Source organism: Vagococcus silagei (assembly GCF_004795745.1).
Lineage (GTDB): Bacteria > Bacillota > Bacilli > Lactobacillales > Vagococcaceae > Vagococcus > Vagococcus silagei.
Genome location: NZ_SDGV01000007.1, coordinates 1 through 57,671 on the forward strand (window position 1 = coordinate 1; position 57,671 = coordinate 57,671).

Here is a 57,671-nt window from a genome sequence, read left to right on the forward strand (position 1 = left end):
ATTATGAAATTAGCTCAATTACCTTAAGTAATAAATAATCTTTTGTTTTAACTTGCTGAATACTTAGATTCCGTCTACACTAAAAAAGTAAGACTGAATATATTTTTAAGGAGTTTTTTTGCATGACAAAATATAAATATTTAATTTTTGATTTAGACAATACATTATTGGATTTTACCCTATCAGAACGTTTTGCGTTGGAAAAAATTTTTACAACGTATGGCATAATTTATAATGATGAAACAGTAGCCACTTATAAAGAAATCAATGGTAAATTGTGGAAAAAATTAGAAGAAGGACGGATTGAAAAAAGCGTCTTGCTTGCTTCTCGTTTTAGACTATTTTTTGAGTCTCAAGGGCTTGAAGTTGATGGTGCAATTGCAGATGAAGAATATCGAGGCTTTTTAGCAGATCGTGCTGATTCAATTTTAGGCGCACGCGCTCTGCTAGAATCTGTCCAAAATTTAGGTTTTTGTATATTATCAGGTACAAATGGGATAGGTAAAACACAAAGACGTAGATTAGAGAATAATAGTTTTTCTAAATATTTTGATAAGTTATTTATTTCTGAAGAATTAGGCTTTGAAAAACCCGACGTTCGCTTTTTTGATTACATTTTTAATGATTTACAAATTAAGGATCATTCAGAAGTATTAATGATTGGCGATAGTTTATCGTCAGATATATTGGGTGCAAACCGCGTAGGCATTGATTCTGTTTGGTTTAACCCTGACCGGTTGATAAATGATACCTTAATTGAACCAACTTTTGAAGTAGCTCAGTTACAAGAAATTACAGATCGAGTACTAAAAGCTAGAAAATAATAAAAGTTATGTTATACTTTATTTATAAATTTGTTATTAAAGGAGTTGTTTGAGATGAGGCAATTATACCTTCAGAAAGGTATGGTTAATTTTGTAGGTGCAAAAACAATTGTTGATCGCAACAAGGAAAAAAACTACGTTATTTCTAGTGTCACTAATAATAATAACCAAGAACTATGTGTCCATGATAATCAGAATAATAAAATTGCAAGTGTTGAGATTAAAGAAAATCTTGGTAATCGCGAAGGCATGTTGGTTGTAGAAAATCAAAATCTTTTTCTTCTGGAACAAGTTGTCACAACGCTATCCTTACAGGAACAAACAGATTTATATTTAGTTGGTGATTGGAAAGAATTATCCTTTGATTTAATGAAGGGGTATCGCAAACTTGGTAAAGTAAGACCTAAATGGATGGCTTTCGGCAGTTCTTCATGCGAAATTACAGTATTTGAAGAACAATACGAAACAATCTTAGTGAGTACAGTCAGTGCAATCGATTATTTTAACGCAAAAAAAGAAAGCGAAGATTCACAAAAAGTATTACAAATAATCTAAGGTGATTTTTTTGGCGTATTGAGATGAGCAATAAGACAATCCTGATAATCAGGCGTTCTTTGCCTGAATATCAGGATGACTTATTGTCGAGTCTCAGCCAAAAAAATCCCGTCAATTAAGGTGGTGAAGAAAGCGTTTTGGAGCTCGGCAGTAAGCTAAACCAAGCAAGGCTACCTTCGTAATCTCCCCGATTACTCAAGGTTAAGTTACTGTACTTGTTAGATTAGGTTGTTATAATCATTTACTATTATGACAACCTCCCCCAGAAATAACGTAAATATAAAAATCCCTTTACCTAAAAAATAGGTAAGGGGATTTTTTATTAGGACTGAAATTGTGATTGGAACATATTGTAATAGAGTCCATCAGTTTGATCCATTAGCATTGCATGCGTGCCAATTTGAGCAACTTCACCATCTTTTAGTACAATGATTTTATCTGCATTTAAAATCGTTCCAAGACGATGGGCAATGACGATACTTGTTCTTTTTTGCATCAATCTTTGTAATGATTTTTGGACAATTGCATCGGTCACGGTATCAATTGAACTTGTCGCTTCATCAAAAATTAGGAATCGTGGCTGGTTAATAATGACCCGAGCAATTGTAAAAAGTTGTTTTTGTCCGCTAGATAAAGCCAATGTGTGTTCATCGACTTGAGTATTAAAACCATCAGGTAATCGGTCGATAAAATCCATCATGCCGACTTCTTCGCAAGCAGTTCTAACAAGTTCTTCAGTTGCATGATCAGCCCCAAAGGTTAAGTTATCCCAAAGTGTTGCTTGAAAAAGCCAAGGTTCTTGTAAAACAAGGCCAAAATTTTTTCGGAAATCATTTAGTTGATATCGAGCTAACGGTTCTTCATCAACTAAAATTGTACCATTTGTTACGTCGTAATAACGCATGATCAAATTGACAATGGTGGATTTTCCAGCACCAGTGGGTCCAACAATTGCAACAGTTTCTCCAGGTTGGATGTCGAAATTTAAGTTTTTCAAGATAGGATGATTTTCTTCGTAAGCGAAGGAAACATCTTCAAATTGAATGAATCCATTTTTAGGTGCAGGTAACGTCGTTTGCTCATCTTGAACTTCTTCGGGCGTTTGTTCAAGGATAAATTGAATACGGTTAAGGCCAGCCACACCAGCTAATATCTGTGTGAAGGCACTTGAAAGCTCGATAATCGGTTTAGAAAATTGAGCAGCATATAAAATGAAACTTGAAATCATTCCCACTGTCATGGCTTCAGGTTGATGAATCATAATCAAGCCACCGACTAACCCAATGGCTAAATAGCCGATATGATCAACAAACCGTGATAAAGGGTTTGTGAGTGAAGATAGAAATTGGGCTTTTTTCCCCGTTTCATGTAATTCTGCATTCAATGTTTCAAAAGTCTCGATAGTTGCTTCTTCTTGTTGTAGAAGGGTAACGAGTTTTTGATTTTGAATGGTTTCAGCAAGGAAACCGTTCATTTTGCCAAGTTGACGTTGTTGCTGTCTAAAGGATGACTGACTTTTATTCGCAACGATGTAGTTTGTCCATGCCATAAGCAGTGTTGAAACTAAAATAATCAGTGTCAGTTTAAAATTTAAAAGTAACATACTGATTAAAGACACGATAATCATGGCCAAACCAGAGAATAATTGGTTGAAAACGGTAGTAAAAGCTACCGAAACTAACTCTAAATCATTGGTAAAGCGACTGATAATATCACCATGGCGATTTGTATCGTAAAAATTGGCTGATAGTTTGTTTAAATGTTGAAAAGCTTCTTCACGAATATCACGTGTAAAGCGATACGCAATTGTATTTCCAAGTTTTTGAATCCCCCATTGAGTGAGAGCGTGAATGGTGACAATTAAAGATAAAAACAGGAGTAGCTGAAACATCTTAGGAAAATCAACTTGATTCTTTTGAACCATGGTGTCGACTGTTTTTCCAATAAACAACGTGATAACGGCTGTTAAAATCCCGCTGAATGCGCCAAATGAACTTGCGGCGATTACTTTTCCGGTATATGGTTTTAAGAAACGTTTAAAAAGAGTCTTATTATTATTTTTCATAGTCAAATCCTCCTTCTAGGCCCTGCATTTTGGCTAATTCAAGATAAAATGCAGACTCTTTGAGTAAGGTTTGGTGTGTACCATGAGCAAGAATTTTTCCTTGTTCAAGGACTAATATTTGTTCAGCTTCGGCGATGGTTGATAATCGTTGCGAAATCATAATAATGGTTGCCTGTTGCAATTTATTTCTCAAGGCTTGACGCAAATTAAAATCTGTTTGATAGTCGAGCGCACTAAAAGAATCATCAAATATAATGATTTCTTTAGGCTGAACGAGGGCACGGGCAATTGTTAAACGTTGGCGTTGTCCACCGGAAAAATTCTTCCCACTGGCTTGGACAAGTGCATCTAATTGATCAGGTAACTCTTCAACAAATGAGCGACATTGCGCAATATCCAAAGCATTCCAAATCTCTTCATCTGAGGCATCTGGTGCCATCATCTGTAGATTCTCACGTAAAGTACCTGAGAAAAGAATGTTTTTTTGCGGCACAATGGCAATTTTAGATAATAGCTCGTGTGAAGAATAATAAGCACTGCTTTCATTATTAAATAAAATTTGGCCGTCACTGACAGGATAGAGGTTGGTTAATAAAGGAATTAAGGTGCTTTTCCCACTTCCTGTAGGACCGGTAATGCCTAACCATTCTCCTTCTTGAATCGTAAAGTTTAAATGCGCTAAAGTTTTCTTCTTAGTATTTGGATATTGAAAGGCCACATTATCAAAACGGATGGTTTCAATTTTTTGTGTCATTCGCTTTTCATCGGCAATGGTTTCTTCAGGTAAGTCTAAAATTTCAGAGATTCGTTTGGCTGAAACTTCAGCACGTGAAAAGATAACCACTAGGTTCGAAATAACAATTAAGGCCATTAACATTTGTGTCATATAATTAATTAAAGCAATGACTTCCCCTTGTTTCAGTGTACCTGCATTGATACTGAAGCTACTGAAATAAAGGATAAAGAGAATGGCGCCATTAATCACAAATGTTGTGACAGGTCCCAAAATAGCCGCAATATTGGCTGCTTTAATTGACGTGTTAGCTAAATCATCACTTGTTTCATCAAAACGTGTGATTTGTTGTGGTGTTTTTGAGAATGCTCTAATTACACGAATACCAGATAAATTTTCGGCGACGAGATGCGTCAGTTGATCGAGTAATTGTTGTCCTTTTTTGAAGAATGGCATCGTTATTTTTGAAATCATGTAAATAGCCGCAATAAAGATCGGTAAAACGGCAATAAAGAGTAAAGTTACTTTTGGTTCAATCCGGTAGGCCATAATAATGGACCCAATACATAAAAATGGGGCGCGAATAACGAGGCGGATTAACATCGCTAGTGCGAGTTGTAGTTGGTTGGTATCATTGGTAATTCTAGTAATCAATGAATTTTCATTTGATTGATCTAATTGTGCGTAAGACAAGCGATTGATCTTTCTTGTCAGTTGGTTACGTAGTTCCGTTCCAAAACCTTGCGAAGCTATGGACGCGTAGTATTGACATAAGATAACGAAAAAGAGTCCTAAACAGGATATCAATAACATTTTTCCGGCTAAAAGCCAAACAAGTTGTGAGTTTTTTTCGCTAATGGCTTGGTCTAAAAGTTGTGCCATATAAAGTGGCAAAATAAGTTCTAAAATAGCTTCAAATAATTTGAAGAGTGGGCCTAAAATTAATTCTTTTTGATATTTCTTAGCATATGGGAGTAATGACCACATTTTTTAGCCTCCTTCATTTTTATACTTGCTATTTTACGACAATTATTCAAAATAGCAAATCAACTTAAAAATAGGTGTAGGCTATTTTTGAGATAAAGAAAACAAGATTCCTCACGTGTTGAATGTGCGTGGGGAATCTTGTTTGAAGTTTGTAAACTTATAGATAACTTTGAACCGCTTGTAATAAACTTTCCTCATCAGCAAGGACTTGTCCGTTGAGTTTAATTAAACCAATGGTATATAGATTGGCATATGGAAATTGTGATTCAGCGACTTCTTGTAAAGCAGCCAATTTTTCAGGATTTGTCGCACCAAGTTGGCGGCTATCTGAAAATAATGCTAAAACAGGGATGCCTGCTTGATAAGCGACGCCGATTTCTGAAGCAACACCAACATCAATAGTGGCACCATCTAATATTGCAATGACTAATTGGCTATCAAGAAGCGCATTTGTATCATATAACGCAATTTTTTTAGAATCAGCGTAACTATTCTTGTCGTTAATTTCAAGTTGTTCTTGAGGGATGTAAAGGTTGACATTTGGGTAAATTTCACGAATTTTTCCCACGAGATAAGCGTTATATTGCCGCTCCATATTTGAAAATAACGGACTTGCAAAGTAAATTGATTGTGTCATATTAACTCTCCTAACTATTACAGATATATTTTAGGATATCGTGAATTGTAATAATTTGTAAAGAGTTTGTTACAGAATGCTTTTTTATTTCTTGTATAATGGTTGAAGAAATAGATAGGGAAAGTTGAAAGGTGTTGTTATAGTGAATAGTAAAAAGATTTTAAACCTTGTATTAGTCACTGTGCTGCTAGGGGTATTTCCGACACAGGTTTTAGCAACTGAAGCTGGTGGGGAAGCTAAGATGAAAGAAGAAAGTGCACAAATTAGTAGTGAGATTGATCAGGCGTTAACGTCTGTGAATAAAACATATCAAGAAATCGAAAGCTTAAAAGTAAATGTTGATAAAACAGAAACAAAGATTACAAAGCTAAAAGAAAAAATTACTTCTGTAGAAGATAGTATTGATAAAAGAGTTGCCGCGATGGGCAAAAGAATGCAAACAATCCAAGTTAACAATTCAAGTGTATCAACTGATTTTGTTGATGCTTTGATTGAAGCGGAAGGTGTTTCTGATTTTGTGAGTCGTTTACATGCGGTAAATGTTATCCAAGATGCAGAAAACTCAAAAGTAGATTCTTTAACACAAGATAAAGAAAAACTTGAAACATTAAAAGAAGATTTAACAAGTAGTCAATCGTCTTTAAAAGACAAACAAAGTAATTTAGAATCTCAAAAAACGCAATTAGAAGGACAAGTCAAAGACTTAAAATCTGAATTAGCGTCAAATGAATCAGCATTAAATAAATTAAAAGAATCAAACTTAGCTAAAGAATCAGTCGCAAATAAAGTGTTGGCTGAGGAAAAAGCAAAAGAAACACCAGAATCAAAAGAAGCACCAAAACAAAATACGCAAAAAGAAGCAGCTACACCGGTTTCACCAACGAAACCAACTGCACCAGTAACTTCTGGTGGTGGCGGACGTACATTAACAATGGCAGCATCCGCATATTCATATACAGAAGCTGGTTTAACACCATTTACTGCTCTAGGAATTGACTTAAGACAAAACTCAAAAGTTGTTGCGGTTGATCCAAGTGTTATTCCATTAGGCTCAGTCGTTGAAGTATCAGGTTATGGTATGGCAATTGCTGGTGATACAGGTGGTGCGATTAAAGGCAATCGTATCGATTTACACTTTAACTCAGTTCAAGAGTGTTTACAATTTGGTCGTCAGACAGTGACTGTAACAGTTCAATAATTACAAAAAATAAAGTTTCAAACTCGCTCATTGGGTTTGAAGCTTTTTTTATTAAAAAAACCTTTATATCAATGATATAAAGGCAAATATTATTTATGATAATGAGTGAGACGTCATATCAAATGTTTCGCCTAAACTCTCAACAGCTTGTTTCCATGCATCAAGAGCTAGATTTTCTTCAACCACATAACGGTTTCTTGAATGAACACGACACTCGTGTGAACAACCTCTTAAATATTTTTCTTCATTTTTTTCTGAACAAAGAATTTGGCGATTACATTCTGGATTTGCACAATTTACGTAGCGTTCAGATGGAGTGCCGTCGAACCAATCTTTACCAACAATGACCGGATTTACTTGGTTAATCGGGACACTGATTCTTTCATCAAAAACATACATCGCACCGTCCCATAACTCGCCTTGAACTTCAGGATCTTTTCCGTAAGTAGCAATGCCGCCATGGAGTTGTCCAACATCATTAAAGCCTTCGCGTACTAACCAGCCTGAGAATTTCTCACAGCGAATGCCGCCAGTACAGTATGTAACCACGCGTTTATCCTTGAATTTTTCTTTGTTATCACGAATCCACTGTGGTAATTCTCTAAAGTTGCGAATATCAGGTCGAACAGCACCGCGGAAATGACCTAAATCATATTCATAATCATTTCTGGCATCAATGACAATCGTATCATCATCGAGAATCGCTTCTTTAAACTCTCCTGGAGAAAGATATTGCCCTGTAAGTTCTAAAGGATTGATATCATCTTCTAAGCTTAATGAGACAAGTTCTGGACGCGGACGGACGAACATTTTTTTAAATGTTTGTTCTTCAGATGGATCAATTTTAAAGAAGATATCTTTAAATTGTTCACTATTGTGCATCGCAGTCATGTAAGCTTCGGTATCTTCAGTTAAACCGGAAAGTGTTCCGTTAATGCCTTCGTTTGCGATGAGAATACGACCTTTTAAATTTAAAGACTTACAGAAAGCTAAATGTTCTTTCGCAAAACTTTCTGGATCTTCAATTGGAACATATAAATAATATAATAAAACTTGATAAGTTGACACGTAATTCCCCCTCTAAATTTGTTCGCAATTATTATACGTGAAAGCTTGCTAATATAGCAACATAGATACTTATTTCACAAGCTGGTTTTAGCTTGACGTTTTGGCCCATTTTCGATACATTTAAATGATAAATTACGATGAAGGAGAATCGGATGATGACAATTAAACAATTAAAAACACAAGCTGAGTGGGAACAGATTCATGCATTATCAAGTTATGCTTTTGATGTTAATCATAACGAGATTCAAAAAGAAAACTTTTTTAAATTGTGTAGTATAGCGAAAAATTTTGGTGATGTTTTAAATGGAACACTGACAAGTTCTTTGATGTTAATTCCTTTTGATGTGAGTTTATTTGGTAAATTCATTAAAATGGGTGGTATTGGCAATGTTGCGTCTTATCCTGAACATCGTGGTCAAGGAAATATTCGTCATTTATTTAATAAGGTCTTTTCAGAAATGAAGAATGATCAAATTCTAGTGTCATATTTAGCGCCATTTTCGCAACCGTTTTATCGTAAATTTGGGTATGAGCGCTTGTTTATCGAACAAGAATTGACCGTGCCAAGTGAGGTACTTAAATTTGTTGAAGTGCGTGATGGATACAAAGTAGAACGTATTAAAGAAGACAACCGTGAAGCACGAAAAGAACGTTTGGCTCTTTATAATTGCACGCTAGGAAGAAAACATGGTAATAATCAACGTAGCCTTACGTGGTATGAGTGTTGTCAAACGCGTGCTGATAATCATCATCTTGCAGTCGTTCGCGATGAACAAGATCAGCTTGTTGGCTATTTAGATTATAAATTTGACAAGGAAGATGTCATTATTTCAGAGATGATTTATGAAACAACAGCTGCTTTGAAAATGCTACTTAATTTTCTAACCTCACATCGTAGCAGTTTTAAAAATTTTATCTTTGGTAGTCTTGAGGATACATCATTTTTAGAATATTTTGATGATACACGTGTCTCAAAAATCTACCAAACCAATGGTATGATGGCACGTATTGTCTCAATGTCATCTTTCTTAGAACAACTACCTATTAAAAAAACTATTGATGGCGAAGTTTATTTAAAAGTCACGGAAGATGTGTGTGCTTGGAACCAAGGGATTATCCACTGGTCATTTCAAGATGGTGTTTCAAAAGTGACTTGGGTCGAAGCAGAGAGTCAAGTAGCTACGATTCCTCATTACGAAGCATCAATTGGACGTTGGACTCAAGTTTTACTAGGAGGCATGTCGCTCGAAAAAGCTCTGAATTTAGGTTTTGTCAGTTGTACACATGAGGACGATTTTTTAGGAACAGTTTTACTTAAAGGGCAACCGTTCTTGAAAGATCATTTTTAAGTTACCGCCGGAAGATGATATAATTAGTTATATTGAATGAATATAAACCAAGGGCTGATAAGCATGGACTTTTTAGTCAAAGAGAATACCTTAATAATATTGTTAGGTATTGTGATGTATATTGTTGGAATTTTATTGCTAGTGACAACATTTAAAATTAAGAATGAAAGTAAAATTTTTAGGCCAGTTATATTTTTATTGGATATGTTGTTCCTTGCAAGTGGAATTTTTAGTACTTTATTTTTTGGAGTTAATTATTAAAAACCTATAGAAGCAGAATTGTTGTCGTAATATGATTATGAATCTATAGGTTTTATTTAATATAGCAATTACATAGAAGTCACATCAATTGTGCCCATGAAAATCAGAACTAGAGCAATGATTGCTAAAACGCCTACAGTAATGGCTGCAATCCTTTCAACTGAGGTGAAGACCTTTTTCTGATTCTCTTTCCGAGCTTTGATGAATAGGAAAATGCCAGGTGCAAATAGTAGGGTGGTTACGAAAATGTATTCAAAACCTGAAGCGTATAAGCAATAGCCCATATAAATTGATGCGATTAAGCCAAGAACCACATTTTTATTGAAGAATGATTTTTCCCATTTGAGTGACAATTTAAATTGGCTGAGTGAGACAAAGAAATAAGGCACTAACATGGTACTAGATGCTAACATCGCCATGAAGTTATAGGCACTTGAGTTAATCAATAATGATAAGAAGAAAAATTGTACTAAGCCGTTACTGACAAGGAGTGCGGTAGTGGGTGCTTTATGTTTGTTTTCTCTTGCGAAAAATTTAGGGAAAATGGCATCAGTTGCCCCCTGGAATAAGATTTCGCCAGCAAACATTGTACAAGCAAACCAAGCACCGATTGCTGAGATGATGACACCGGCATTGATTAAAATTGCGCCCCATTTACCCACAACACTTTCAAGCACTTGGGCCATTGCTGGTTTTGATAATTCAGCAATATCAGATTGTGATAAAACTGCAAATGACAACACAGTCGCTAGTAAATAAATCGAAGTGATAATTGCAAAACTTAGAATAGTCGCTTTACCGACAATTTTTTTACTTTTAGCACGTGCAGAGTAAACAATCGCGCCTTCAACCCCAACAAAAACCCAAACAGCAGACATCATCGCTTTTTTGATTTGAGGTGTCACTTCTGACCATTCAAAGTTACCTGAGATGGTTCCCCAAACATTCTGTGTAAATAAATCATATTTGAAACCAATGATTAAACATAAAATAAAGATACCTAATGGAATCAATTTAGCAATGGTAATAAAACCATTGATTCGTGATGCAAAATTTGAACCTTTAAGAATTAGAAAATGCATGCCCCAGAGAAGTAAGGAAGCACCAAATACAGAATAGACATTTTGTCCATCGCCAAAAATTGGGAAGAAATAACCTAAGGCACTAAATGCGAGCGAACCCAAGGCAACATTACCTAGGAAAATTGAAAACCAATAGCCTAAGGCACAGTTAAAACCAACGAAACTGCCAAAGCCTTCTTCGGCATAACTATAGATTCCAGCATCAAGATGAGGTAGTTTTTCGTTTAGGTTTTGTAAACAGAAAACAAAAATGCCCATCCCAATTCCTGAAATGATTAAAGCCACAGTTACAGGTCCAACCGATGCGACTTTAGCCATGTCAGACATTAAGTTAAAAATTCCCCCACCAATTACAGAACTCACGGTTAATGCGATGAGTCCTGCTAAACCGACTGAACTTTCTTTGTTACTCATAATTAACTAACCCCCTTAATAAATTTTTTGTAGACATATGGCGAACTTGTAGAATAGAGGAGCAATTCATATTCAATATTGAAGGATACAACATCGCCTATTTGATAATTTTTTTCTGAATTTGTAATATCAATAATAGCATGATCGCTACTACCACCAATTAATTTGATTGCTGAATCATAAGGTACGAGCTTAGTTAAATCACCAAGGTCTTGTCTACCGATAGCAAGCAAGGCTCTTTTATGTGAGCCGATATCTTGATATTGCGCTTTGTTTCCAAAGGCATCGACAGTTATTGTTCCAATCGGGTGACTAGGTTTTTCTTTGATTTCAATAATTTCTGCTTCAATTGTGAAGACGTCCCCGTGCATCTCAGGAAACGTATAGTCAAAGTAGTTTTCCATGTCTCTTAAAAAGAGGTTGTCGCCAATACGAAGGTGATTAATCCCTTTAGGTAGGGAACCGTTTAAGAGAAGTGGTACACTAGTTGATGCCCCTCCAGAGACAATCCCAAGTGGCCGCTCGATTCTCCGTTCAATTTCTGCGGCTAAATCCGTGAGTCGCCCTAAGTTGGTTTGATCGGGTTGAACTGAACCGTAGCAACCGAGATTGGTTCCAATACCTCGGAGATGTACATGTTCTAAATTATTTTCCACAAGTATTGCTGCTTCAAAAAGATGTTCATCTTCAAAAAATCCTTCACGCAGGTCACCTAAATCAACCATCAGAATGACATCGTGTGTGGTGTTTAGTTTTTGACAACAGTCATTGATGGCTTTAAGTGTTGTGATTTCAGTATTGAGGCTGATATCACTACATAAAATCATCCGTTCTAATTCACTTAACATAGGGATACGTAGCATTAACGTTTCAATTTCAGGATGTTGGTTTTTAACTTGTTCAAGTTGACTAAGACGAGAAGATGACAAGGAGCAAAGACCACCAGCGACAAGTGTATCAATAATTTCTGGTAAAGCATTAACCCCTTTAACAACCCCAGAAATTGTGACACCATTTTCTTTTGCTTTGCCTAAAAGTGTTTCAACATTACTTTTTAATTTAATTAAGTCGATGACAGTTCGTGGATAGAGATTTTCCAAGACAAAAACTCCTTTCTATTCTTTAAAAAATAGGGTCTGATTAAAACTCACGTTTTAAATCAGGCCCTATTAATGTAAACAAAGTAATGATTTGATGGATTAGAAGCGTAGTGACAAGCAGCTCAAGCCACCATCAATTTTACGATACTCAGAAGTATCGACAACCAATACTTTGTACCCAAGCGCCTCAATTTTTTCTTGTACATTTGGATATCCTTCTGGAACTAAAACATAGCCGTTCATCCAAATACAATTTGCTCCATATGCTTCTTTCATTTCAACTTCAACACGATTAAATTTTTCAAACTCGGCAGCTGTTTTAAATTCACCAGCAACGAGTAAATTATTATTTTCTAAGTAAGCTAAACCAGTTTTTAGATGTAGCATCTCGCTCATTTGAACGACTTGACCAGATAAGCCATGCTTTTCTAAAATAGCAATCATTTGACGTGCACCCTCAGCATTTGTTCTTGCTGATTCGCCAATGTAGAAGTGATCGCCAACCATCATAATGTCGCCAGCTTCAATTGTTCCTGGCGCTTCGATGTATTCAATTACATCATAGAACTTTTTAAGTGCCGCAATCATATCTGGTAGTGCAGCTTCTTCGCGACGAGTTTCTGCACCAGGACGAGTAATGATTGCACATTTACTTGTACACAACGCAACATCTTCAACGAAACAAGAGTCTGGAAATTCTTCGACAGGTCCTAAAACAGTTACATTAACACCAGTTTTTGTCAAAGCGCTTACATAATTTTCGTGCTGAACTAAGGCTTTCTCGTAAATTGGCTTACCTTCATCTGCACTTGTAATTCCTTCAGAAATTGATGGTGATGGGATACGGACAATAACATTTTTGAACATTGAAATTCCCTCTTTCTTATTTAATTTAGCTTTCGTATATAATATACAATCGATAATTAGTTAAGTCAAGTCAATTTTTAAATAAAATATATATGGCTTTAATTTGTAGTATAATAAGAGGATGGATAAGGAGCGAAAACAATGATTAAAGAAAAAGTGTATCAATTTATTTCGGAAGAAATAATCCGAGGGAATTTTAAAAAAGATGATCGGTTGGTTGAACAATATATCGCCGAACATTTAAATATAAGTCGAACACCAGTTAGAGAAGCAATGTTTCTCTTAACCGCAGACGATATTTTAGAGCATGAACCACGTAAAGGGTTTCGTTTAAAGAAATACACGGCCAGTGATATGGAGGAGATTTATGAAATCATTGGCACACTGGATGGTAAAATTGCGGAATTGACGTGTGGTTTGTTGACAGAAGAAGACTATTCAACGATGGATTTCTTGATTAAAGCGATGGAAGCAGCAATCGATAACGAGTTGTATATTAAATACAATGACCTGCAATATGAATTCCATTCACAGTATATTAATAAATGTAAAAATCAAAAACTCATTCAAGAAATCAATAAAATGAAGCGTTTGTTTATTGGGAAAGAATATAATATTGGGGACGATACGATTAAAGAAACGTTGTATCATACTAATGCTGAGCATCAGAAAATTCTTGAATTGTTCAAAGCACAAGATGCTGCTGCAGTACGGTATTTTATTGAGAAAACGCATTGGCGTGCGGATAATGCCCAATACGACATTTGGTAAAATAAAAAACGTAATGTCGTTAAACATTACGTTTGTGATTAGTTATTAAAGAAATAAACCGACGAAAAAGAGAATCATTTGAACGGAGATGAATAGGCCTAGATTTTGAATTGCTAGAGGAAAAGTCTCTAATTTATTTGGCTTTATGCTGTAACGTTGCGTATTTTTCCAAATTTTTGGAAAGATTAACCAAATAAATAGCAGTGTCCAAGGCACAATTTTTAAAGCGACATTAAGTGTTGTTGTTAAAAATGCAATGATGACTAGGGTTTTAAATAGATGCAATGCGTTTTTCTCGCCGATATAGTGAACGAGTGTATGACGATTGTTAAGTCTATCTTCTTCTAGGTCACAAGTATTGTTTGCTAACATCAGGTTTGCAATCGCGCAGGCACTTGGCAATGTGAACAATAAAATAGGCCAAAGAAAACTAAAATTAAAGTTTACTTGCGATCTGACATTAAGATAAATACAAATGATTGGAATAATTGTCCCCATAGTAAAACCTGAAGCAATTTCACCAACTGGTAAGGTTGAAAGTGGCTTTGGACCAGCGGAATAAAAAATGCCAACCGCAAAACTAAAAATTCCTAACCAAAGGACAATCCAAGACGTGCGATAAGCGAGATAAAGACCAAGTAGTGACGAAACTAAGATAAAACTAATAATCAGATTACGAATAAGCGGTACCGATAATTTTTCGCGGCCAATTATATTTGTTTCTTCTTTATAGTCATGAACGTCAGTGGCACGATGAAAATCCATATAATTATCTAAAATATCAACAGCCATATTGAAAATGACCATTGAGATGAAAAATAATAGCATATTACTTAAAGAAAGTTGTTGATAATGGTACCATGAGTAAAGCATTCCAAGTGCAAAAGGAAAAATACTCGCACTTTTGGCTTTTAACTCAACCAATTCAGCAAAGATTTTAAAATTCATAATAAACTCCTTAACATTTTCTACTCTGTTTATTATACTGTTAGTGGAAAGATTTTGAAAGTATTCAAACTGTTAGGGGTTATAGGAGGTACAAATGTCGATTCATCCGTTATGGGATCAATACCCAGAGATTAAAGAAGAATTATTGGAAACACGCAAAGTCATGGATAAAGTTGTGAAAATTCGTAATAAAGAAATTACAAGTGCTTTGCAATTGCTACTAGGTTCTGGTGGTAAACTATTAAGACCAGCCTTTTTTTTACTATTTTCAAAATTTGGAGAAGTAGAATCGGTTAAAAAAACACAACGCATGGCAGCCTCTTTAGAAATACTACATGTTGCAACGCTAATTCATGATGATGTGATTGACGATTCGCCGATGCGACGTTCTGTACCGTCCATTCAAGCTGTCTATGGTAAAGATATTGCTGTTTATACTGGGGATTTATTATTTACGATTTATTTTCATCTACTTGCTACATCAGCTAAAGATTCTAAATTAATAGAATTGAATGCACATAGTATGAAGCGAGTCTTAGTTGGTGAACTTGATCAAATGAATTTACGCTACAACATGAATATAACAACAAAACAATATTTTCAACATATTAAAGGAAAAACCGCGCAACTTTTTGAGTTTTCGTGTCTGGAAGGTGCGTATTATGCAGATTGTCCTCGTAGCATTCAACTTCAGGCCAAACGAATTGGTTACAATATTGGCATGGCCTTCCAAATTATGGATGATATTTTAGACTATCAAGCAACCAGTGAGGAAATGAATAAACCGGTTTTTGAAGATTTACGAAATGGATATTATACGTTACCTTTAATTCTAGCAATGGAAAAAAATCGCGACGCTTTTATCCCATTATTAAGTAAAAAGGATGAACTTAGTGATGAGGAACTTGTACAAGCCCATCAATTAATTATTGAAAATGGTGGCATTGAAGCAGCAGAAAAAATTGCTGGACGCTTTACTGATAAGGCTTTAAAGGGCATCTTAAGTTTACCGGATATCCCGGAACGACAAGTTTTATATGAAGTAACAGAAAAATTATTACGTCGAAATAATTAACAATTAATAAAACGCGAGATGGTTTGCAGGAGCTGATTATCTCGCGTTTCGTTTTAAAGGAGAATAAAATGTCTGAAGATGCATTAGAAATAATTAATGGTTTATCACCCAATCAAAAAATAAACTATGATAAAACGTTAAAAACTTTGATAAAGAAATGGGAAAAAAAGGAGGCACGTCCTAAAATTTTATTGCATAGTTGCTGTGCACCGTGTAGTACCTATTGTTTAGAATATATGACGGATTTGGCTGATATTACGATTTATTTTGCCAATTCAAATATTCACCCGAAAGTAGAATACTTACGTCGCGAACAAGTGCAAAAAGATTTTATTGCCCAATTTAACGAAAAAAATAATAAGCAGGTTCAATTTTTAGCTGCACCCTATGAACCTCAAAAATTTATGAAAATGGTGAGAGATCAAGAGTTAACGCAAGAACCAGAGGGTGGAAAAAGATGTTCAGCTTGTTTTCAAATGCGCTTAGATTTAGTGGCAGAAAAAGCTCAAGAATTAGATTTTGATTATTTTGGTAGTGCATTGACGTTGTCACCTAAAAAAAACAGTCAGCTAATTAATACGATTGGCTTTGATATTCAAAAGTTTTATGATGTGAATTATTTACCAAGTGATTTTAAAAAGAATAAAGGGTATGAACGTTCCTTAGAAATGTGCCGTGAGTATGATATCTATCGTCAATGTTATTGTGGTTGTGTTTTTGCAGCTCAAGACCAAGGTGTTGATTTTAAACAAGTCACACAAGACGCTAAAGAATATTTAGAAAAGAGAAGGCCAGAAGCTTAGTTGAAAAAATAAACACAATTAGGTAAAATGACGGATTACGTTTATAATGATAGTAACGTTAAGAAAGCATTTAAGAAAAGTTGAAGAGGGTGAAAGAAATGATTGAGCTATGGCATAGATTTACAGAAAATACCGCCTTAAGAAGAACAGTTGTTTTAGTTGCTTTATGTCTTGTTCTCTATTGGGTGAGAGGGATCATTAGTTTATTATTACTAACTTTTATTTTTACTTATTTGATGATCCGTTTAATTGGCATCATACATAAGTTTAGTCGGATTCCGGAGAAAATCGTGGCTGTACTGGTGTATCTGATAGTACTGATTTTTCTATATTTTTCAATCACTATTTATGTACCAAAATTATTTTCTCAAACACTGACGATGATTGAAGAAGTTGTTTCTTTCTATCAGAAAATGAGTAAGAGTACTGACAATAAGCTTGTCGACTGGGTTTTTTCAGTCGTGAGTATCTCAGAAATCAAGCAACAATTAACATCAGGTGTTAAAGTTGTCTTTACAACCATTACGAGTATTGGTTCGATGGGATTAACATTCTTTATGTCACTTATTTTAAGCTTCTTTTTCATTATTGAAAAAGAATGGGTGGAATCTTTTGGACGCGGCTTTTTCCAAAGTAAAATAAAAACAATCAGTCAAGATATTGCTTTTCTTGGTAAGAAGTTTGTCGATACATTTGGTGTCGTGATTGAAGCACAGTTTATTATTGCTTGTGTGAACACTTTGCTAACAACAATCGGTCTTTTGATTATGAAATTTCCTCAAAATCAGATGCTCAGTTTAGCATTAATGATTTTTATCTTTAGTTTAATTCCGGTAGCAGGTGTGATTATCTCGTGTGTGCCACTTAGTTTGATTGCTTATACAATTGGTGGTATTCAAGATGTGGTCTATGTTTTAATCATGATTACCTTAATTCATGCATTAGAGTCATATCTATTAAATCCTAAGTTAATGAGTAGTAAAACAGATTTGCCAGTTTTCTTTGTTTTTATTGTTTTAATGATTTCACAAAAATTCTTTGGCGTCTGGGGCTTGATTGTCGGTATTCCTGTTTTCGTCTTTGTGCTTGATTTATTGGGCGTGAAAAGTGAGAAACCGCATCAGCAGAAAAAAATAAAACTATTATCTAAAACATAAAAAAATCGTTGTCTCAAGCACTAATCTGTGCGAGACAACGATTTTTTATTACTATAGATCAAATTTTCTAAGTCTAAAGTATGTAATTAACTCAGATACACCAGAGAATAATAGTAAGAATCCAATAAAGTTGTAGAAAATTAGTTTTGTTTCAAATGGTTTGAAACAGATAACTAAACCAACGATAACAAGGATAATACCATAAATTAAAATTGGAATCCAAGGGACATTAACATAGCTTTTAAGATTGATAGCCTGGCTAATCTTGTAAATACCACTTACTAGGACAATGATGCCGATAAAGACAGCAAGCATGCTAACAAGTGTGTTGGCAAACAAAAAGATGAATAATGCGAAGCCGAGGTAGCACACCGCGCCAATCAATTTTAAATTAGGTCCTTGTGTTTTTATTCGCAATGCTTCAACTAAACTAATTATTCCTAGAACAAAGTTGTAACCAGCAATAATATATACCAATAAATTAAAGACACCGAATGGATTTAAGAGTGTTGCAATCCCTAAAGAGATGAAGGCAATACTTCTAATAATCGCAAACTTTTTAAAGGTATTAAAGACTGAAGATATCATAATAGTGAACCTCCTTTTATAGATAACTTAACTCACTTATTATAAAACAAAAACAATTAGATTGTCTAATATTTTTCAAGTAAGTCAATATTTATCTTTACATTGAGCCTTGGAAAATGTGTTTGTTTTTAGCGAAATAATCAATACCTGAATAAATCGTGAAGAACAAGCATGTGTAGAGCATAATTTGCGCAATTGGTAAATGCATTAAATTGAATGGTACATTATCAATTAAAAGTAAGATAATTGCTACCATTTGTGTCGCTGTTTTTACCTTTCCGGGCCAAGCAGCAGCCATCACTTCACCATCTTCAACAAGTAATAGGCGAAGCCCAGTAACCGCTAGTTCACGACAAACAATAATCGCAACCACCCATGAAGGAGCACGGCCTTGACCAACTAAAACGATGAAGGCTGTCATCACTAACATTTTATCAGCTAACGGATCAGCAAATTTACCAAAGTTGGTTACAAGTTTCATCTTTCGTGCTAAATAGCCATCTAGCCAGTCTGTGATACTAGCGACTGCGAAGATAATTGCAGCGACAATTTGGGTGACAAAAAGTGCAGCATTTCCAACGTAGACAACGCCCCAATTTAATGGGGCAACGGCAATAACAATAAATAATGGAATCATCATGATTCTTAATACAGTTAATTTATTAGGTAAGTTCATTATAAACCTTTCTTTCTAATCCTTATTTTCTTTAGTGCCTTCAAAACCAAGTGTTACGATTTTTTTACCAGTGACAGGATTTTTTTTGTTGAATGGCAATAATTTTCCTTCAACACCAATTGATAAGTTATTTGAAGCTCCCACAACAATGTCGACATCATCATACTCTTCAGGAATTTCTGCTGTAACAGTTTCACCAGGTTGAAGTGTATATTGATAGAACATATTAGTCGTACCACTTTCTTGAATTCCAATCCATGCTGGACCATCAAGTCCTTTAAATTCAATTTCATGAGGTGACGCTGAACTTTTTAGAGTGTATTTAACGCTTTGTGGTGAGTCTAAAACTTCAGTTACTTTTAATTCTTTTGTTTTTTCTTTCTCTTTCTCTTTTTTCGTTGTTTCGGTCGTTTCCTCAGAACTAGATGTTTCAGTTTTTTCGCTTTGCGCAACTGAACTAGATTCTTCTGATTTTACGACGGTCGTTTTCTCTGGAGTCGGAATTAATGGTCCTTGTTCTGAATCAAGTAGAATAGCATAAATAACCGTTCCAAAGATTGCTAAAACGAGTAGTAATAATAATGTGACCGGCAAGTAATTACGCACAAACGTTTTAGAGCGACTTGTTTGGTCATATTTTGATTTTCGTGAGCCTTTAACAGGATCAGCAATTGCAAGGTCATTTGGATTTTCAGGTTTTCCTTCAAGTCTACGAAGTAATGGTCGTGGATTTTGGCCAACTGCTTCTGCATATTGTCGGACAAAGGTCCGTGTATAGTAATCACTCGGAAGTGCATCAAAATCATTTTCTTCAATAGCTTCGAGATAACGTCGCTGAATTTTTGTAATACGTTGCAAATCGCCGATAGTTAGGCCTTTTTCAATACGGTCTTTTTTTAGTTTTTCCCCTATCGTGTCCAAAGTATTGCCTTCTTTCTATTTTAATTGCGATATTTTTAAGATTTTGGGTAGATATAAAAACGACTGAGTGCTTCTGGACGAATAAATTGGTCACGCGCACGCAATAAGTCTTGCAAAGTGATGCTTTCAATAATTTTTGCAAGATCAAAAAGAGTGATGTCGCCAAATTTCATCGCACTATATTGGTGTGCAATGTATTCAAGGGAATCTAGTGATTGGAGGTGTTTACCAATCATTTTCTTTTTAGCTAAGGCAACATTTTTTTCTGTTAACTCAGGACTTTTATCTGATTTTAACAATAAGTTAACCATTTGGTTTGCAAATTGTTCAGGATTATTAGTGTCCGTGCTAAAATCAGCAAAATGGAAGCTTCGATCCATCGAAAATTCAAATGAAAAACTATCATCGATTAAGCCATCGTTATACATTTCAAGATAATGACTAGAAGTAACGCCAAACAGAATTTGCAATAACAGCTGAATACTTGTTTGGTAGGTAATACGTTCTAAATCATTTTCAGGTATTGGATCCAATCCTTTTAAACCAACAATGGCTTTTGGACGAGTCACGGAAAGTTCAATCGAATCTTCTTTAATAATGTCTTTTTCAAGTTCTTCAGGGAAGCGACGTTCAATATTTTGTCCAGGAACAAAGTCTTTTTGCATTTGATTCTCTTCAATTAAAGCCATCATTTCTTCCGGATTTAAGTTACCAATAATAAATAAATTCATATTGCTTGGGTGATAAAAAGTATGATAGCAAAGATATAAATCTTCGGCGGTAATTTTATTAATACTTTCAGGTGAGCCTGCAATATCGATGTGTAAAGGATGTTTTGGATAGAAGTTATTCAAAATACCAAAGAACAAGCGCCAGTTTGGATCATCTTGGTACATTTGGATTTCTTGCTCAATAATACCTTTTTCTTTATTAACAGATTCCTCTGTAAAGTACGGATCTTGGACAAAGTCTAATAAAGTTAAAATATTCTGTTTTACGTTATCTGTACTTGAAAATAAGTAACTTGTTCGTGTAAAGCTTGTAAAAGCATTAGATGAAGCGCCTTGTTTTCCGAATTTTTGGAAAACATCTTCGTCTTCTTTTTCAAATAATTTATGCTCAAGAAAATGAGCGACACCATCCGGTACCTTAGTATATTCTGATTCATTTAAGGGAATAAAATCATTGTCGATTGACCCATAGTTTGTTGTAAAAATACCATAAGTTTTATGGTAGTCCTTTTTGGGTAGTAGAATAACTTCTAGTCCATTGGCAAGAGTTTTCTTGTAAATGGTTTCGTTAATCGCAGGGTAAAGCACTTTTTTCACGACTAATGACCTCCTTCCATGAAGTAAACGGCTTGTAATTTGATTTTTTCAGCTACTTCTTTAATATCTTCAATGGTGACAGCGTTGACTTCGTTGGCCCATTGTTCTTCGGTTAAGTTAGCTTTATCAAAATAAAGTCTAAGATAGGCTTGCTCAAGTAAAGCGTGTTGACTATCTTGAGACAATAAGTATTGATTGATTAGCATTTTTTTAGTTTGCTCGACTTCTTCATCGGTAACATTCCCTAGTATAAGCTCTTTTAGTTGTTCATTAATAAGCTTGAGCACTTTCTTTCGGTTAGTGCCATCAATTCCGGTTTGCACCGTAACGTAACCTCTAAAGCTATCAAAAGAACTACTCGCATAATACGCGAGGCTGTGTTTTTCGCGGACATTCATAAATAATTTAGAATGTGGAAAGCCTCCAAATAAACCATTGAAAACTAACAAAGCAAAATATAAACGGTCGTGATAATAAATATCACAATGATACGCTAAATTTAATTTTGATTGCGCTACAGGTAACGTTTCAGTTTTTTGCTGGATAATATTTTCAAATGGTTGATAGTAGAATAATTCTTGCATCATTGGGAATTTACGATCTTCGAAGCCAAAGTCTTTAAAGCAACGATAAACATATTTTTCAGCAACGTCACCCAGGACTAAAATATCAATCCGATCATTTTCAATCATCTCTTGATAATATGAAGCAATCGATTCAGGTGTTTCTTGCATGATGTCGTCAATACTACCAAAGCTCGGTGTCTGTTGATCAAGACTGTTTGCGAAGAACAGTTGTTGAATAGATAATGATGCGTGTGATTGTTTATCATCAAAAATAGAATGAATGTATTCCACTAAGTTTTCTTGTTCACGATAAAAGGTATCCTGGTCAAACTCATGGTCCTTAATATTAGGATTGAAGATGATTTCTTGTAAAAAAGTGACAGCTGATTCAAGAACGGATAAGCCGTTTGGCACGAGTTGATCATTAATAATATTCAAAGCAATTGTTAAGTAATGCTCATTCCCTTTACGACTCACACTAATGCCAAAACTAGCACCATAAAGATCCGCAAGTTGTTTACTAAGTTCTATTTGGGTTGGGAAATTTAAACTATTGGTTTCAAGTAAGCTCGCAAGTAATGATCGTTTTGCACTTGTCTTATGATCAAGCGGTGTCGCAAAACGAATTAAGATGGGAACGGTTTTAAATTTTTTATTAGGCAAAACATGTAATTTTACATGTTGATTTAATTCAGTTATCATTATATAAAGCTCCTTTATATCTAAGATAAAAAGTTTTAAAAACTCACTCTTTAGATTACCAAAAAAAGAGGAGACAAGATAGAAAAAGGTCCGAAATTCACAGATATTTCAATAAATATTAAGAATTAGGGTAGTTTTTGCCATCTTTACAATATTATATCATATATTACAAAGCAGTTACATATCAATGACTAACATTTTATTTATAAAAATATTAATAGAGAATGAAACGTTAAGTTGCATTCTTTAATATAAAAAATAAAATATAAAAGGGGAGAATTGGACATGTCTAAACAATTAGAGATTTTGAGGGAGTTCAAAGATTTTATTACGAAAGGAAGCGTAATCGATTTAGCCGTAGGTGTGATTGTCGGTGGTGCATTTACAAGTATTGTAAATGCGTTAGTTTCAGGTTTTATTACACCACTAATTGGAGTGGTTATTAAAGCAACGACAGGTCATAAAAATGTTGATGATGCTACAAAAGGCTTGATTTTTGAGGCTTATGGGGTTGAATTCAATTATGGTATTGTTATTTCAGCACTGATTACATTCTTGATTACAGCACTTGTTCTATTTATCGTTGTTAAAGCTATCAATAAAGCACAGAGTGTTATTCCAATTGAACCAGTTGACAATCCTGAAACGACGGATGAAATTTTAGGAGATATCCGTGCTTTGCTTCAAGCACAAGTAAAAAATAATGAGACAATTTTAACTGTTGAAAAAGTGATAGATGATGTTGCTGAGGCAACCCAATTAGAGCCAAAGGATCATTCGTAAATATTAAATGTAATGGTTGAACTAGAAGCTGATCCAAAAGTAACTTTTAAAGTAAACATTACACCACTAACAAAATAAGAACCCTATGAAATCAGCGCTTTATTAAGCTTCTGTCATAGGGTTTTCTTTATTTTAAGACTTTTTGGTCAGCCGCTTCTTGACTTATTGTGAATCAACAACGGCTTCAAGATTATTTAAAATATTATCATCCAGTGACCCCATTCTGCGACTGGTTACAACACCTGCTAACATACTATCGTTAACATTTAGGGCTGTTCTTCCCATGTCAATTAAAGGTTCAACTGAAATGACAAGTCCGACAATTTCAACTGGTAAGTTTAGTGAGCCAAGTACGATTAGTGAAGCGAAAGTCGCTCCTCCACCAACACCGGCAACACCAAATGAACTCACACTAACAACGGCAACGATCATGGCAATATAGCCAATGCTGTGAACATCAATACCAACTGTTGGTGCAACGATGGCAGCCAACATTGCTGGATAAATACCAGCACAGCCGTTTTGGCCAATTGATAAACCGAAACTAGCAGCAAAGTTAGCAATGGCATCTTCAACACCTAATGCTTTTCTTTGTGTTTCAATATTTAAAGGTAGTGCACCTGCACTTGAACGAGATGTAAAAGCAAAACTTAAAACTGGAAATGCTTTTTGAAGGTACACTTTAGGATTTACTTTGTTAAAGATTAAAATAATTAAGTGAACGATAAACATGGTAATCAGTGCTACATATGATGCAAGAACAAATTTACCAAGATTTAAAATAGCGTTTAAATCACTTATTGCAGCAACCTTCATGATTAAAGCTAAAATTCCGTAAGGTGTTAAGCGCAAAACAAGTGTCACAATTCTCATAATAATAGCATCTAAAGATTGAATTATTTTTAAGAAAAATTCTGCTTCTTTTTCTTTTTTACGTTTGATACCTAAGTAAGCTAAGCCAGTAAATGCTGAGAAAATGACAACCGCAATTGTACTAGTACTTCTAGTACCTGCTAAGTCCGCAAAGATATTTCTTGGAATGAAGTCCACAATTTGTTGCGGAATGGTTAAATCTTTAACCATATTTTGGCGTTGTGCAATTTCAGCAATACGAGCTGTTTCTTGAGCTCCTTTTGTAAATGTTGCGCCATCTAGTTTGAAAATAAAGACAGATGCAATTCCAATTAGAGCAGCGATTGCAGTTGTTCCAATTAGAACAAAAAGGACATTAAAACTGATTTTACCAAGATTTTTACTGGTATCCAGTTTTGTAAATGCACCCACAATCGAAATAAAGATTAAAGGCATGACAAGCATTTGTAGAAAGGCTACGTACCCATCCCCAACAATACTTGTCCATTCAACTACTTTGGTTGTGACCGCATGGTCGTTCCCAAAAGCAAGTTGTAGGATTAGTCCGAAAACAATCCCGATTCCTAACGCGCTAAAGACACGTTTGGAAAACTTAACATGTTTGGTTTGCATTTTGTATAAACCAAAAAGCAACCCGATAAAAATAGCAATGACGAAAAGCGTCAATAAAATATTTGTCATTTTAACCCTCCTTTATGCGCCTCAAAATGACAAGAGACAATTGGTCATTGTAAGAGTAAAGGTCTCAGTTGACTAAATTTTCCGAAATAGACAACCTAACAAACAACTTATTATTTGTTAGCAATGTAAGTAATTTTACTAGAAAGTTTTCAAAAGCACAACTAGATTGAATTGAATTTGGATATTTTCGTAAAATTGCCAAAAAGTTGAAACAGGATAGGTTTTAAAAACACAATGTTGTATTTTGTGTTTGGATTTCAAATCAACAAAAAACCACATGTGGTTTTTTAAATTCCACATGCGGCCGTTTTAGTCATCTAAAATAATGGCATCATTATTAAGTAAGGTTGTGAGTTCGGTTGGTAGTTTTTTGTTACTTAAAATACCCGTAAATTGGTTTAAGTTTCCGATGATATAGGTAGAAGAACGATAAATCTTAGTATCATCGAGGACAAAATACTTCTTATCACTGTGTTCTAACATTAGCTTTCTGATATGGGCTTCACTTTCACTTGAGTCAGCTAACCAACCCTTTTGATTGACTCCTGTTGAAGAGATGAAGCAAGCATCAGCATAATATTGGCTGAGTGCGTCTTGGGCCGATTGTCCAATGAAGGAATAGTTTTTTTCATTAAAATTACCACCCAAAAGAATCAATTGAATATTGTTCATTTTAGTCAGCGTTTCGGCAATAAAAAATGAATTGGTAATCACTTTTAAATGATTAAACTGTTCTAAAGATTCGGCAATTTGCATCGAAGTTGAACTACTATCTAAAAAGATCGTATCACCCTCGTTGATGTATTTCAAAGCTTTGTAAGCAATAATTTCTTTGGATTCTTTATAGATTGTTTTGCGGATATTAATCGGCAATTCACCATTGATTTTTTTTGCTAAAATAGCACCACCATGCACACGCTTTAAGAGTCCTTCATTTTCCAACTCTTTTAAATCACGCCGGATTGTTTCAGCAGAAACATTTGTGTCGTGGCTTAAGTCTTGGACCAGGATTTTACCCTCTTCATATAATTCTTTTAATATAATATCTTTTCTTTCTTCAGCAAGCATGTTATCAACTCCTTTTCGCGTCCTCTTCATTATATTATATCGCGTTTCTTTGTAAAGGAGAAAACCAAATCTAAATCAAAAACAACATAAACGGAAATAAAACCACAAATATTTATTTATTTATGTTGACTTAAGTTTATTCATGTTGTATTATCTAGCTGTAAACGTTTACGATTAAGAGTCTAAGAAAAATCTTGGATAAAGAAGTAATGTCTTTTAAAAAATATGATAAAGGGGTGAACCATCCTCCTTCATTCAAGAGGATGATTATTATGAGCTATAAACAAAGTGCTGACTATTTAAAAGATAAAGTATTGCCAGATACTAAAATTGCAATTGTAATCGGTAGTGGGTTATCAAGCATTATTGACAATATTGAAGGAAAACAAGTGATTTCTTATGCTGATATTCCTGGTTTTGTTAAATCGACTGCACCAACCCATAAAGGTGAAATGGTGATTGGTGAGTTGTTTGGTCAACCTATCATTTGTATGAATGGCCGCGTTCATTTTTACGAAGGCTACGATATGTCAGAAATCACAAACTACATTAAAACCTTGAAATTATTGGGTGTAGAAACATTAATTTTGACAAATGCTTCAGGTTCAATGAAACAAGAATTAGAACCAGGTAGCTTAGTTGTGATTGAAGATCATCTGAACTTATCAGGTCGCAATCCATTAATTGGTACAAATGACGATGCAATGGGTCCAAGATTTGTGGATATGTCAAATGCATATTCTAAAGAATTAATCGAAAAAGTGATGGATGGTAATGAAGATGTGCTAACAAAAGGCACATATGTTTTCACAACAGGTCCAAGTTTTGAAACACCTGCAGAAATTCGTGCTTACCGCATGCTAGGTGGAGATATTGTGGGGATGTCGACTGTTCCAGAAGCAATTATGGGTGCTTTCTGTGGGCTAAATACCTTAGCTATCTCATGTGTATCAAATTATGGAACGGGAATTCCAGGATCAAATGTTTCGGACGAAGAGTTGGTACGTGTGACAGGTTTATCACAAAAACGCTTTGTACGAGTAATTCAACAACTATTTGAGAAAATTTAGGGGAAAATTACGATGGAAAATACGATGAGCGCTAAAGAATTAAAACAAATTAGAATGGTTGTCATGGTCGTTTTAGTTTTAACAATCTTAACACAATTAATTGATAATGCATTTACGTTAATCACACCAATTCTTGGTGAAAAGTTTAACATTTCAACAGATGTTGCAAGTTGGGTAGCCTCAATTGGGGGAATTGGGATTGCGATTGGTTTCTTTGCTTTTTCTAGTTTTACCGATTTTATTAGTGAGAAGAAATTATTAATTATTGGTGTCCTATTATTCTGTTTACCTTCAATTACAGGACTTTTATTCCAAAGTTCTTACACGATGGTTGTTATTTCACGCTTTATTCAAGCGGTTGGTGGTATTTCGACCTCCGCACTTTACCTGGTTTTAGTTGCACGGTATATTGATGGTAAAGAACAAGTGATTTGGATGGGGTTATGTACGGCAAGTTTTACAATTTCAACGGTAATTGGGACTTTAACAGGTGGCTTCTTATCAACATTCTTTGGTTGGCAAGTGATTTTTTATATTCCGTTTTTAGGTCTACTCGCTTTACCAATCATTATCAAGTACATGCCAGAACAACCTAAAAAACGCAGCAACATTGACTATTTAGGCTTCTTAATCCTAACAGCCTTTGTGGTATCAATTAACTTCTTAGTTGCAAACCCAAGTCTTATTTTATTAGTTTCAACAATTGTTTTTGTCATACTTTTCTTATTCTATATTTCAAAAGTCAAAAATCCTTTGATTTCAATGGATTTCTTCAAAAACAAAAGTTATATGATGATGCTAGCTTCAACTTTCTTCTATTATCTATCACAAGTTGCGTTAGTTTTTATCACACCATTCTTACTTGAAGCAATGTTTGGCTATTCATTAAATAAAACAGCTTTAATCTTTATCGTGCCTTATACAATTTCAGGTGTGATTGCGATTTTCTCAGGTTCAATTATTAATCGCATCGGCATGAAAACGGCCCTTACAACAGGTGCACTTTTAATCATGGCAGGATTTGTTTATGGTGGTTTCCAAGCGTATATTAGTACCACTCATGTTTTAATTGCCTTAACGTTAATTACTGGTGGTTATGCACTTTCATTTGGTCCATTATTAACGAAAGCTATTTCGTTCTTACCAGAAACAGAAATCGGAACGGGGATTGGATTCTTCAACTTTACCGTTCGAACTGCGAATGCTTTAGGTATTTCAATTGTTGCTTTCCTTTTGAATTCAAACTTAGACAAACTAAATCTGATTTCATTATCAAATAAAGCAATGATTCCATTTACATATATCTTTATTATTTTAGCTTTAACAACCTTAGTTGGTATTGTGATGTACTACTTAGTATCAGAAAAAAAATCAAACAATCTGGAGGAAAATTAATATGAAAAACTTAACAATGGATGAAATTATCGAATCATTAAACCTTGTACCATTAGTTGAAGAAGGTGGCATGGTTGCTGAAACATATTTAAGTGAAGAAATGTACGGAGAAAGACATTGTGGTTCAGCTATCTATTATTTCCTAACTGACAAATCATTCTCACACTTACATAAATTATCTGCAGATGAAGTTTGGCATTTTTACTATGGTGACCCAGTTGAAATCATTCAAATTGATGATGCAACAGGTGAAGGCGGCGCACATAAATTAGGTGTTGATTTAGCAAACGGTGAAAAACCACAAGTTGTCGTGAAGAAAAATGTTTGGCAAGGTGCGCGTTTAATCCCTGGCGGTAAACATGGTTTTACTTTAATGGGTACAACAATGTCACCTTCATTTATGATGGAAGACTTTGTGTTTGGTCCTCAAGATGAAATGCTTAAAAAATTCCCACAACATGAAACAGATATCTTAAAAGTATCTGGCGAAAAAATTTACAAATAGAGGAGACTTACAATGGAAATCAAAACATTAACTTGGAAAGAAAAAGAATTAGTTTTAGTTGATCAAACAAAATTACCGGTCGATGTTGAGTACGTTGCCTGTAAAACTTTAGAAGACGTGTTTGTTGCGATTCGCGACATGATCGTTCGTGGTGCTCCTGCAATTGGTGTTTCAGCAGCTTATGGTGTTGCAATTGCAGCGTACGAAATTACAACAACAGAATTTGATTTATATAAAACAGAATTATTAAGTCAATGTGACTACTTAAACACTGCTCGTCCAACTGCAGTAAACTTAAGCTGGGCAGTTGAAGAAATGAAAGCTGTGATTAATGGCTATGAAGGTCAATCTGTTGCAGAGTTAAAAGCATTACTAGAAAAACGTGCAATTGAAATTCATGAAGAAGACATCATGATTAACAAAACAATTGGTAAAAATTTATTATCATTAGTAAAAGAAGATAACACAATTTTAACGCACTGTAATGCAGGTGCTTTAGCAACTTCTGAATATGGCACAGCACTTTCAGTGTTCTATGTTGCTCAAGAAGAAGGCGTGACACTTCATGCTTATGCAGACGAAACGCGTCCAAGACAACAAGGTGCCAAACTAACTGCTTTTGAATTATATAATGCAGGTGTTGATGTGACACTGATTACTGATAACATGGCTGCTGAAGTCATGAAAGAAGGTAAAATTGATGCCGTGATTGTTGGCTGTGACCGTATTGCAAGTAATGGCGATACAGCAAATAAAATCGGGACAATGAGTGTTGCTATTTTAGCGAAACACTTCAATATTCCTGTATATATTGCTGCACCAACACCAACAATTGATATGGCAATTGAATCAGGTAAAGATATTCCAATCGAAGAGCGTGATGGCGAAGAAATCACAATCATCAATGGTGAATATGTGACAGCTAAAGGTGTAAAAACTTACAACCCATCATTTGACGTGACACCTGCTGAATTAATTACAGCAATCGTAACGGAAAAAGGAATTGTTAGAGCACCATTTAAAGAAGGATTACAAGCAATTTTTAAATAAAAACTAAACAGAAGTAGAGGGATTAATATGGAAAGAGCAGCTATTCTTGGAGCAGGGTTTATCTCACATTCTCACGCGGAGGCGTTAGGTTTTTGTGGTATCGAGTTGTATGCTGTGGTTGACAGATCTGAAGCAGCTGCAGAAAGCTTTGCCTCTAAGTGGGGGATCGATAATTACGGCACATCAGAAGCGATTTTATTTGATGAGACAATTACAACCGTACATATCTGTACACCACCAAATACACATTATGAGATTATCAAACGTCTTTTAGACGCAGGTAAAAATATCATTTGTGAGAAACCACTTTGTTTTTCTGATGAAGAAGCCGACGAATTAAAACAATTGGCATATGAAAAAGGCTTGAAATGTGCGATTAACTTAAACGTCCGCTATCACAACATGTCATCAAAAATGAAAGAATTAATTGGTCAACGCGAAGCATTTGGGAAAGTGAATTTAATTCATGGGAAATACTTACAACAATTTCATATGTTGCCAACACCTTATAATTGGCGTTATATTCCAGAAGTTTCTGGCAAAATGCGTGCGGTAACTGAAATTGGGACGCATTGGTTTGATATCGTTCAATATGTGACTGATTTGAAAATTACGGCAGTTTCAGCTTTATTTGGTAATTTTGATCCAAAACGTCAAGTCAAAGAGGGTTTAATGTATCCAATTGATGAAGCAAAAAAAGAGGCGGAAATCGTTGAAGTGACGTCTGAAGATGTTGCTTTAATTCAATTCAAATTTGATAATGGTGCGATTGGCTCAGTGACCCTTTCTGAGGTGTCACAAGGTTATTCAAACTATTTAGAGTATGAAGTGACTGGTGTCAATCAAACAGCTGGTTGGAATTCACAAAGTAATAATGAATTGTACTATAATACAACCAACTCTGAAAGCAATGTCTTGAGAGATGGTTTTGGGAATGGCTTTAACGACTCTTTCCAACAATTAATCCATAGTTTTTATTTTGCAAACGAGAGTGAAATTTCGTATCCAACATTTGATGAAGGCGCAGAAATTGTTCATATCTGTAATGCAGTTTATGAAAGTGCTGTGAACGATTCTAAATGGGTACAATTAAAGTAGGTGGAAAGATGTTTACAGACAAACAAAGAACAGAAATTATCCAATATGGAAATAAATTAGTTGATTATGAATTAACAAGTGGTACTGGCGGTAACATTAGTTTGTATGATGCATCGACACAAACAATGTTAATTACGCCGTCAGGGTTTGAGTTTTCAGAAATGACAGAAGAAGATTTGGTGATTGTTGATTTAGGTGGCAATGTCATCGAAGCAAAAGAAGGACTTAAACCATCAAGTGAATGGCAACTACATAGTATTTTTTATCAAAATAGAACCGATATGACAGCTATTATTCATGCGCATACAATTTATGCTACTGTTTTAAGCTGTTTAAGAGAACCGTTGCTGGCAACGCATTATATGATTGCAGCAGCCGGAAAAGACGTTCCAGTGGCTGAATATGCAACATTTGGTTCACAAGAGTTAGCTGACAATGCATATGCCGCAATGCAAGACCGTAAAGCAGTCTTATTAGCCAACCACGGTATGATCGGTGGCGATTCAAATTTAGAAAAAGCTTTCAACATCATCGAAGAAGTTGAATATTGCTCTAAAATCTATTGCATCGCCAAAAGCGTCGGCACACCATTTATTCTAGACAACATCGAAATGCAAGTCATTGAGAATAAGTTTAAGACCTATAGTAAGAATGTAAAATAAGGTGGTGAAGTGAGCGCTTTGAGCTGAGCAGTAAGGCGAGCGTGATAATTTGACGGTTTTTGTCAAAATATCACGATTGACTTAATGCCGAAGCTCAGCTTTCTGAACCATGATTATCTCAGCTGATAACGATTAGATCAAAACGATCCTATCACCAAAATCTGATCTACAAAAGCAGTATACCCACAAGACTATCATTCAAAATTCATCAAAATATAAGAAGTGTGACTTTTTGTCATGCTTCTTTTTGATTCCAAAACAAAAAAATATCCCATAGAAATAGTCGAAATGACTTTTCTATGGGATAGTTTGTTCGAATAATTAAATTATCCTTTTTTTGTTTCAAAAAGCGGACTAACTGGTTTGTTTTCGTGGATACGTTTGATTGCATCTCCGATTAATTCACCAACACTTACTGTTTCAATCTTATCTGAATGTTTTTCTTCAGGTAATAAAATTGAATCTGTGATAATTAGTTTTTCAATTGAAGATTGATCGATTCTCTCGATTGCAGGACCTGATAAAACAGGGTGTGTACAACACGCAATCACTTCAGTAGCACCTTTTTCAATTAAGGCTTCTGCTGCAAGTGTAATTGTACCAGCAGTATCAATCATGTCATCAATGATGACACATTTTTTACCTTTTACTTCTCCAATGATATTCATTACTTCTGCCACGTTTGCTTTAGGGCGACGTTTATCAATAATTGCGATTGGTGATTTCAAGTGTTCAGCTAATTTTCTAGCACGAGAAACACCACCATGGTCAGGAGATACGACAACAACATCGTCACCTTCATAACCGTGTTCGATAAAGTAGTCAGCTAATAGTGGAGCAGCCATCAAGTGATCGACTGGAATGTCGAAGAACCCTTGAATTTGTGCAGCATGTAAATCTAGTGTAAGGACACGTGTTGCACCAGCTGTTTCTAACATATTTGCGACTAACTTAGCTGTGATTGGCTCACGAGAACGAGCTTTACGGTCTTGACGAGCGTAACCATAATATGGCATCACAACGTTAATAGTTTTTGCACTTGCTCGTTTAAGTGCATCAATCATAATTAATAACTCCATTAGATGGTCGTTAACAGGGTTACTAGTTGATTGGATTAAGTAGACGTGACCTCCACGAATACTTTGTTCAATATTGATTTGAATTTCGCCATCACTGAACTGTCTAACTTCTGATTTTCCTAATTCCACTCCAACAGCATCTGCAATCTTTTGTGCTAAGGGTTTGTTAGAGTTTAATGAAAAAATTTTAAGTCTTGGATCAAAGTAATGATTGGACATGAGAACCTCCGCTTTCTATTATTATCAGTATTATACTTCTTTATAAATAGTAGTCATTTTTGCAAGATAAATCAAGGGTTTTCACGAATATTTATTGGTTATATGGCATTTTTTTAGAATACTCTTTAAGGTTGGATTGGCGACCACGTGCAATCCCTAAGTCATAATCTGGCACATCTTGATTAATGGTCGAGCCGGCAGCAATGGCACTACGTTCACCTAAAGTAACAGGTGCAATTAAAGTGGTATTGCTACCAATAAAGGCATAATCACCAATTGTTGTTTTGAATTTATTCTTACCATCATAATTTGCAAAAATAGTACCAGCACCGATGTTAATATGTTTTCCGAGGATACCATCACCAACATAAGTTAAATGACCAACCTTAGTTCCTTCACCGACAATCGTATTCTTAGTTTCCACAAAGTTACCAATATGCGCATGATTTTCAATTGTTGTATTTGGACGAATGTGGGCATAAGGGCCAACATCGACAAAATCTTTGATTACTGAAGATTCGATTGTTGAAGATTTAACTTCAACATCATTACCAATTTGGCTATCAATAATTTCTGAGTTTGCACCAAGGAAGCAGTTTTCACCAATGACAGTTTGGCCTTTTAATTGTACGCCAGCCTCAATTGTAGTATCGCGACCAATTGTGACATCTGCTTCGATATATGTTGTAGCAGGACTTACGAATGATACGCCTTCTCGCATGTGATTTAAGTTAATGCGTTCAAACATCAATTGATTAGCCTTAGCTAGTGCTACGCGGTCGTTAACGCCCATAGAATCGTCTTCTGAGTCCATAATGTAGGCAGAAACAGTTTCACCTTGTGCTTTAAGAATACCAATCACATCTGGTAAGTAGTATTCACCTTGTGCATTTTCATTACCCACTTGGTTTAAAGCTTCGAATAAGCTTTTATTATCAAAACAGTAAGTTCCTGTATTGAATTCAGTTACAGCTAGCTCTTGTTCGTTGGCATCTTTATGCTCAACAATTTTTTCGACATGACCTTCTGTATTACGAATCACACGACCATAACCAGTTGGGTCTTTTGCAATCGCAGATAAAATAGTTGCTTTTGCATTCATTTTTTCATGATGCGCAAACAATTCTTCTAGTGTATCAGCTTGTAAAAGAGGTGTGTCACCACAAATCACTAAAGTTGTTCCTTCTTTACCAGCTAATTGTTCACTCGCTGCTAAAACGGCATGACCAGTACCTAGTTGTTCTGTTTGTAAGGCATAGTGAGAACGATCACCTAGTTGTTCTTTAACCATTTCAGCACCAAAACCAACGATGGTTACAATTTCAGCAACATTTAGTTTTTCTACTTGGCCAACAACATGTTCGACCATTGCTTTACCAGCAACTGGATGTAAGACTTTGTATAATGATGATTTCATGCGAGAGCCTTGTCCGGCAGCAAGAATGACAGCATAACGATTTTTCATAAATTTAGCACTCCTTGGATTCTTTATTCATTTTGAATTAATTAAAGTAATTTCCTGGTACAACAGTAATATTTTTAGTTTGTGTGTCTACGTCTTTCACACATAAAAGAGAAGTATAATCATCGATCATGCGACGGCCACTAAATGTTGATTCAGCAAAAACAGTGATGCCAACAAGTTCAGCTTCGAATTCTTCGATAAGTGCCTTCATACCATTGACTGTTCCGCCACCTTTCATGAAGTCGTCAACAACAAGAACACGGGCGCCGCGTTTTAAACTACGTTTTGATAGTTCCATTTTTTCAATTCGTTCACTAGACCCAGAAACGTAATTTACGCTAACAGTTGAGCCTTCAGTAATTTTTGAATCACGTCTGACGATGACAAATGGAACATTTAGATAGTAGGAAACGGCTTGCGCAATTGGGACTCCTTTTGTCGCAACAGTCATGACAGCATCGATATCCTTGTTAGCGTATTGTGAAGCAATAATTTGTCCAACTTGTTTTAAAAGCTGAGGTTCACCTAATAAATCAGATAAGTAAACATAGCCCCCCGGTAGTAGTCGGTCCTGTTCGGAAAGACGTTCGCAAAGTTGTTCAACCATTGCTTTTGCAGTTTCGAAAGGAATGATGGGTGTAAAGATAACCCCTCCTGCAGCACCTGCAACAGTTTCTAAAGTTCCGAGTCCACGGTCTTTAAAGGTTTTTTTTAAGATCGTCAAATCTTCACTTATGGATGATTTGGCCGATGCATATTTTTTAACAAAATAAGTCAGTGGCGTTAGTGTGTGTGGATGATCTAAAATGTAATAGGTCATATCGATTAAACGTTCACTTCTTTTGATTTTCATATGACAAACTCCTCTATTTAATAATAACTATAAGTAATGCCATTATAGATTGTTTTTAATCAAAAGACAAAAATTTTTTAGCAAAATCGGAACGTTCGTAAAAATAGTATTGGGAATAATGGGGGGAAAACAAAAAAAGTAGGTATCAAACACGAAAATTGTTTAACCAATTGATGTGTTTGATACCTTTTTTCTGTATAAATGTTACTTTTTTTTGAGTTAAGTTTTTCTTTGTGCTTTAACTTTGAAGTGACTAAAGAGATTTACAAGAATAAATAAAAAGATAAAGATTAGTGTAATTGTCGCACCTGGTGGTGTATCAAGTTGATAGGAAGAAATCAAACCTGAAACCATCCCCATAAAGCCAACAATAATACTAAAGACCATTACAGCATTGAATGTTTTACCAAGTTTCATTGAAATCGTTGCTGGTAGAATCATAATGGCTGAGACTAGTAAAGCTCCAGCGATTGGAATCATTACGGTAATCGCCACACCTGTAATCACATTGAAAAGCATTGACAGTAACTTGATTGGTAAGCCGTCAACATGGGCGGTTTCTTCATCAAATGTTAAAACATACATTGGCTTTTTCAAGAAAATAAAGAGAATGACAATGATTAAAGCTAGGACACCAAGAATAATTACTTGGTTCCAGTTGATTGTGACAATTGAACCGAATAAATACTGTTGGATATTCATCGATTGCTGTCCTTTGTTAAGATTCATCAAAACAAGGGCTACTGCTAGTCCACCAGACATTAAAATGGCGGTTGAGACTTCAGAATAGGATTTATAGAGACTGCGAATATATTCTAAACTTAGTGCTGAAATAATCACGATAACAAGGGTCGTTAAAGTTGGGTTAATATTGATAAAGAAGCCCAAAGCAATCCCAGCTAGTGAAACGTGCGACAGCGTATCAGCTAATAATGACTGTCTTCTTAAAACAAGAAAGACACCTAACATTGGGGCAATGACAGCGATAAAACAAGCCGCAATCAAAGCTCTAATCATGAACGAATATGAAAACATCTCCATTCTGAGTCCTCCTTTCTCACAAGGTGAATGTGGCGATCCATATACTCTTTAATATCTTCATGATCATGTGTAATCATGAGAATCGCTTTATTATGTTCATGGGCATTGTGTCGTAATAATTCATAAAAATCACGACGCGACTGTTCATCCATCCCAGTTGTTGGTTCATCAAGAATAAATAAATCAGGATCAGTTGCAAAAACACGCGCCAGACAGATTCGTTGTTTTTGGCCACCCGATAATTCACCGATTCTTTTTTTTCGCATATCCCACATGCCAACTGAACGTAGCGCTTTTTCAACATGTTCGTGGTCTAGTTTTGTTAGACGTTTAAACCAACGGTCACGTGAATAGCGACCGGATTGAACCAATTCAAGTACCGTGCTTGGAAAACCAGCATTGAATGAGGCGATTTGTTGTGGAATATAACCAATACTTATTTTATTGCCGTCAGCATTTGTTTTAGCTAAAGTAACTTCGCCTGAGGTAGGTTTTAATAGTCCAAGTGTGTTGCGAATCAAAGTTGATTTTGCGGCACCATTTTCACCGGTTAAGATGACAAACTCGCCAGGATCAACATAATACGAAATATCTTCTAAAACAGGTTCTTCACCGTAATAGAATGTTAAATTTTTAACATCAATATAATGCATGGAGAGACTCCTTTCTTAAAACGTAAAAATTACAATTTACATAAAAATAAGAATAGCACGCGTTTAAAAAAAATACAAGTCTTTTTACACAAAAAAGAAATCAAAACGAATAGTTTTTGATTTCTTAGAGAAGTGTCATGGTTATGATTTTAAAGTACGAACGACATAGACTTCTTTACAAAAGCCTTTTAGGCTATTTGCCACGCGTAGAGCACGAGAATGCTTTTGACATAAGGCTAGCACAGTCGGACCGCTACCACTCATGACTGCTGCATCAGCGCCAAAATCCAACATTTTTTGTTTGATTTCAGCAACGACTGGGTATTTTGTCATGGTATAGGATTCTAGTGAATTGCCTAAGTGTTGTGTCATTTCATGATAGTCTTCTGCTTCAATTGCATTTTTTAAAGCATGAATATTTGGATGATAGACATCATCCACTGCGAGTTTAGCAAAAACTTTTGGTGTTGAGATGCTTAGTTTGGGTTTGACAAGCACGACCCAACAAGAGGGCATGTTTTGTGTTAAAGGTAGCACGATTTCACCTAAACCTTTGACAAGAGAAGTTTGACCATGGATACAGTAGGGTACATCCGTCCCCACAGGAATTGAGAGATCAACCATTTCTTGTTTAGTTGCATTTAGATCAAACAGGCGATTTAAACCTCTAAAGGTTGCGGCTGCATCACTACTGCCTCCGCCTAATCCAGCAGCGACAGGAATATTTTTTACGAGTTGGACTTCGACACCAGACTTAAATTGATAAGCGTCCCTCATAATTTCAATCGTTTGATAAATGTTATTCTTACGATCGGTCGGTAAAAAGCCGCTATTAGTTTTTATGATAATCTCATCAGTTGGTAGTGGGGAGAGAATCAAGCGGTCTGCTAAATCAACGCTAGACATAATCATCTCGAGTTCATGGTAGCCATCATCTCGTTTATATAGCACATCAAGTCCTAGATTAATTTTAGCAGGAGCCTTTTCTATGATCTCCATAAAAAGCTCTCCTTTCTATGCAAAGTTGATTACTTTAATTATACATTATCTTAACGGGTACTGTTCGTTAAATTTCGCATTTATTTTGTTTGAGGTAGGCTTCTTTTTGTGGTCGCGTGAGCTGTTTAAAGGCGTACTCAGCTTTCATCGCTTCACTTTTAGATGAAAATCTTTCTGAATGAATGAGTGAAACAGGTCGTCTAGATTTAACACGTGTATATTTGGCCCCTTTACCAGCGTTGTGTGTTTGCACCCGTTGCTCTAAGTTAGTTGTATAGCCAGCGTAAAAGGTATTGTCACGACACTTTAATACGTAAAAATAAGCTTCAATATTATTCGCCATGGAGTAGTGCCTTAATTTCAGGTAAATAATTGTCTTGGTCATCATAGACATACAATGGAGGTAAAATGCGTAAACCATCTGTTTTACCATCTTTGATTCCTTCAACAAGGACAATGTTTACTTCACGGTCCTTTTTGGGATAAACGAATTGAATTCGTTTAGGTGCAATCCGATGAGCGCGCATTGTATCTAAAATATCAATCAGTCTGTCTGGTCGATGAACAATCGCAATTTTACCATTCATTTTTAAAAGCTTAGAACCGACTGAAAATAAGTCTTCCAAGTTAAAATGGATTTCGTGTCGTGCAATGGCTAAATGTGGATTGGGGTTTTTCTTACTTTTAGGTTGTTCTTTGAAATAAGGTGGATTACAAGTGATAAAGTCAATTGAATCATGCTTTAAGTAATCAAAGGCGTCATTCACATCTGTATGAATGATTTCGATTTGCTCGTTAAAGTCATTCATTGTCACACTTCGTTGTGCCATATCAGCCAGACGTTCTTGAATCTCAAGCCCTGTAATATGTGCTGTGGTACGTGGTTGCATAAAAAGAGCAATTGCACCATTACCTGTACAAAAGTCAACAATTTTTCCTTTTTTAGGAATCGAGGCAAAATGCGCCAAAAGCACAGCGTCTAAAGAAAACGAAAAGACTTGTGGACTTTGGATGATTTGTATGTTTTGTGCCAGTAGCTGATCAACGCGTTCGCCAGGCAGTAAATTTTCAGTCATAAATCTTGATTTCCTTCCATTCGTCATTATTTTATTATTATAGCAAAAAAATTTCAAAAAGCATGTTTAAGCATTACAAAATACTTGCAACTTATCTTGTTTTTGGGCATACTTGTAACGAAATGAGATTGTAAAGGGTGAAAATATGTTTTATACATTTATTGTAGGCCTAGTAGGCTTTTTAGTTGTTTTAATTAATACAAATACCCATTTTGAGGGGAAAGAAAATTTACCGAAGGAAGAGAATTATGTCTTAGTTGGCCCACACCGTACTTGGTATGAACCTATGTTTTTTGCATTGGGAGCGATGCCTCGACGTTTTTCATTTATGGCTAAAAAAGAATTGTTTGAAAATCCAATTTTACGCTTTATTTTAGTGAAGTGTAATGCATTTCCTGTTGATCGCGATAATCCTGGACCAAGTGTTATCAAAACACCGGTTAGAACGTTAAAAAATACTGATTTAAGTGTGATGATTTTTCCAAGTGGTAGTCGCTATTCAGATGAATTAAAAGGTGGCGCAGCACTAGTTAGTAAAATGTCACGCAAAAAAATTGTACCAGCCGTTTTCCAAGGCCCATTAACATTCTGGAAACTTTGGACTAAAAAACGCGTTACCGTTAAATATGGTGAACCAATTGATATTTCAGATATTAAAAAAATGGATAAAGAAGGCATCGCAGAAGTTGAAAGACGCATGCAAGAAGCCTTTGATAAATTAGATAAAGAAATCAACCCAGACTTCGTCTACGTAAGACCAGAGAAAAAGGTGGTTGAGTGAGCGTTTTGGGCTGAACAGTAAGACGAGCTCGGTAAACAGACGGTTTTTGTCTGATTACCGGGATTGGCTTAATGCTGAAGCCCAGCTCACGTCGCCCCAATAAAAAAGGTGGTTGAGTGAGCGTTTTGGGCTGAATAGTAAGACGAGTCTATGAATTCCCACTCATCTTGTACTATCCATCGATAATTCATATAAATACAAAAATCATCAGCAATCTTTTTTTGAGATTTGTTGATGATTTTTTGTTTAAGCGAGTTTCATGGATACGAATGAATAAAAAAAGGATAAGGAGTATGACTTTTAACAACAGATTTATCGAGATGTTCCAGGCTGTAAACCTTGTCAAATCAACATTTGAAATTATTTTCTAATGACAAAAATGTGGATAAGCAATAAGATGGATGGAGAAAGTAACTTAAAAATAGTAAATTGCAGGTGAAGATAAATGGAGATAAGTGAAATGTTAAAAGAGAAACGAAAGGAGTACCAGTTAACCCAAGAAGAACTAGCTGAAAAAATTTTTGTATCAAATAAAACAATTTCGAATTGGGAAAATGATAAAACAAAACCTGATATCGAAAGTTTGATTTTATTAGCTAAATTATTCGATTTATCTTTAGACAATTTGTTATTGGAGGAATCGGAAATGGTTAAAGCTATGAATCAGGATATTCATAGGGGACGCAATCTAAAAAAAATATTATTATTAGTATCAATACCTTTAATAGTCATTATTTTGTTGTTATCATGGATTACTTATAAAGGCAATCATTTGAGTATTGTCCCACTAAATGATGTTGAACAAATAGAATTATCCACTAAAAATTTAAATAAAGAAACAGAAATAAAAGGTAAGGTTAAACTGAAACCTTATGAATCGGTTGCTTTTGTGGATACTGTTGTAAAAAATAAAATGATGTACGTCATGATCCATAAAAAACCACAGTTAATAGGTAATACAAACGAATTCATTTTCTCTTTAAATGAAAAGTTACAGAGTGATCATCATTATATCGATCAAATCGAAAAGATTGTCCTTACCTATTATGATACTCGAGAAGTTGACGGCTTTACTAATTTTGAGTTAACACAAAGTTTTCCAGAAAAAGTAATTTGGAAAAAATAGGAAGCCTGATGAATAGTTTTCAATGCACTCTATAAGAAAAACACCTAATAGCTAGTCGGATTGAAGACAGGCTGTTGGGTGTTTTAGGTTATTCGTTACTATTTTAAGAGAAGGTTAGTTAAGATCACATCATTATTTTGATCAACAATTTTTCTTAGCATTTCGATGTCGGGTTTAATCCCAATATTATGATGTTCAGTGCCATTTGGATAAGCAACTTTTTTAGCTGTTACCATAAATACGCCACCTGTTTCTAATTTTATTAATGCAGGCTGTCCAGTTGAACCAGCTGTCGTGCTACCAATGAGTGATGCACGTTGGACATTGTCAAAAATCATCACGAAATTTTCTGAGGAAGAGTAAGTTTGATCATCCATTATGATTTTAACTGGTGTATCACTTAAAAGTCCGGCTCTATCAGGATAGAAATCATCTTCTTGTTCAGTGATTAAGGTTTGATATTGCAAAGCATCATAGAATATCTGCGTGTCCTTATTAAGCTCTAATCGGTTAAAAAAGAGTTGTGTGGCACTAGCGTATACTTGAGCATTAAAATTTTGCACTTCACTTTTTTCAGTTTTCATGGGACCGTCAAAAAAAGCTTGGGCAATTTCATTGGCAAAGCCAGAGTTGCCACCAAAATTTTTGCGTATATCAAAAAGGACTTCGTCTACTTGTTCTAACAACGGCATCGTGCGATAGAATTCGGTCACAACTTCTGGTGTCATAAAATTTTTTATTTTGATGAGGGCTTTATTTTCAATAATGTAAATGTCTATGGCCTCACTGACAGACAGATTTTTATGATTCATAAGAATGGGTGAGACCAATGCAGCATCAAAATTGACCGGCTGTTCAAGTAAGTTTACTTTTTTAGTGATACCATCTTTAAATTCAATCCAAAAAGAATCATCAGGGAATAAAAAAGAAGGATGGTTCTGAAAATTTGTCAACGAAACATTAAGATTTGATTTCCAAAAATGAGCGCTTACTTCATTGATGAAATCCTCAGTCGTAAGATTGTATATTTTTTTGATAGGTAAAAAAGTTAAATTTTTATATTCTGGGAGTGCACTACAAATCACAAGTTCATCTTCAATTAGTGTGAGTTCGATAGGTAGGAATTTTCCTTGTTGTTTGATTTCTTCAGGAAGGTAGATCAATGTATGCCCATCATTTAGAATTGCCACCCATTTTTTTATAATGCAGTAGAATTCGGTAAGTGTCGTTTGTTCATTAATTTTATTTAAGACTGTTACGTAGTTTATTTTCCATTTTTCTAATAATTCATCATCCCAATAGGGGAATAGTGAACGACCTTCAAAATAAATACTAGCGATATCCATCATCATTTTGTGATACATTTGCTCACTCCTCGTTTCTATTTAATTAAAATTTTACCATAATAGCGTTGAAAGATGGTATTTGGTAGTAATTTCCTTGGCCATTTGATAGATTGAGAGTTAGAGAATAGAAAATTTTTTTTGGGAAAGGATGGAATGTGTTGTTTGATCAAAACTTAAAGAAATTTCAATGTAATCACTGCCATAAAAAAATTGAATCAGGTGAACAATGCTGGACCAAATGGCAATTTCCGCCGCAAGCAAATGCATTTCAAGATAAAGCAATTAAAGCTTTGGAATATCAAAATGCGCCGATTCTTTGTTTGGAATGTGCGGAAAAAATTATGAAGCAAAAATATTAATGCTTTATAAGTGAATACAAAAGAAGTTCATTAAACGTGATATTATTTTGTATAATCTTACAGACATGCTATAATAAATCAAAAGCGATGGAGGGATTTTTATGGCAAAAGAGAAGCTATTAAAATCAGAAAAGATTCGTATCAAAAATGATGAATTACGTAAAAAGGGTAAAGAGCCAGCTCAAGGTTGGGGCGAGATGGTTAATACAAAATTTGGTGGTGGCGGAGCAGGCAGTGGTTTAAATGGCTCAGCAACAAAATTTGATCATATGGGTGCAGTCGTCGAAGAACAAAAAAATAAAAGAAATGAAACGTTATAACATAAAAATACTATAGATTTAAGAGTCACTCAAAAAAAGAGTGGCTTTTTTTATTAGTTAAAATTAATAGAATAAATTCTATTGAAGATTTGATTTAGTGCTGAATTTCGGCTCTTTATACCTGTTAACCCAAATCATAAAATGTCCACAAAAAACCCGCTCACAAACAATCAAAATTGGACTGTTCGTGAGCGGGTATATTTATTGATGGCTCATGCCTATGATTAAAATTTTAGAGTGTATATTTTCTTAAACGAATTGCAAGAGGCGTAACTTCGCAACATTCATCTTGCTTAATAAAGGACATGGATTCTTCTAAGGTCATTTGTTTAGTCGATCTTAAGACATATGTGGCTTCCTTTGTTGCGGAATGCATATTGTTAAGCTGTCTTTTCCGTGTGATATTTACTTCCAAATCGCTTGGTTGGTGATGTTCACCGATAACCATACCTTCGTAAACTTTGTCCCCTGCGTTCACGAATAATGTGCCACGGTCTTCAATATTTTCTAGTCCGTAAGTTGTGACTAAACCAGTATATTTTGATAGTAATGAGCCTGTTTTTCGAGAAAGAAATTTTTGTTTTTTTAGTGGATAGTATGCATCAAATTGTTGATGTAAGAGACCTGTTCCTTTGGTTATCGATAAAAATTCAGTCAAGTAACCAATCATTCCACGGGTTGGGATTGAGAAAGTTAGATAAGTTTGTTGGTCTTTCGTTTGCATTTCTTTTAATAGACCACCACGATTGCTAAGTGTTTCGATGACAGAGCCAGCATAAATTTCTGCTGTACGAGCCATTACCAGCTCGAAAGGTTCTAATATCTTTCCATCCTGTTTTTTCTCTAAAACGCTAGCACTGGAAACTTGAAATTCAAAGCCTTCCCGACGCATTTTTTCAATTAAAATTGAAAAGTGTAATTCGCCACGTCCATAGAGCAACCATTTATTGGGTGAATCAGTCGCGACCATTTTTAAAGAGACATCTTGTTTAAGTTCTCTTAATAAACGCTCTTCGATTTTACGCATGGTTAGCATTGAGCCATCTTGCCCAGCAAATGGTGAATCATTGATTGAAAACAGCATTTGCATCGTAGGTTCTTGGACATCAATGATTGGTAAAGATTCTGGTGTTTCAATTGTGGTGATGGTTTCACCAACGGTCATTTCAGAGTAACCTGTAATCGCGACAATATCACCAGCTTGAGCTTCAGCGACAGGTACACGTTCTAACTCCTGAAAAACAAAGAGTTGGCTGATTCTAAAGCGTTTAATTTGTCCATTCAATTGGACAAGGGCGACTGTTTCACCTGATTTGATACTGCCACGGAAAACACGTCCAATTGCTACTTGACCTAAGTAATTATCATAGTCAACAAGGGCAATTTGAAATTGAAAATCGCCTGTTTCAGTTGTAGGACTCGGCATACGTTCCACGATGGTATCTAATACAGGTTTCATTGTTTTTTCTTGTGTTTGTAGATCTGATTCTAAACTAGAAGTTCCATTGACTGCTGAGGTATAAACAATTGGAAAATCCAATTGTGTGTCACTGACACCAAGTTCAATTAAAAGATCAAGGAGTGCATCAACAGCATATTCTGGTTCAGCACCTGGTCGATCAATTTTATTGATTATGGTCATGATTGGCAACTTGTATGCTAGAGCTTTTTCTAAAACGAAGCGTGTTTGTGGCATGGGACCTTCAAAAGCATCAATGACTAAAATAACACCATCGACCATTCCCATAATCCGTTCGACTTCGCCACCGAAATCAGCGTGACCAGGTGTATCTACGATATTGATTGTTGTCCCGTTGTGAACGAGTGACGTTGCTTTAGCCAGAATTGTTATGCCGCGTTCTTTTTCTAATTCGTTCGAGTCTAAGCCTTGGTTTTTATTGTTTTGTTTGGCTTCTTGGCTTGTTTCTTTGATTAATTGATTCACTAAACTTGTTTTTCCATGATCCACATGAGCGATGATCGCAACATTGCGTTTAGTTGTCATGGCTTCACTCATGTTTCCATTATTTGTTTTAATTGGATCATGAAGGATGTTTTTTTCCATTTTTTATCTCTCCTTGTTACTTATTGGGGCGAAAAAAACATCCTTCTTCTGGAAACGGTGGCACCATGATTTCAATTCGTGTTGCATAGAAATTCATGTTATCCCTCCTTAAGTTATATCGCTAGCAGTCTAACAAGAGAATGGATTTGTGTCAACTTTAAGGTGGTTTTATTTAAAGATATTTAAGAAAAAAGCCCTCAGAAAAATCTGAGGGCTTGAGCTATTTTGTTGATTAAACGATTGGAGGAGTTCCTTCAGCGTTACCAGCAATTGCATCAATTTGGATTAAAGCATTGTTTGGTAATTCAGAAACACCAACAACACGACGAGCTGGAGTACCGTTAGGGAAGAATTTAGCATAAACTTCGTTAACAGCATCTAAGTCGCTTAAGTCTTTAAGGAAGATGTTTACTTTAACCATGTCTTCCATTACGTGATCAACGCTTTCGATGATAGCTTTGATGTTGTTTAAGACTTGTTCAGTTTGTTCCTTGATTCCACCAGCAACCATGTTACCTGCTGCATCGACTGGCAATTGCGCAGAGATATTGTTGTAGTGAGAGAATGCTACTGTTTGAGTTGCTAATTTGTTGATGGCAACTTTATCAGTGTTGTTAGCTTCGATGATTAAACCATGACGATCTTCGATTGCTTGTGGTGGAGTTCCGTCGCCGTGTGATACAACAGCTTCGATTTGAACGTCAGCACCCATTGGTAAATCTTTAACTGCTACAACTGTACGAGCTGGTACATAACCAACAGCACGTGCAATACCTGAATCTGGGAAAACAGTTGAGTAAACTTTATCAACTGCAGCTGTATTAGCTAAATCTTTAAGGAAGATTGTTACTTTTACAACGTCATCGATTGGTACATCAATGCTTTCTAAGATTGTTTTGATATTTCTTAATGCTTGAGCAGTTTGTTTTTTAATACAGCCAGTTACAACGCGACCAGTTTTAGGATCGATTGGTAATTGTGCTGAAATATTATTGTAGTGAGAGAATGCAACTGTTTGTGTTGAAATAGCATTAGCAGGTGCTTCACATGTGTGGTTAGTTAATTTAATTAAATCGCCAGCTTGAGGTGCATTTGGAATAGTACCTTCGCCATTTGATAATAATGCTTCAACTTGGATGTCAGCACCCATTGGTAAAGCGTCAACAGCAACAACAGTTAATGCTGGTAAGTAGCTGGTAAAGAATGAACGGTAAACGTCATTTACGATTTCTAATTGTTTCATGTCAGTCATGAAAATTGAAATACGGATGATATCGTTCATAGAGTGATCGATACTTTCTACGATTGCTTTAATGTTATTGAAACTTTGTTCAGCTTGTGCTTTGATTCCGCCAGCTACTAAATCGCCAGTTTTAGGATCGATTGGTAATTGTGCTGAAAAGTTATTATAGTGCGAAAACGCAACTGTTTGTGAATGTAATGCACTTTTTGGTGCATTGTCTGTGTTTCGTGCTAATACAACATTATCTGTAGTCATAATTTAATATACCTCTTCTTAGTTTTTTTATTTATACATTTAGAAAAAGTGTAGTCTATATTGAAAAGGTTGTCAATCGCTTTATTTCGATGTTCAAAACGCTTTTTATTCTACATTTTATTTTCGTGTTTTCTCAATTTTTTACAAAATAAACGGATTAAATAATCTGATGGGTGTTATTTTAAATGAGACAAGCTTCTAAAAACCTTTTTAACAAAGTCGGATTGTTTGTATGATTAGTGAGAAATCTGACGAGAACTTTAAATATTTGATATAATAGTGAGAAGAGCAATTTTAGGAGGAGCAAGATGAAAATTCTACATACAGCGGATTGGCATATCGGTCGTAAATTTAATGGTTTTTCGTTATTGGAAGAACAACAAGATGCCTTTTCACAATTGTTAGAAGTAGCACTCAAAGAAGAAGTAGCGGCAATCGTTATTGCGGGTGATTTATATGATCGGTCTAATCCATCTGCTGAATCTGTTAAAGTGCTACAGGATATGTTGATTAAATTAAATTTGGAACATCGTTTTCCTGTTTTTGCAATCTCAGGAAATCATGATAGTCCCACACGTTTGAATGTCGGTTCACCATGGATGCAGCCTAATCAATTTTACTTGACGACAAAAATCGAAGAAGCTAGCTCACCGATTGAGTTTCAAGATTTACAACTCTTTTTGCTACCCTATTTCGAACCTTTTCATGCACGTGAGTATTTTGGCGATGAGTCAATTCGCGATATTCAAACAGGTGTTCAGTTAATGGTCGAAAAGATGAGCGAAAACTTTGATTCATCAAAACGACAACTGCTTGTCAGTCACTTTTTTGTAGCAGGTTCAACGAAAGAAGAGTCAGAAACAACACTTGAAGTGGGCGGATTAGCAAACGTTACACAAGACACCTTTACTGCCTTTGATTATGTTGCCTTAGGTCATTTACATTATCAAGATGCCTTAAAACATGGTGAAAAAGTGAAGTACAGTGGCTCGTTATTAAAATATTCTTTAAGTGAAATGAATCAAGAGAAAGGCTTTAGAATTGTTGATATTCCAGAAGATAAGGCACAACCTGTTACGAGTCGTTTTATTGCGATTAAACCGTTACGTGACGTGCAAAAAATTACGGGAAATTTTGCAGCATTGTGTCAACCCGAAAGTTATCAAAAAACAGACCGTGAAGCCTATACAGGTATTGTTTTAGAAGACCAGACTGTGATTGATAATGCGATTGGACAACTGCGTGAGATTTATCCGCGCTTAATTCAACTGGAACTTGCAGCTTTAAAGACACAACAAACCAGTTCGCGAATCTTACAAGAAGAAACGATTAAAGAATTAGATACGACACAGTTGGTTCAAAGTTATTATCAAGAAGTCATGTCAGAACCTTTAAGTGAAAAGCAACAAGCTTGGTTAGAACAAGCTATTTTAGAAGAAACTAAAGAAAGTTGAGATGAGTAAATGCAACCTTTGCGCTTAGAGTTAAATTATTTTGGTCCCTATCAAAAAACAATCGTTGAATTTGCTGATTTTTATGCGAATGGCCTGTTTTTAATTACAGGAAAAACAGGTGCAGGAAAAACCTCAATTTTTGATGGGATGAGTTATGCATTATATGGTGTAACGTCAGGTGACGATCGTGCGGGAAAAGATATGCGATCAAATTTTGCGACGATTCACGATGTAACGTCGGTCATTTTTACTTTTAAATATAACAAAGAGACATACGTCATTGAACGAAAACCAGAACAAGTATTGGCTAAAAAAAGAGCAACGGGTGTGACAACCCAAACAGCAACAGTAACGTTGACGGTCTTTGACGAAAACGGTGTGGAAATTGAGCAACTGATTAAACAAACACAAGTGAGAGCTAAAATTGAAGAGCTATTGCAGTTAAATGAACAACAATTCTCACAAATTATTATGTTACCGCAGGGTGATTTTAAACGTTTTTTAATGTCAGATAGTAATGACAAAGAGAAAATATTAAGAAAACTTTTTGATACTCATTTTTATCAACAGATTGCGGAAAATGTCTTACTCCGAAAAAAAGAACAGAGTAAGGATTTAGGCAGAGCGCAAGAGCATTTAGAACTCTTGGCAGAGCAACTTGTGTTTAGTGAGTCATTTGACCAAGAACAACGTGCGGGTGACACCCTTTCGGATCACTTGAATTTTTACGCCCTTCAAGAAAAAGAATATTTGCGTGAATTGGATGAATTAATGAAGCAACAACAAAATTTAGAACAAAAATGGGAGCAGGCTCAAAAAGAAGTCACACGTTTAAAGAATAGACAAAATCTTCAGGAAAAAGCAGCCTTGAATTTAGAGAGTAAACAACAACTAGATGATCAAGCGCAAGAGATGACTTTGAAACAGGAGACCGTTGTTAGACTTGATAAATTAAAAGCAAGCCTGCCGCTGCATGAGGAAGTTTTAAATTTAGAACAAGAATTGTCTCAACTGACTGATGAAAAACAACAATTAGAAAAAGAACGACTATTAATTGAACAAAACCTCGCAGAATTAAAAATGAGAAAAGATAGATTGCAAAATGAGCAACAATTAGTACAACAGTCTGAAGATGAGTTGCGTCAAATTGAGACCGTTTTACCTCTTTTTGAGGAAAAAACAGAGCTAATTAAACAACAAGTAACAGTTGAAACAAGTCTAGAAAAGGTGAAACAGACCTTAGAAACACAAAGAGAACAAGTGGCCAAGAATCAAGCAGAGATAGCACGATTACAAAAGTTAGCTGAGCAAAAAGAGGAATGGCAAGAAAAGAATTATCAATTACAAACACAAATGACTGCCATCCAACAACTAAGTGTTGAACAAACAGAGTATCATACATTTACTTCCAAATTAGATCAATTATTGTCAAAACGTCAGCAAATTAAAGAAGATTCAGTTATCTTATCCGAACAGGTAAAGACTTCTTTAGAGGCTTTTAAACAAACTAAAAATCAGTGGGCTAAAGAACAAATCGCACGTTTGAGTACGTCACTCTTACCGGATGAACCTTGTCCCTTATGTGGCGCACTTGATCACCCAAATCCAGCGCATTCTCAGAGTGCTTTGAGTCTAGAAGAGTTGCAACAACTCGAAGTAGTTTTGGAGCAAGATGAAAAAAACTATCATCTGGCTAAAGAACACTTAGCATTGAAAGAGCAAGAGGCGCAGTATTTAGAGCAAGAGTGTCAAGTGAGTAGCAATGAAAAAGAGCAACGATGGACATTATTAATTCAGCATGCGCAGTCGTTTTTCAAGGTTGGACAAGATACAACCCCTGATGTGCTTATTAAAAAGACCACTGAACAACAGTTGCAAGTTGAAAAGTTACTGACACAAGCCGAAACAGAGCTTAGCGCATGTAAGTTAGCGAGTGAGACGTTAGAGGGCTTAAAAAAAGCGCAAACTGATTTGGTTGCTCAAGAGCAGATATTGCAAGAAGAACAACAAGAATTACGGTTAAAAGAACAGCAAGTTGTGACGATGTTTGAAAATATACATAAACAAATTCCGGAAAAATGGCAAAGTATTGCTGAAGTGAGAGCTGAGAAGATACAGATGGAAGCGATTGTGTTAGAGTGGAAGCAAGACTTTGAGAAAACAACACAACAAGAAAACAAGGCACAAGAGCAACTTGCGACAGTCAAAGGACGATTAAGTGCTTTGGATAAGCAAATCGAACAAACGACAAGTAAATTTGCAGAGCGTCAAGAAAAATTATTAACGCAATTAGCTGAACAGCAAGTCACGTTAGTTGAGTTTGATGCTGAAAAAACCAAGATTGCTCAAATCGAACAATTAAAAACAGACTATGAAGATTATGCTAAAGCAGTGTATGCGACTAATGAATTAGCTAAGCAATTAGCGGCTGAACTAGCTGAACAACCTGAAGGCGATCTTGCGTTGAGTCTAGAACAAACAGAAATTTTGACGACAGAAAAAACCAATTTACAAGAAAAGGTTGTTGCTTTAAAACTAACTGTGCAAAACAATGAAGCACTTGTGAGTGAAATTAAACAAAAAGAAGCCAAAATAAAAACACAACTAGAAGCTTTAACAGAATTGACATTGCTCTCAAATGTGATGAATGGTGATGGTCAAAGTAAGCTAAGCATTGAACGCTATTGTTTACAGATCTATTTGAAAAAGATTATTGCAGTCGCTAATCAGAAGCTACTTGATCTTTCAAATGGTCGGTACTATTTGAAAATTCGTGAGAGCCAAGGGACATTTAAAAAAGATACTGGACTTGAAATGGATATTTTTGATGGTCATGTTGGTTCAGCTAGAGGTGTCAACACGCTGAGTGGTGGCGAAAGTTTTATGGCGTCATTATCATTAGCGCTTGCCTTAGCTGAAGTGATTCAGCAGATTTCAGGTGGTGTCCGTATTGAAGCCATGTTTATTGATGAAGGTTTTGGTTCTTTAGACGAGGAAACATTGGAAATCGCAATGAAATCATTAGAAAAAATTAAAGGCGATGGTCGCTTAATTGGTTTGATTTCACACGTTAAGGAATTACAAGAACGTATTCCACAGCAACTACAAGTGATGACAAATCAAGATGGTACTAGCCAGGTACGTGAAATTTTAGAGTTTACTTAGGAGGTGAGTCTATGAAATGGTCAATTCCAGAAAAAATTGTTGAAGAAGGTAGAGAGTATGCTAAGGCGGGCCGCGTGGTCTCAATTAGCAAGAATGAAGAACAACAAGTTTGGTATGCTGAAGTTTTAGGTGAAGAAGTTTTTCATATTGAACTTGATGGAACAGCAAAAGAGGAAGATGTCTGCCAATGTATCTATTGGCAACAACATGGTTTTTGTAAGCACACAGTCTCAGTTGAGCTGGCGCTACGCGATCAAGGCCAAAATCGTTACATTAAGAAAAAAGTTGTGGCAAAAGATCAATATCAAGCTCCCTCACAAGCCCTTATTTTTTCACGAAGTTTTGCTAGATTGCAAGAAGATACAATTTCAAAAGACTTATTAGTTGGCGATCGCTTGGTTTTGGAATGGCATTTGGAAGTCGTTGAACCGTTATCCTATCATCCAGAACAATCTTTGATTGGTTTATATTTAAAAATTGGTCGTCGTGGTACGCGTGAACGGACGTATATTGTGCGAAATATTGGTGAGTTTCTAGACTGTTATCTTGCAAATGGAGTCTATCAAATGACTGATCGTTCTTTTACAATTACAGATAATTCCTTCTCAGACCGTAATGTGAAATTATTAAATCAATTATTGGCGATTCATCAGAACATGTCATTGTTAGCGCCAAATGGTGTGCAACAGCAAGGTAAGATTAATAAACGCTTTTTGATTTTAGATCAAAAGGATGCTAAATATTTTATCGAAACACTTGTTGATGAGCAACGTTTGCATTTTGAAATGGACAAGGAAAAGAAAGAAACGTTAATCTTTAAAGAAACAACATTACCTATTTCTTTTAATGTGACACCTGTAGGAATTAAAGATTATAAATTAACGATTCGTCAACCAGAGCTTGTTTATTTGGCAAACTATAGCTGGATTATTGGTGCTCATTCGATTTATGAATTAAATAAACACCAAGTAGAACGTTACGAATTGCTCCGTCAATTGTTAAAACGGACAACGACACCAGAGATTCTTTTTACGGATCAAATGGTGGGTCAATTGTTTTCTTATATTCTACCGAATTTAAGAAGTATCGGTATAGTTAATGTCAGTGAAACACTTAGTGCGGAATTATTACGTGTACCGTTGGAAGCTAAATTATATGTGATTCGTGATGATACGCAACTTGCGATTCGCGTGGACTATTGTTATGGCGATTACGTTTTTTCAACGGATCCCAAAGCTACGACTTCGCAATCGAAAAAAGCGCGTGTCATACGAGATCAAGTCCAAGAGTTACAGATTGAAAAAATATTAGAACATTTCCATTTTGTTAAACGCCAAACAGCCTTTTATCGTAAATTTCCAGAGGGTGAAGAACTTTATTTATTCTTCAAAGAAGAAGTGCCGCTATTGAAGCAATACACTGAAGTGACATTGTCTAATGAAGTCGCTGAAATTTATGATGAAGAAGAGCATTATGAGCCAAAACTTAGTATTTTAGATGAAGGATCATGGTTAGATATTCAATTTGATATTACAGCTATTGATGATACAGAGGTCAATGACGTTTTAGTCAGTTTGATGAAACAAGAAGAGTATCATCAGCTAAATAATGGTCAATTATTAATGTTGGATAGCCCTGAATTCAAGGAAGTTAGTTTAGCGATTCAACAATTACGTAAAGACATTAAGATAAATAAAGGACAACTCAGCATTCCGAAGCATCGTAGTTTAATGGTCGAGCATGTGATTCATAATATGGACAATGTGGAAACCTCTGCGAATTTTGATAATTTAATTAGTGATTTGTCACAGCCAGAAGCATTTCCAGTTGAAGAACCAAAGGGCTTGCATGCCGAGTTACGTGAATATCAAAGAGTTGGTTTTAAATGGTTAAAAATGTTATCTCATTATAATTTTGGTGGCGTTTTAGCAGATGATATGGGGTTAGGTAAAACATTGCAGATGATTACTTATTTGTTATCTGAAAAAGAAGAAGGCAAGTTGAAAGAGCCAGCTTTAATTATTGCACCAGCGAGTTTACTTTATAATTGGCAGATTGAAATCAATAAATTTGCGCCGTCATTGACGTCGAGAATCATTTCCGGCACGAAAGAAGAGCGAACAGAGCAACTAAAAGATGATGTCGATATATTAATTACTTCTTATACAACAGCGCGTCAAGATGAGGATTTATATCGTCAATATCATTTTTCAAGTATTGTTTTGGATGAGGCTCAGATGGTTAAAAATGCGGCAACTAAAACATTCCAAGCAATTGAAGGAATTAAAGCCAATCGTCACTTTGCTTTGAGCGGAACGCCTGTAGAAAATCGTTTAGATGATTTATGGTCAATTTTCCAAATGATTATGCCAGGATTTTTCCCACCACTGCGTCGTTATCGTAAACTACCAACAGAAACAATCGCATTAATGATTCAACCTTTCATTTTACGTCGTGATAAGAAAACAGTCTTGAAAGATTTACCAGATAAAATTGAGACTGATTTATATAGTGATTTGACTGAAGAACAAAAAACAATTTATCTTGCCTACTTAAAACAAATGCAAGAACAAGTAGTTTCGATGGATGATGGTACATTTAACCGCAACAAATTATCAATTTTGGCTGGTTTAACACGCTTACGTCAAATTTGTTGCCATCCAAATCTATTCTTGTCTGACTATGAAGGCGAATCTGGAAAAATGAATCAAGCACTGGATATTATCAAGAGTGCTAAAACAAATGGCCGTAAGATTTTACTATTCTCACAATTTACAAGTATGCTCACTATTTTAGAGGATGCTTTAGCTAAAGAGGATATTGAGACGTTTTACTTACGAGGTAATACACCAATTGAAAAACGTCAAGAGATGGTGGAACGCTTTAATCGCGGTGAAAAGGATGTCTTTTTAATCTCACTTAAAGCGGGTGGTACTGGTTTGAATTTAACCGGAGCAGACACTGTCATTCTTTACGATTTATGGTGGAATCCGGCTGTAGAAGATCAAGCTACTGGACGAGCGCATCGAATGGGACAAACGAAGAAAGTAGAAGTGTTCCGTTTGATGGCAGAAGGAACAATCGAAGAAAAAATGAATTTGTTACAACATAATAAAAAAGAACTCTTTAGCCAAGTAATTGATTCTGAGGACATTCGTCCACTGTCACAATTATCAATGACTGATTTGCGAATGATTTTAGATCTTGGTGAATAATTAAAATATTAAGCCTCCTTCGTGTAAGTTTGACGGATGGAGGTTTATTTTTTTTGAAAAAGTGATATGCTTTTAAAAACGAGAAAAGAGGGATGGTTATGGGGATTATTCGAGAAAAGATGCCGTTGTTGGGTGTTTTGACTGCTTTGTCGGTTGTTTTGGGTTTGATAGTTCATATTCCAATACCAGCAAGTAATGGTTATTTTAATTTATTGGAAGTGGGCATTTATACTGCGGCTTTGCTATTAGGTGGACCGGCGGGGTTATTTGTTGGCGCGGCAAGTGGGCTTTTATTGGATTTGATTTTGGGTTATCCTCAATGGATGATTTTTTCTCTAATTATTCATGGTGCCCAAGGCTATATTGCAGGGAGAATTAAACATCAGAATTCGCTATGGAATAAAATTATTGGTTTATCTATTGCATCGATTGTAATGGTGATTGGCTATTTCTTTGCCAATTGGATCCTTTACACGTGGACAGCAGCTTTGGCCTCATTACCAGGTAACATTGCGCAAACTGTTTGTGGAATGATTACAACACTTGTTTTAGTTAATTCTTTAGATAAAACAAAATTAACAGAAAAGTTCAAATTGAATAAATGACTTGACGCTATAAAGAGAAATTTTAACTTATTTATGCTAAAATAGACCTGAGTTAGTTCCAGTGAAATGAGCAAGAATTTTTTGCGAGGACTAATGACAACCTTTCATACAGAAACGGAGTCATCAGCCTTTTTGTAGATAAGATGAATAATATAGAGAAAGAATAAAAGAGGTGGATAATTAGTGAGTCAAGTGAAAATAGTCCCATTAGGTGGCGTTAGAGAAAACGGTAAAAGTATCTACGTTGTCGAAGTTGAGGATGAAATTTTTATTTTAGATTGTGGATTAAAATACCCAGAAGGTGATCAATTAGGTATTGATATGGTTATACCTGATTTTTCTTATTTAATGGAAAATAAGGATAAAATCGCTGGTGTATTCTTAAGTCATGGTCATGCCGATGCGATCGGCGCATTGCCATATTTATTAGAACAAATCGACGTTCCAGTGTTCGGAACGGAATTAACAATTGAATTGGCTAAATTAAATGTCAAAAATTACCCAAATACAAAGAAATTTAATGATTTCCATGTTATTAATGAACGAACTGAAATTGAGTTTGGTAAAGCGACAATTAGTTTCTTTAAAACAACGCATACGATTCCAGATTCAGTTGGGATTGCGATTAAAACAGATCGGGGCAATATTGTCTATACCGGTGATTTTAAATTTGATCAAAGTGCAAGTTCACTTTATCAAACTGATTTTGCACGTTTAGCGGATATTGGTAAAGAAGGAGTTTTAGCTCTTTTAAGCGATTCTGCTAATGCGGAAAGTGATAAATTGATTGCGTCTGAAAATCAAATTACAGAAGAAGTGTTTGATACATTACGTTATTGGGAAGGCCGCATCATCGTAGCTTGTGTTGCAAGTAATATTCAACGTATTCAGCAAGTCTTAGATGCAGCTGCTCATTCTGAGCGTAAAGTATTGCTAACAGGAAAAGATGTTGAACAAATTGTTAAAACAGCAATTCGTTTAGAGAAGTTAACAGTTCCTGATGAAAATCTTTTTATTAAAGAAAAAGAAATGCAAAAATATGATCCGACTGATTTATTAATTTTAGAAACAGGTCGTAGTGGTGAACCATTGAAATCATTACAACGTATGTCAAGCCGTCGTCATCGTACGATTCGCATTCAAGAGGATGATTTAGTTTATATCACAACATCACCTTCAAGTGCGATGGAAACAACTGTTGCGAAAACAGAAGATATGATTTATCGCGCTGGTGGTACTGTGAAGACCATTTCTGATAATATGTCAGTTTCAGGTCATGGTAATCAAAATGATCTTAAATTGATGCTTAATTTAATGAAACCGAAATACTTTATCCCTATTCAAGGAGAGTATCGTGTCCTTGCAGCGCATGCTGATTTAGCACATGAAGTTGGGATTCCGTTTAAAAATATCTTTATCACAGGTCGTGGGGATATTTTAGAATTCGAAAAGGGTCGTCTAAGAATGACTGGTAGTACTGATGCGGATAACATCTTAATTGATGGTTTGGGTGTCGGTGATATTGGTAATATCGTCTTACGTGATCGTCGTATTTTATCTGAAGATGGCATCTTCATTGTGGCAGTCACAATTAGCCGTCGTCAAAAGAAAATTATTTCAAAACCAAGAATTACGTCTCGCGGTTTTGTTTACCTTAAAACAAGTACTGATTTGATCAAAGAAAGTGAAACAATTGTTGAAACAGTCGTTTTAGAAAATTTAGAGAAAAAAGAATTTGATTGGGGCGTTTTAAAACAAGAAATCCGTGATCAATTGAGTCGACATCTCTATGAACAAACAAAACGTCGTCCGGTGATCCTTCCTGTTATTATGGAAGCCAGTCAAAAGAAAAAATAAAACAAAACAGTGTTTTCTTAAAACTAGTGAAAACCTGAGGCAGTTGGATGAAACCTGTTGCTTCAGGTTTTTATGCCGCGTGAAGTGATTGGCAGTGGTCTTAAAAGGAGTTTAAGTGTCTTTTTTAGTGACCACATGTTAAACTATTAGCGATAAAACATCTAGAGACTATATTTGAGAGTTGGGTGAAAAATGGCAGTAACAAAACATGATCAGATTCTTGAATATATAGAAACATTGCCAGTGGGTGAAAGAATTTCAGTTCGAGGAATCGCAAAGGACCTTCAAGTCAGTGAAGGAACAGCTTATCGTGCGATTAAAGAAGCTGAAAATGTTGGCTTAGTTTCGACAATTCAAAGAGTGGGTACAATTCGGATTGAAAAGAAAGTCCGTGAACATATTGAAAAACTTTCCTTTGGTGCAGTTGCCGAAATTATCGAAGGTGAAGTGATTGCAGGAAGTAATGGCTTAGAAAAAATACTTGATAAATTCATCATTGGTGCGATGACCAAAAATAGCATTAAACGCTATATTACGCCGGGCTCATTAATGATTGTTGGTAACCGTGAAGAAGTACAACGTTTAGCATTAGAAAATGGTGCTGCCGTTCTTTTAACCGGTGGTTTTGATGTGTC

Annotated in this window: 51 protein-coding genes (1 of these 51 running past the window's edge); 25 read left to right on the top strand and 26 right to left on the bottom strand. The window is 35.4% G+C overall.

Translation table 11 applies throughout. The features are described from left to right. The first annotated feature begins 122 nt into the window (after window positions 1-122). On the top strand, window positions 123-824 hold the full coding sequence (locus tag ESZ54_RS03085) for a YjjG family noncanonical pyrimidine nucleotidase (RefSeq protein WP_136136217.1): 702 nt from the start codon (window positions 123-125) through the stop codon (window positions 822-824). A gap of 54 nt (window positions 825-878) precedes the next feature. Continuing rightward, window positions 879-1,379, top strand: a complete 501-nt coding sequence (locus ESZ54_RS03090; protein WP_136136218.1) for an LURP-one-related/scramblase family protein — start codon at window positions 879-881, stop codon at window positions 1,377-1,379. A gap of 322 nt (window positions 1,380-1,701) precedes the next feature. On the opposite strand, the gene ESZ54_RS03095 is transcribed toward ESZ54_RS03090, so the two are convergent. The 3 genes from ESZ54_RS03095 to ESZ54_RS03105 form a co-directional block, all read right to left on the bottom strand. Beyond that, window positions 1,702-3,444 carry an ABC transporter ATP-binding protein gene (locus ESZ54_RS03095; protein WP_136136219.1) on the bottom strand — a complete coding sequence of 581 codons (1,743 nt, stop codon included), beginning with the start codon at window positions 3,442-3,444 and terminating at the stop codon, window positions 1,702-1,704. Beyond that, window positions 3,434-5,164 carry an ABC transporter ATP-binding protein gene (locus tag ESZ54_RS03100; RefSeq protein ID WP_136136220.1) on the bottom strand — a complete coding sequence of 577 codons (1,731 nt, stop codon included), beginning with the start codon at window positions 5,162-5,164 and terminating at the stop codon, window positions 3,434-3,436. The genes ESZ54_RS03095 and ESZ54_RS03100 overlap by 11 nt, the downstream gene beginning before the upstream one ends. A gap of 157 nt (window positions 5,165-5,321) precedes the next feature. Then, entirely contained in the window at window positions 5,322-5,801 is a 480-nt protein-coding gene (locus ESZ54_RS03105) for a nucleoside 2-deoxyribosyltransferase (RefSeq protein WP_136136221.1), read from the bottom strand. Window positions 5,802-5,943: 142 nt separating this feature from the next. Here ESZ54_RS03105 and ESZ54_RS12740 point away from each other — a divergent pair, with 142 nt between their 5' ends. Next, on the top strand, window positions 5,944-6,999 hold the full coding sequence (locus tag ESZ54_RS12740; RefSeq protein WP_136136222.1) for a 3D domain-containing protein: 1,056 nt from the start codon (window positions 5,944-5,946) through the stop codon (window positions 6,997-6,999). Between the two features lie 93 nt (window positions 7,000-7,092). Here ESZ54_RS12740 and trhO read toward each other — a convergent pair whose 3' ends face one another. Further along, window positions 7,093-8,067, bottom strand: a complete 975-nt coding sequence (gene trhO / locus ESZ54_RS03115; protein WP_136136223.1) for an oxygen-dependent tRNA uridine(34) hydroxylase TrhO — start codon at window positions 8,065-8,067, stop codon at window positions 7,093-7,095. A 155-nt stretch (window positions 8,068-8,222) separates the two neighbouring features. Between trhO and ESZ54_RS03120 the strand changes: the two genes are divergently transcribed. After that, entirely contained in the window at window positions 8,223-9,416 is a 1,194-nt protein-coding gene (locus tag ESZ54_RS03120; protein ID WP_162615076.1) for a GNAT family N-acetyltransferase, read from the top strand. Between the two features lie 329 nt (window positions 9,417-9,745). On the opposite strand, the gene ESZ54_RS03125 is transcribed toward ESZ54_RS03120, so the two are convergent. The 3 genes from ESZ54_RS03125 to ESZ54_RS03135 all read right to left on the bottom strand — a co-directional run bounded on the left by ESZ54_RS03125 (window position 9,746) and on the right by ESZ54_RS03135 (window position 13,140). Next, window positions 9,746-11,173 carry a basic amino acid/polyamine antiporter gene (locus tag ESZ54_RS03125; protein ID WP_136136225.1) on the bottom strand — a complete coding sequence of 476 codons (1,428 nt, stop codon included), beginning with the start codon at window positions 11,171-11,173 and terminating at the stop codon, window positions 9,746-9,748. 2 nt (window positions 11,174-11,175) lie between these two features. After that, window positions 11,176-12,273 carry an alanine racemase gene (locus ESZ54_RS03130; protein WP_136136226.1) on the bottom strand — a complete coding sequence of 366 codons (1,098 nt, stop codon included), beginning with the start codon at window positions 12,271-12,273 and terminating at the stop codon, window positions 11,176-11,178. A 99-nt stretch (window positions 12,274-12,372) separates the two neighbouring features. Further along, window positions 12,373-13,140, bottom strand: a complete 768-nt coding sequence (locus ESZ54_RS03135) for a dimethylarginine dimethylaminohydrolase family protein (RefSeq protein WP_136136227.1) — start codon at window positions 13,138-13,140, stop codon at window positions 12,373-12,375. A gap of 141 nt (window positions 13,141-13,281) precedes the next feature. On the opposite strand from ESZ54_RS03135, the gene ESZ54_RS03140 reads away from it, so the two are divergent. After that, window positions 13,282-13,911, top strand: coding sequence for a GntR family transcriptional regulator (locus ESZ54_RS03140; RefSeq protein WP_136136228.1), 630 nt, complete (start codon window positions 13,282-13,284; stop codon window positions 13,909-13,911). A gap of 45 nt (window positions 13,912-13,956) precedes the next feature. Here the strand turns inward: ESZ54_RS03140 and ESZ54_RS03145 are convergent, their stop codons facing one another. Further along, complete coding sequence (locus ESZ54_RS03145) at window positions 13,957-14,859, bottom strand: prenyltransferase (RefSeq protein ID WP_136136229.1); 903 nt, start codon at window positions 14,857-14,859, stop codon at window positions 13,957-13,959. Window positions 14,860-14,953: 94 nt separating this feature from the next. On the opposite strand from ESZ54_RS03145, the gene ESZ54_RS03150 reads away from it, so the two are divergent. The 3 genes from ESZ54_RS03150 (at window position 14,954) to ESZ54_RS03160 (ending at window position 17,894) form a co-directional block, all read left to right on the top strand. Further along, entirely contained in the window at window positions 14,954-15,934 is a 981-nt protein-coding gene (locus ESZ54_RS03150; RefSeq protein ID WP_136136230.1) for a polyprenyl synthetase family protein, read from the top strand. Between the two features lie 68 nt (window positions 15,935-16,002). Then, on the top strand, window positions 16,003-16,737 hold the full coding sequence (locus ESZ54_RS03155; protein WP_136136231.1) for an epoxyqueuosine reductase QueH: 735 nt from the start codon (window positions 16,003-16,005) through the stop codon (window positions 16,735-16,737). A 98-nt stretch (window positions 16,738-16,835) separates the two neighbouring features. Next, a complete protein-coding gene (locus ESZ54_RS03160) occupies window positions 16,836-17,894 on the top strand; it encodes an AI-2E family transporter (protein ID WP_136136232.1) in 1,059 nt (352 codons plus the stop codon). A 51-nt stretch (window positions 17,895-17,945) separates the two neighbouring features. Here the strand turns inward: ESZ54_RS03160 and ESZ54_RS03165 are convergent, their stop codons facing one another. The 5 genes from ESZ54_RS03165 to yfmF all read right to left on the bottom strand — a co-directional run bounded on the left by ESZ54_RS03165 (window position 17,946) and on the right by yfmF (window position 22,675). After that, window positions 17,946-18,482, bottom strand: a complete 537-nt coding sequence (locus tag ESZ54_RS03165; RefSeq protein ID WP_136136233.1) for an HdeD family acid-resistance protein — start codon at window positions 18,480-18,482, stop codon at window positions 17,946-17,948. Between the two features lie 97 nt (window positions 18,483-18,579). Further along, the gene (pgsA, locus tag ESZ54_RS03170; protein WP_136136234.1) at window positions 18,580-19,158 is read right to left on the bottom strand and encodes a CDP-diacylglycerol--glycerol-3-phosphate 3-phosphatidyltransferase; all 579 of its coding nucleotides are present in this window, start codon (window positions 19,156-19,158) and stop codon (window positions 18,580-18,582) included. 15 nt (window positions 19,159-19,173) lie between these two features. After that, the gene (locus tag ESZ54_RS03175; RefSeq protein ID WP_136136235.1) at window positions 19,174-20,079 is read right to left on the bottom strand and encodes a helix-turn-helix domain-containing protein; all 906 of its coding nucleotides are present in this window, start codon (window positions 20,077-20,079) and stop codon (window positions 19,174-19,176) included. Between the two features lie 35 nt (window positions 20,080-20,114). Next, complete coding sequence (gene yfmH / locus ESZ54_RS03180) at window positions 20,115-21,407, bottom strand: EF-P 5-aminopentanol modification-associated protein YfmH (protein WP_136136236.1); 1,293 nt, start codon at window positions 21,405-21,407, stop codon at window positions 20,115-20,117. A 2-nt stretch (window positions 21,408-21,409) separates the two neighbouring features. Next, the gene (gene yfmF / locus ESZ54_RS03185) at window positions 21,410-22,675 is read right to left on the bottom strand and encodes an EF-P 5-aminopentanol modification-associated protein YfmF (protein ID WP_136136237.1); all 1,266 of its coding nucleotides are present in this window, start codon (window positions 22,673-22,675) and stop codon (window positions 21,410-21,412) included. 303 nt (window positions 22,676-22,978) lie between these two features. Here yfmF and mscL point away from each other — a divergent pair, with 303 nt between their 5' ends. Beyond that, window positions 22,979-23,458: a large conductance mechanosensitive channel protein MscL gene (gene mscL, locus ESZ54_RS03190; protein ID WP_136136285.1), complete on the top strand. Its 480-nt coding sequence runs from the start codon at window positions 22,979-22,981 to the stop codon at window positions 23,456-23,458. A 162-nt stretch (window positions 23,459-23,620) separates the two neighbouring features. On the opposite strand, the gene ESZ54_RS03195 is transcribed toward mscL, so the two are convergent. Both ESZ54_RS03195 and ESZ54_RS03200 read right to left on the bottom strand, forming a co-directional pair. Further along, the gene (locus ESZ54_RS03195; RefSeq protein ID WP_136136238.1) at window positions 23,621-25,012 is read right to left on the bottom strand and encodes an L-cystine transporter; all 1,392 of its coding nucleotides are present in this window, start codon (window positions 25,010-25,012) and stop codon (window positions 23,621-23,623) included. 309 nt (window positions 25,013-25,321) lie between these two features. Then, window positions 25,322-26,080 carry a DeoR/GlpR family DNA-binding transcription regulator gene (locus tag ESZ54_RS03200; RefSeq protein ID WP_162615077.1) on the bottom strand — a complete coding sequence of 253 codons (759 nt, stop codon included), beginning with the start codon at window positions 26,078-26,080 and terminating at the stop codon, window positions 25,322-25,324. A gap of 272 nt (window positions 26,081-26,352) precedes the next feature. Between ESZ54_RS03200 and ESZ54_RS03205 the strand changes: the two genes are divergently transcribed. The 6 genes from ESZ54_RS03205 to ESZ54_RS03230 are packed head-to-tail and all read left to right on the top strand — an operon-like array spanning window position 26,353 to window position 31,860. Next, a complete protein-coding gene (locus ESZ54_RS03205; RefSeq protein WP_162615078.1) occupies window positions 26,353-27,150 on the top strand; it encodes a purine-nucleoside phosphorylase in 798 nt (265 codons plus the stop codon). Between the two features lie 12 nt (window positions 27,151-27,162). Next, window positions 27,163-28,545, top strand: a complete 1,383-nt coding sequence (locus ESZ54_RS03210; RefSeq protein WP_136136241.1) for an MFS transporter — start codon at window positions 27,163-27,165, stop codon at window positions 28,543-28,545. Between the two features lies 1 nt (window position 28,546). Next, on the top strand, window positions 28,547-29,050 hold the full coding sequence (locus ESZ54_RS03215; RefSeq protein WP_136136242.1) for a cupin domain-containing protein: 504 nt from the start codon (window positions 28,547-28,549) through the stop codon (window positions 29,048-29,050). Window positions 29,051-29,062: 12 nt separating this feature from the next. Further along, window positions 29,063-30,100, top strand: coding sequence for an S-methyl-5-thioribose-1-phosphate isomerase (gene mtnA / locus ESZ54_RS03220; protein WP_136136243.1), 1,038 nt, complete (start codon window positions 29,063-29,065; stop codon window positions 30,098-30,100). 27 nt (window positions 30,101-30,127) lie between these two features. Next, window positions 30,128-31,198, top strand: coding sequence for a Gfo/Idh/MocA family protein (locus ESZ54_RS03225; protein ID WP_136136244.1), 1,071 nt, complete (start codon window positions 30,128-30,130; stop codon window positions 31,196-31,198). 8 nt (window positions 31,199-31,206) lie between these two features. After that, window positions 31,207-31,860: an L-fuculose-phosphate aldolase gene (locus tag ESZ54_RS03230; protein ID WP_136136286.1), complete on the top strand. Its 654-nt coding sequence runs from the start codon at window positions 31,207-31,209 to the stop codon at window positions 31,858-31,860. A 326-nt stretch (window positions 31,861-32,186) separates the two neighbouring features. On the opposite strand, the gene ESZ54_RS03235 is transcribed toward ESZ54_RS03230, so the two are convergent. From ESZ54_RS03235 to ESZ54_RS03270, 8 genes are all read right to left on the bottom strand, one after another. After that, on the bottom strand, window positions 32,187-33,158 hold the full coding sequence (locus ESZ54_RS03235) for a ribose-phosphate diphosphokinase (RefSeq protein WP_136136245.1): 972 nt from the start codon (window positions 33,156-33,158) through the stop codon (window positions 32,187-32,189). Between the two features lie 91 nt (window positions 33,159-33,249). Next, entirely contained in the window at window positions 33,250-34,623 is a 1,374-nt protein-coding gene (gene glmU / locus ESZ54_RS03240) for a bifunctional UDP-N-acetylglucosamine diphosphorylase/glucosamine-1-phosphate N-acetyltransferase GlmU (protein ID WP_136136246.1), read from the bottom strand. A gap of 37 nt (window positions 34,624-34,660) precedes the next feature. Further along, window positions 34,661-35,476, bottom strand: a complete 816-nt coding sequence (gene purR / locus ESZ54_RS03245; protein WP_136136247.1) for a pur operon repressor — start codon at window positions 35,474-35,476, stop codon at window positions 34,661-34,663. Window positions 35,477-35,695: 219 nt separating this feature from the next. Continuing rightward, window positions 35,696-36,517: a metal ABC transporter permease gene (locus ESZ54_RS03250; protein ID WP_136136248.1), complete on the bottom strand. Its 822-nt coding sequence runs from the start codon at window positions 36,515-36,517 to the stop codon at window positions 35,696-35,698. Further along, entirely contained in the window at window positions 36,490-37,170 is a 681-nt protein-coding gene (locus tag ESZ54_RS03255) for a metal ABC transporter ATP-binding protein (protein ID WP_136136249.1), read from the bottom strand. The genes ESZ54_RS03250 and ESZ54_RS03255 overlap by 28 nt, the downstream gene beginning before the upstream one ends. Before the next feature lie 141 nt (window positions 37,171-37,311). Next, on the bottom strand, window positions 37,312-38,169 hold the full coding sequence (gene ispE / locus ESZ54_RS03260; protein WP_136136250.1) for a 4-(cytidine 5'-diphospho)-2-C-methyl-D-erythritol kinase: 858 nt from the start codon (window positions 38,167-38,169) through the stop codon (window positions 37,312-37,314). Window positions 38,170-38,236: 67 nt separating this feature from the next. Then, on the bottom strand, window positions 38,237-38,512 hold the full coding sequence (locus tag ESZ54_RS03265) for a GIY-YIG nuclease family protein (RefSeq protein WP_136136251.1): 276 nt from the start codon (window positions 38,510-38,512) through the stop codon (window positions 38,237-38,239). Further along, window positions 38,502-39,272 (bottom strand): tRNA1(Val) (adenine(37)-N6)-methyltransferase, encoded by a 771-nt coding sequence (locus ESZ54_RS03270; RefSeq protein ID WP_239433733.1) that lies wholly within the window; start codon window positions 39,270-39,272, stop codon window positions 38,502-38,504. Before ESZ54_RS03270 ends, ESZ54_RS03265 begins: the two co-directional genes overlap by 11 nt. A gap of 118 nt (window positions 39,273-39,390) precedes the next feature. On the opposite strand from ESZ54_RS03270, the gene ESZ54_RS03275 reads away from it, so the two are divergent. Together ESZ54_RS03275 and ESZ54_RS03280 are read left to right on the top strand one after the other, a co-directional pair. Next, window positions 39,391-40,026: a lysophospholipid acyltransferase family protein gene (locus tag ESZ54_RS03275; protein WP_136136252.1), complete on the top strand. Its 636-nt coding sequence runs from the start codon at window positions 39,391-39,393 to the stop codon at window positions 40,024-40,026. Window positions 40,027-40,486: 460 nt separating this feature from the next. Then, window positions 40,487-41,152, top strand: coding sequence for a helix-turn-helix domain-containing protein (locus ESZ54_RS03280; protein WP_239433734.1), 666 nt, complete (start codon window positions 40,487-40,489; stop codon window positions 41,150-41,152). Between the two features lie 98 nt (window positions 41,153-41,250). Here ESZ54_RS03280 and ESZ54_RS03285 read toward each other — a convergent pair whose 3' ends face one another. Continuing rightward, window positions 41,251-42,516 (bottom strand): S41 family peptidase, encoded by a 1,266-nt coding sequence (locus ESZ54_RS03285; protein ID WP_136136254.1) that lies wholly within the window; start codon window positions 42,514-42,516, stop codon window positions 41,251-41,253. A 140-nt stretch (window positions 42,517-42,656) separates the two neighbouring features. On the opposite strand from ESZ54_RS03285, the gene ESZ54_RS03290 reads away from it, so the two are divergent. Together ESZ54_RS03290 and ESZ54_RS03295 are read left to right on the top strand one after the other, a co-directional pair. Then, window positions 42,657-42,857, top strand: a complete 201-nt coding sequence (locus tag ESZ54_RS03290; protein ID WP_136136255.1) for a hypothetical protein — start codon at window positions 42,657-42,659, stop codon at window positions 42,855-42,857. A gap of 101 nt (window positions 42,858-42,958) precedes the next feature. Further along, on the top strand, window positions 42,959-43,177 hold the full coding sequence (locus tag ESZ54_RS03295; protein WP_136136256.1) for a hypothetical protein: 219 nt from the start codon (window positions 42,959-42,961) through the stop codon (window positions 43,175-43,177). A gap of 232 nt (window positions 43,178-43,409) precedes the next feature. Here ESZ54_RS03295 and typA read toward each other — a convergent pair whose 3' ends face one another. Both typA and ESZ54_RS03305 read right to left on the bottom strand, forming a co-directional pair. Continuing rightward, on the bottom strand, window positions 43,410-45,182 hold the full coding sequence (gene typA, locus ESZ54_RS03300) for a translational GTPase TypA (RefSeq protein WP_136136288.1): 1,773 nt from the start codon (window positions 45,180-45,182) through the stop codon (window positions 43,410-43,412). Between the two features lie 292 nt (window positions 45,183-45,474). Further along, window positions 45,475-46,740 (bottom strand): RidA family protein, encoded by a 1,266-nt coding sequence (locus ESZ54_RS03305; RefSeq protein WP_136136257.1) that lies wholly within the window; start codon window positions 46,738-46,740, stop codon window positions 45,475-45,477. Window positions 46,741-47,048: 308 nt separating this feature from the next. On the opposite strand from ESZ54_RS03305, the gene ESZ54_RS03310 reads away from it, so the two are divergent. From ESZ54_RS03310 to ESZ54_RS03335, 6 genes are all read left to right on the top strand, one after another. Next, window positions 47,049-48,194 (top strand): exonuclease SbcCD subunit D, encoded by a 1,146-nt coding sequence (locus ESZ54_RS03310; protein WP_136136258.1) that lies wholly within the window; start codon window positions 47,049-47,051, stop codon window positions 48,192-48,194. Between the two features lie 9 nt (window positions 48,195-48,203). Continuing rightward, entirely contained in the window at window positions 48,204-51,359 is a 3,156-nt protein-coding gene (locus ESZ54_RS03315; RefSeq protein ID WP_136136259.1) for an AAA family ATPase, read from the top strand. An 11-nt stretch (window positions 51,360-51,370) separates the two neighbouring features. Then, window positions 51,371-54,574, top strand: a complete 3,204-nt coding sequence (locus ESZ54_RS03320) for a DEAD/DEAH box helicase (protein ID WP_136136260.1) — start codon at window positions 51,371-51,373, stop codon at window positions 54,572-54,574. Between the two features lie 98 nt (window positions 54,575-54,672). Beyond that, window positions 54,673-55,179 carry an ECF transporter S component gene (locus ESZ54_RS03325; RefSeq protein WP_136136261.1) on the top strand — a complete coding sequence of 169 codons (507 nt, stop codon included), beginning with the start codon at window positions 54,673-54,675 and terminating at the stop codon, window positions 55,177-55,179. Between the two features lie 183 nt (window positions 55,180-55,362). Continuing rightward, on the top strand, window positions 55,363-57,036 hold the full coding sequence (locus ESZ54_RS03330) for a ribonuclease J (protein WP_136136262.1): 1,674 nt from the start codon (window positions 55,363-55,365) through the stop codon (window positions 57,034-57,036). A gap of 192 nt (window positions 57,037-57,228) precedes the next feature. Next, window positions 57,229-57,671, top strand: the start of a protein-coding gene (locus tag ESZ54_RS03335) for a DRTGG domain-containing protein (RefSeq protein ID WP_136136263.1). It continues 883 nt past the right edge of the window; only the first 443 of its 1,326 coding nucleotides appear in the window; the start codon lies at window positions 57,229-57,231; its stop codon lies beyond the right edge, outside the window.

Coding starts and splice junctions, on each gene's coding strand:
- ESZ54_RS03085 (WP_136136217.1), top strand. CDS start 123: ATGACAAAATATAAATATTTAATTTTTGATTTAGACAATACATTATTG.
- ESZ54_RS03090 (WP_136136218.1), top strand. CDS start 879: ATGAGGCAATTATACCTTCAGAAAGGTATGGTTAATTTTGTAGGTGCA.
- ESZ54_RS03095 (WP_136136219.1), bottom strand. CDS start 3,444: ATGAAAAATAATAATAAGACTCTTTTTAAACGTTTCTTAAAACCATAT.
- ESZ54_RS03100 (WP_136136220.1), bottom strand. CDS start 5,164: ATGTGGTCATTACTCCCATATGCTAAGAAATATCAAAAAGAATTAATT.
- ESZ54_RS03105 (WP_136136221.1), bottom strand. CDS start 5,801: ATGACACAATCAATTTACTTTGCAAGTCCGTTATTTTCAAATATGGAG.
- ESZ54_RS03120 (WP_162615076.1), top strand. CDS start 8,223: ATGACAATTAAACAATTAAAAACACAAGCTGAGTGGGAACAGATTCAT.
- ESZ54_RS03125 (WP_136136225.1), bottom strand. CDS start 11,173: ATGAGTAACAAAGAAAGTTCAGTCGGTTTAGCAGGACTCATCGCATTA.
- ESZ54_RS03135 (WP_136136227.1), bottom strand. CDS start 13,140: ATGTTCAAAAATGTTATTGTCCGTATCCCATCACCATCAATTTCTGAA.
- ESZ54_RS03140 (WP_136136228.1), top strand. CDS start 13,282: ATGATTAAAGAAAAAGTGTATCAATTTATTTCGGAAGAAATAATCCGA.
- ESZ54_RS03145 (WP_136136229.1), bottom strand. CDS start 14,859: ATGAATTTTAAAATCTTTGCTGAATTGGTTGAGTTAAAAGCCAAAAGT.
- ESZ54_RS03150 (WP_136136230.1), top strand. CDS start 14,954: ATGTCGATTCATCCGTTATGGGATCAATACCCAGAGATTAAAGAAGAA.
- ESZ54_RS03155 (WP_136136231.1), top strand. CDS start 16,003: ATGTCTGAAGATGCATTAGAAATAATTAATGGTTTATCACCCAATCAA.
- ESZ54_RS03160 (WP_136136232.1), top strand. CDS start 16,836: ATGATTGAGCTATGGCATAGATTTACAGAAAATACCGCCTTAAGAAGA.
- ESZ54_RS03165 (WP_136136233.1), bottom strand. CDS start 18,482: ATGATATCTTCAGTCTTTAATACCTTTAAAAAGTTTGCGATTATTAGA.
- pgsA (WP_136136234.1), bottom strand. CDS start 19,158: ATGAACTTACCTAATAAATTAACTGTATTAAGAATCATGATGATTCCA.
- yfmF (WP_136136237.1), bottom strand. CDS start 22,675: ATGATAACTGAATTAAATCAACATGTAAAATTACATGTTTTGCCTAAT.
- ESZ54_RS03195 (WP_136136238.1), bottom strand. CDS start 25,012: ATGACAAATATTTTATTGACGCTTTTCGTCATTGCTATTTTTATCGGG.
- ESZ54_RS03200 (WP_162615077.1), bottom strand. CDS start 26,080: ATGCTTGCTGAAGAAAGAAAAGATATTATATTAAAAGAATTATATGAA.
- ESZ54_RS03205 (WP_162615078.1), top strand. CDS start 26,353: ATGAGCTATAAACAAAGTGCTGACTATTTAAAAGATAAAGTATTGCCA.
- ESZ54_RS03210 (WP_136136241.1), top strand. CDS start 27,163: ATGGAAAATACGATGAGCGCTAAAGAATTAAAACAAATTAGAATGGTT.
- ESZ54_RS03215 (WP_136136242.1), top strand. CDS start 28,547: ATGAAAAACTTAACAATGGATGAAATTATCGAATCATTAAACCTTGTA.
- mtnA (WP_136136243.1), top strand. CDS start 29,063: ATGGAAATCAAAACATTAACTTGGAAAGAAAAAGAATTAGTTTTAGTT.
- ESZ54_RS03225 (WP_136136244.1), top strand. CDS start 30,128: ATGGAAAGAGCAGCTATTCTTGGAGCAGGGTTTATCTCACATTCTCAC.
- ESZ54_RS03230 (WP_136136286.1), top strand. CDS start 31,207: ATGTTTACAGACAAACAAAGAACAGAAATTATCCAATATGGAAATAAA.
- ESZ54_RS03235 (WP_136136245.1), bottom strand. CDS start 33,158: ATGTCCAATCATTACTTTGATCCAAGACTTAAAATTTTTTCATTAAAC.
- glmU (WP_136136246.1), bottom strand. CDS start 34,623: ATGAAAAATCGTTATGCTGTCATTCTTGCTGCCGGACAAGGCTCTCGC.
- purR (WP_136136247.1), bottom strand. CDS start 35,476: ATGAAAATCAAAAGAAGTGAACGTTTAATCGATATGACCTATTACATT.
- ESZ54_RS03250 (WP_136136248.1), bottom strand. CDS start 36,517: ATGGAGATGTTTTCATATTCGTTCATGATTAGAGCTTTGATTGCGGCT.
- ESZ54_RS03255 (WP_136136249.1), bottom strand. CDS start 37,170: ATGCATTATATTGATGTTAAAAATTTAACATTCTATTACGGTGAAGAA.
- ispE (WP_136136250.1), bottom strand. CDS start 38,169: ATGGAGATCATAGAAAAGGCTCCTGCTAAAATTAATCTAGGACTTGAT.
- ESZ54_RS03265 (WP_136136251.1), bottom strand. CDS start 38,512: ATGGCGAATAATATTGAAGCTTATTTTTACGTATTAAAGTGTCGTGAC.
- ESZ54_RS03270 (WP_239433733.1), bottom strand. CDS start 39,272: ATGACGAATGGAAGGAAATCAAGATTTATGACTGAAAATTTACTGCCT.
- ESZ54_RS03275 (WP_136136252.1), top strand. CDS start 39,391: ATGTTTTATACATTTATTGTAGGCCTAGTAGGCTTTTTAGTTGTTTTA.
- ESZ54_RS03280 (WP_239433734.1), top strand. CDS start 40,487: ATGTTAAAAGAGAAACGAAAGGAGTACCAGTTAACCCAAGAAGAACTA.
- ESZ54_RS03285 (WP_136136254.1), bottom strand. CDS start 42,516: ATGTATCACAAAATGATGATGGATATCGCTAGTATTTATTTTGAAGGT.
- ESZ54_RS03295 (WP_136136256.1), top strand. CDS start 42,959: ATGGCAAAAGAGAAGCTATTAAAATCAGAAAAGATTCGTATCAAAAAT.
- typA (WP_136136288.1), bottom strand. CDS start 45,182: ATGACAACTAAACGCAATGTTGCGATCATCGCTCATGTGGATCATGGA.
- ESZ54_RS03305 (WP_136136257.1), bottom strand. CDS start 46,740: ATGACTACAGATAATGTTGTATTAGCACGAAACACAGACAATGCACCA.
- ESZ54_RS03310 (WP_136136258.1), top strand. CDS start 47,049: ATGAAAATTCTACATACAGCGGATTGGCATATCGGTCGTAAATTTAAT.
- ESZ54_RS03315 (WP_136136259.1), top strand. CDS start 48,204: ATGCAACCTTTGCGCTTAGAGTTAAATTATTTTGGTCCCTATCAAAAA.
- ESZ54_RS03320 (WP_136136260.1), top strand. CDS start 51,371: ATGAAATGGTCAATTCCAGAAAAAATTGTTGAAGAAGGTAGAGAGTAT.
- ESZ54_RS03325 (WP_136136261.1), top strand. CDS start 54,673: ATGGGGATTATTCGAGAAAAGATGCCGTTGTTGGGTGTTTTGACTGCT.